The 54,461-nt window shown below is 72.5% G+C and carries 51 protein-coding genes and 5 tRNA genes; 13 read left to right on the forward strand and 43 right to left on the reverse strand.

All coding sequences use genetic code 11. The features are described 5' to 3' along the window. From secF to BN344_RS00705, 16 genes are all read right to left on the reverse strand, one after another. The coding region (secF, locus tag BN344_RS00630; protein ID WP_081788283.1) for a protein translocase subunit SecF at positions 1–1,185 on the reverse strand (1,185 nt) is incomplete at its 3' end. After that, on the reverse strand, positions 1,182–2,819 hold the full coding sequence (secD, locus tag BN344_RS00635; protein ID WP_040336621.1) for a protein translocase subunit SecD: 1,638 nt from the start codon (positions 2,817–2,819) through the stop codon (positions 1,182–1,184). The genes secF and secD, both read right to left, overlap by 4 nt. Positions 2,820–2,835: 16 nt before the next feature. Then, positions 2,836–3,165 (reverse strand): preprotein translocase subunit YajC, encoded by a 330-nt coding sequence (gene yajC / locus BN344_RS00640; protein ID WP_051515381.1) that lies wholly within the window; start codon positions 3,163–3,165, stop codon positions 2,836–2,838. Between the two features lie 159 nt (positions 3,166–3,324). After that, entirely contained in the window at positions 3,325–4,449 is a 1,125-nt protein-coding gene (ruvB, locus tag BN344_RS00645; protein WP_040336622.1) for a Holliday junction branch migration DNA helicase RuvB, read from the reverse strand. Further along, entirely contained in the window at positions 4,446–5,084 is a 639-nt protein-coding gene (ruvA, locus tag BN344_RS00650) for a Holliday junction branch migration protein RuvA (RefSeq protein ID WP_040336623.1), read from the reverse strand. The genes ruvB and ruvA overlap by 4 nt, the downstream gene beginning before the upstream one ends. Continuing rightward, positions 5,081–5,650, reverse strand: coding sequence for a crossover junction endodeoxyribonuclease RuvC (ruvC, locus tag BN344_RS00655; protein WP_040337719.1), 570 nt, complete (start codon positions 5,648–5,650; stop codon positions 5,081–5,083). Before ruvC ends, ruvA begins: the two co-directional genes overlap by 4 nt. Before the next feature lie 107 nt (positions 5,651–5,757). Next, positions 5,758–6,519, reverse strand: a complete 762-nt coding sequence (locus BN344_RS00660) for a YebC/PmpR family DNA-binding transcriptional regulator (RefSeq protein ID WP_040336624.1) — start codon at positions 6,517–6,519, stop codon at positions 5,758–5,760. Continuing rightward, positions 6,516–7,181: a pyridoxal 5'-phosphate synthase glutaminase subunit PdxT gene (gene pdxT, locus BN344_RS00665; protein ID WP_040336625.1), complete on the reverse strand. Its 666-nt coding sequence runs from the start codon at positions 7,179–7,181 to the stop codon at positions 6,516–6,518. The genes BN344_RS00660 and pdxT overlap by 4 nt, the downstream gene beginning before the upstream one ends. After that, entirely contained in the window at positions 7,178–8,074 is an 897-nt protein-coding gene (gene pdxS, locus BN344_RS00670; protein ID WP_040336626.1) for a pyridoxal 5'-phosphate synthase lyase subunit PdxS, read from the reverse strand. Before pdxS ends, pdxT begins: the two co-directional genes overlap by 4 nt. Before the next feature lie 42 nt (positions 8,075–8,116). After that, positions 8,117–8,662 (reverse strand): LemA family protein, encoded by a 546-nt coding sequence (locus tag BN344_RS00675; RefSeq protein WP_040336627.1) that lies wholly within the window; start codon positions 8,660–8,662, stop codon positions 8,117–8,119. Positions 8,663–8,673: 11 nt separating this feature from the next. Beyond that, complete coding sequence (locus tag BN344_RS00680) at positions 8,674–9,885, reverse strand: glycosyltransferase family 4 protein (RefSeq protein WP_040336628.1); 1,212 nt, start codon at positions 9,883–9,885, stop codon at positions 8,674–8,676. Beyond that, positions 9,885–10,850, reverse strand: a complete 966-nt coding sequence (locus BN344_RS00685) for a phosphatidylinositol mannoside acyltransferase (protein WP_155858694.1) — start codon at positions 10,848–10,850, stop codon at positions 9,885–9,887. Before BN344_RS00685 ends, BN344_RS00680 begins: the two co-directional genes overlap by 1 nt. Then, positions 10,847–11,479 (reverse strand): phosphatidylinositol phosphate synthase, encoded by a 633-nt coding sequence (pgsA, locus tag BN344_RS00690; RefSeq protein WP_040336629.1) that lies wholly within the window; start codon positions 11,477–11,479, stop codon positions 10,847–10,849. Before pgsA ends, BN344_RS00685 begins: the two co-directional genes overlap by 4 nt. Further along, a complete protein-coding gene (locus tag BN344_RS00695) occupies positions 11,479–12,021 on the reverse strand; it encodes an HIT family protein (protein WP_040336630.1) in 543 nt (180 codons plus the stop codon). The genes pgsA and BN344_RS00695 overlap by 1 nt, the downstream gene beginning before the upstream one ends. Next, entirely contained in the window at positions 12,018–14,033 is a 2,016-nt protein-coding gene (thrS, locus tag BN344_RS00700) for a threonine--tRNA ligase (RefSeq protein WP_040336631.1), read from the reverse strand. The genes BN344_RS00695 and thrS overlap by 4 nt, the downstream gene beginning before the upstream one ends. A 128-nt stretch (positions 14,034–14,161) precedes the next feature. Further along, positions 14,162–15,277 (reverse strand): CapA family protein, encoded by a 1,116-nt coding sequence (locus BN344_RS00705; RefSeq protein ID WP_040336632.1) that lies wholly within the window; start codon positions 15,275–15,277, stop codon positions 14,162–14,164. 107 nt (positions 15,278–15,384) lie between these two features. On the opposite strand from BN344_RS00705, the gene BN344_RS00710 reads away from it, so the two are divergent. Next, a complete protein-coding gene (locus BN344_RS00710; RefSeq protein WP_040336633.1) occupies positions 15,385–16,359 on the forward strand; it encodes an IS481 family transposase in 975 nt (324 codons plus the stop codon). On the opposite strand, the gene BN344_RS00715 is transcribed toward BN344_RS00710, so the two are convergent. Together BN344_RS00715 and BN344_RS00720 are read right to left on the reverse strand one after the other, a co-directional pair. Next, complete coding sequence (locus tag BN344_RS00715) at positions 16,356–16,904, reverse strand: MOSC N-terminal beta barrel domain-containing protein (protein WP_040336634.1); 549 nt, start codon at positions 16,902–16,904, stop codon at positions 16,356–16,358. The two genes, BN344_RS00710 and BN344_RS00715, sit on opposite strands and share 4 nt — an antisense overlap. Positions 16,905–16,914: 10 nt before the next feature. Continuing rightward, entirely contained in the window at positions 16,915–17,295 is a 381-nt protein-coding gene (locus BN344_RS00720) for an HNH endonuclease (protein ID WP_040336635.1), read from the reverse strand. A gap of 226 nt (positions 17,296–17,521) precedes the next feature. On the opposite strand from BN344_RS00720, the gene BN344_RS00725 reads away from it, so the two are divergent. Both BN344_RS00725 and BN344_RS00730 read left to right on the forward strand, forming a co-directional pair. Then, positions 17,522–18,361, forward strand: coding sequence for an MPP10 family protein (locus tag BN344_RS00725; protein ID WP_040336636.1), 840 nt, complete (start codon positions 17,522–17,524; stop codon positions 18,359–18,361). Positions 18,362–18,374: 13 nt separating this feature from the next. Further along, complete coding sequence (locus BN344_RS00730) at positions 18,375–19,763, forward strand: multicopper oxidase family protein (RefSeq protein WP_040336637.1); 1,389 nt, start codon at positions 18,375–18,377, stop codon at positions 19,761–19,763. Between the two features lie 114 nt (positions 19,764–19,877). Here the strand turns inward: BN344_RS00730 and BN344_RS00735 are convergent. Both BN344_RS00735 and BN344_RS20460 read right to left on the reverse strand, forming a co-directional pair. After that, positions 19,878–19,949 (reverse strand) — tRNA-Val (locus BN344_RS00735). A 42-nt stretch (positions 19,950–19,991) separates the two neighbouring features. Then, positions 19,992–20,390 carry a TIGR02611 family protein gene (locus BN344_RS20460; protein ID WP_231486388.1) on the reverse strand — a complete coding sequence of 133 codons (399 nt, stop codon included), beginning with the start codon at positions 20,388–20,390 and terminating at the stop codon, positions 19,992–19,994. Between the two features lie 328 nt (positions 20,391–20,718). On the opposite strand from BN344_RS20460, the gene BN344_RS00745 reads away from it, so the two are divergent. From BN344_RS00745 to BN344_RS00760, 4 genes are all read left to right on the forward strand, one after another. After that, complete coding sequence (locus BN344_RS00745) at positions 20,719–21,183, forward strand: SsgA family sporulation/cell division regulator (protein WP_040336638.1); 465 nt, start codon at positions 20,719–20,721, stop codon at positions 21,181–21,183. Positions 21,184–21,279: 96 nt separating this feature from the next. Then, a tRNA-Gly gene (locus BN344_RS00750) sits at positions 21,280–21,351 on the forward strand. A 41-nt stretch (positions 21,352–21,392) separates the two neighbouring features. After that, positions 21,393–21,463: transfer RNA gene (locus tag BN344_RS00755), tRNA-Cys, on the forward strand. Positions 21,464–21,519: 56 nt separating this feature from the next. Then, positions 21,520–21,594 (forward strand) — tRNA-Val (locus tag BN344_RS00760). 13 nt (positions 21,595–21,607) lie between these two features. On the opposite strand, the gene BN344_RS00765 is transcribed toward BN344_RS00760, so the two are convergent. After that, the gene (locus BN344_RS00765) at positions 21,608–22,771 is read right to left on the reverse strand and encodes a tyrosine-type recombinase/integrase (protein WP_166518171.1); all 1,164 of its coding nucleotides are present in this window, start codon (positions 22,769–22,771) and stop codon (positions 21,608–21,610) included. Positions 22,772–22,782: 11 nt separating this feature from the next. Further along, positions 22,783–22,959 carry a hypothetical protein gene (locus BN344_RS20030; RefSeq protein WP_166518172.1) on the reverse strand — a complete coding sequence of 59 codons (177 nt, stop codon included), beginning with the start codon at positions 22,957–22,959 and terminating at the stop codon, positions 22,783–22,785. Between the two features lie 320 nt (positions 22,960–23,279). Here BN344_RS20030 and BN344_RS00775 point away from each other — a divergent pair, with 320 nt between their 5' ends. Then, on the forward strand, positions 23,280–23,555 hold the full coding sequence (locus BN344_RS00775) for a hypothetical protein (protein ID WP_040336640.1): 276 nt from the start codon (positions 23,280–23,282) through the stop codon (positions 23,553–23,555). A gap of 153 nt (positions 23,556–23,708) precedes the next feature. On the opposite strand, the gene BN344_RS00780 is transcribed toward BN344_RS00775, so the two are convergent. After that, complete coding sequence (locus tag BN344_RS00780) at positions 23,709–24,455, reverse strand: GAF and ANTAR domain-containing protein (RefSeq protein ID WP_040336641.1); 747 nt, start codon at positions 24,453–24,455, stop codon at positions 23,709–23,711. A gap of 168 nt (positions 24,456–24,623) precedes the next feature. Then, complete coding sequence (gene coaE / locus BN344_RS00785) at positions 24,624–25,220, reverse strand: dephospho-CoA kinase (RefSeq protein ID WP_040336642.1); 597 nt, start codon at positions 25,218–25,220, stop codon at positions 24,624–24,626. Between the two features lie 213 nt (positions 25,221–25,433). Here coaE and BN344_RS00790 point away from each other — a divergent pair, with 213 nt between their 5' ends. Further along, positions 25,434–25,637 (forward strand): hypothetical protein, encoded by a 204-nt coding sequence (locus BN344_RS00790; RefSeq protein WP_231486389.1) that lies wholly within the window; start codon positions 25,434–25,436, stop codon positions 25,635–25,637. Positions 25,638–25,807: 170 nt separating this feature from the next. Here BN344_RS00790 and rpsA read toward each other — a convergent pair whose 3' ends face one another. Beyond that, on the reverse strand, positions 25,808–27,277 hold the full coding sequence (gene rpsA / locus BN344_RS00795; protein ID WP_040336644.1) for a 30S ribosomal protein S1: 1,470 nt from the start codon (positions 27,275–27,277) through the stop codon (positions 25,808–25,810). Between the two features lie 221 nt (positions 27,278–27,498). Between rpsA and BN344_RS00800 the strand changes: the two genes are divergently transcribed. Next, positions 27,499–28,353, forward strand: a complete 855-nt coding sequence (locus tag BN344_RS00800) for a class I SAM-dependent methyltransferase (RefSeq protein WP_040336645.1) — start codon at positions 27,499–27,501, stop codon at positions 28,351–28,353. Positions 28,354–28,357: 4 nt separating this feature from the next. On the opposite strand, the gene BN344_RS00805 is transcribed toward BN344_RS00800, so the two are convergent. Both BN344_RS00805 and polA read right to left on the reverse strand, forming a co-directional pair. Continuing rightward, positions 28,358–28,843, reverse strand: coding sequence for a P-loop NTPase family protein (locus BN344_RS00805; RefSeq protein WP_051515652.1), 486 nt, complete (start codon positions 28,841–28,843; stop codon positions 28,358–28,360). Positions 28,844–28,911: 68 nt separating this feature from the next. Beyond that, the gene (gene polA, locus BN344_RS00810) at positions 28,912–31,662 is read right to left on the reverse strand and encodes a DNA polymerase I (protein WP_040336646.1); all 2,751 of its coding nucleotides are present in this window, start codon (positions 31,660–31,662) and stop codon (positions 28,912–28,914) included. A gap of 68 nt (positions 31,663–31,730) precedes the next feature. Between polA and BN344_RS00815 the strand changes: the two genes are divergently transcribed. Continuing rightward, positions 31,731–32,141 carry a PaaI family thioesterase gene (locus tag BN344_RS00815; protein ID WP_040336647.1) on the forward strand — a complete coding sequence of 137 codons (411 nt, stop codon included), beginning with the start codon at positions 31,731–31,733 and terminating at the stop codon, positions 32,139–32,141. Here BN344_RS00815 and BN344_RS18735 read toward each other — a convergent pair. The 7 genes from BN344_RS18735 to BN344_RS00850 form a co-directional block, all read right to left on the reverse strand. Continuing rightward, positions 32,125–32,697, reverse strand: a complete 573-nt coding sequence (locus tag BN344_RS18735) for a GNAT family N-acetyltransferase (protein WP_051515384.1) — start codon at positions 32,695–32,697, stop codon at positions 32,125–32,127. The two genes, BN344_RS00815 and BN344_RS18735, sit on opposite strands and share 17 nt — an antisense overlap. A gap of 271 nt (positions 32,698–32,968) precedes the next feature. Continuing rightward, positions 32,969–33,685: an ABC transporter ATP-binding protein gene (locus tag BN344_RS00825; RefSeq protein ID WP_040336648.1), complete on the reverse strand. Its 717-nt coding sequence runs from the start codon at positions 33,683–33,685 to the stop codon at positions 32,969–32,971. After that, positions 33,685–34,521 carry an ABC transporter ATP-binding protein gene (locus tag BN344_RS00830; protein ID WP_231486390.1) on the reverse strand — a complete coding sequence of 279 codons (837 nt, stop codon included), beginning with the start codon at positions 34,519–34,521 and terminating at the stop codon, positions 33,685–33,687. Before BN344_RS00830 ends, BN344_RS00825 begins: the two co-directional genes overlap by 1 nt. Continuing rightward, on the reverse strand, positions 34,514–35,650 hold the full coding sequence (locus tag BN344_RS00835; RefSeq protein ID WP_051515385.1) for a branched-chain amino acid ABC transporter permease: 1,137 nt from the start codon (positions 35,648–35,650) through the stop codon (positions 34,514–34,516). Before BN344_RS00835 ends, BN344_RS00830 begins: the two co-directional genes overlap by 8 nt. Positions 35,651–35,697: 47 nt before the next feature. Continuing rightward, positions 35,698–36,687 (reverse strand): branched-chain amino acid ABC transporter permease, encoded by a 990-nt coding sequence (locus BN344_RS00840; RefSeq protein ID WP_040336650.1) that lies wholly within the window; start codon positions 36,685–36,687, stop codon positions 35,698–35,700. Positions 36,688–36,770: 83 nt separating this feature from the next. Beyond that, complete coding sequence (locus BN344_RS00845) at positions 36,771–37,922, reverse strand: branched-chain amino acid ABC transporter substrate-binding protein (RefSeq protein WP_040336651.1); 1,152 nt, start codon at positions 37,920–37,922, stop codon at positions 36,771–36,773. Between the two features lie 293 nt (positions 37,923–38,215). Further along, entirely contained in the window at positions 38,216–38,815 is a 600-nt protein-coding gene (locus tag BN344_RS00850) for an ANTAR domain-containing response regulator (RefSeq protein ID WP_040336652.1), read from the reverse strand. A 72-nt stretch (positions 38,816–38,887) separates the two neighbouring features. Here BN344_RS00850 and BN344_RS00855 point away from each other — a divergent pair. Together BN344_RS00855 and BN344_RS00860 are read left to right on the forward strand one after the other, a co-directional pair. Then, positions 38,888–38,961, forward strand: a tRNA-Leu gene (locus BN344_RS00855). 171 nt (positions 38,962–39,132) lie between these two features. Further along, a complete protein-coding gene (locus BN344_RS00860; protein WP_231486391.1) occupies positions 39,133–40,707 on the forward strand; it encodes a pyridoxal-dependent decarboxylase in 1,575 nt (524 codons plus the stop codon). Positions 40,708–40,736: 29 nt separating this feature from the next. Here the strand turns inward: BN344_RS00860 and BN344_RS00865 are convergent, their stop codons facing one another. The 9 genes from BN344_RS00865 to BN344_RS00905 all read right to left on the reverse strand — a co-directional run. Continuing rightward, positions 40,737–41,615 carry an acyl-CoA thioesterase gene (locus BN344_RS00865; protein WP_040336653.1) on the reverse strand — a complete coding sequence of 293 codons (879 nt, stop codon included), beginning with the start codon at positions 41,613–41,615 and terminating at the stop codon, positions 40,737–40,739. Beyond that, a complete protein-coding gene (gene pyk / locus BN344_RS00870) occupies positions 41,612–43,027 on the reverse strand; it encodes a pyruvate kinase (protein WP_040336654.1) in 1,416 nt (471 codons plus the stop codon). The genes BN344_RS00865 and pyk overlap by 4 nt, the downstream gene beginning before the upstream one ends. 134 nt (positions 43,028–43,161) lie before the next feature. Next, positions 43,162–44,652 (reverse strand): glutamate synthase subunit beta, encoded by a 1,491-nt coding sequence (locus BN344_RS00875; RefSeq protein ID WP_040336655.1) that lies wholly within the window; start codon positions 44,650–44,652, stop codon positions 43,162–43,164. 104 nt (positions 44,653–44,756) lie between these two features. Then, positions 44,757–49,445, reverse strand: a complete 4,689-nt coding sequence (gltB, locus tag BN344_RS00880; protein ID WP_040336656.1) for a glutamate synthase large subunit — start codon at positions 49,443–49,445, stop codon at positions 44,757–44,759. Between the two features lie 361 nt (positions 49,446–49,806). Continuing rightward, positions 49,807–50,739, reverse strand: coding sequence for a prolipoprotein diacylglyceryl transferase (gene lgt / locus BN344_RS00885; protein ID WP_081788288.1), 933 nt, complete (start codon positions 50,737–50,739; stop codon positions 49,807–49,809). Then, a complete protein-coding gene (gene trpA, locus BN344_RS00890; protein ID WP_040336657.1) occupies positions 50,736–51,536 on the reverse strand; it encodes a tryptophan synthase subunit alpha in 801 nt (266 codons plus the stop codon). Before trpA ends, lgt begins: the two co-directional genes overlap by 4 nt. A 40-nt stretch (positions 51,537–51,576) precedes the next feature. After that, entirely contained in the window at positions 51,577–52,926 is a 1,350-nt protein-coding gene (trpB, locus tag BN344_RS00895) for a tryptophan synthase subunit beta (RefSeq protein ID WP_051515386.1), read from the reverse strand. 85 nt (positions 52,927–53,011) lie between these two features. Continuing rightward, positions 53,012–53,821, reverse strand: coding sequence for an indole-3-glycerol phosphate synthase TrpC (gene trpC / locus BN344_RS00900; protein WP_051515387.1), 810 nt, complete (start codon positions 53,819–53,821; stop codon positions 53,012–53,014). A 155-nt stretch (positions 53,822–53,976) separates the two neighbouring features. Further along, a partial coding sequence (locus BN344_RS00905; protein ID WP_231486392.1) for a Trp biosynthesis-associated membrane protein occupies positions 53,977–54,461 on the reverse strand: 485 nt, incomplete at its 5' end.

The following is a 54,461-nucleotide window of genomic DNA, read 5'->3' on the forward strand; positions in this document are numbered from 1 at the left end:
CCCGGCGGCGGCCGCCGCACCGCCCTGGCGCGCGGCGGAGGAGCGGCGGGCGAGCACCCGGCGGCGCAGCGCCTGGGACTCGGGCTCGCGTTCCTTGAGGTCGGCCACGATCGGCGTGGCCAGCACGATCGAGGAGTAGGTACCGGCCGCGAGGCCGACGAACAGCACCAGCGCCAGGTCCTTGAGCGTGCCGACCCCGAGCAGGCCGGCCCCGACGAACAGCAGGCCCGCCACCGGCAGCAGCGCGATGATCGAGGTGTTGATGGACCGCATGAGGGTCTGGTTGACCGCCAGGTTGGCCGCCTCCCCCCACGTCATGCGGGCGGACTTCTCGAGGTCCTTGACGTTCTCGTCCACCTTGTCGAAGACGACGACGGTGTCGTAGAGCGAGAAGCCGAGGATGGTGAGGAAGCCGATGACCGTCGACGGCGTCACCTCGAAGCCGATCAACGCGTAGATGCCGGCGGTCATGATGATGTCGTGCAGCAGCGCGGCCATCGCGCCGATCGCCATCTTCGGCTGGAACCGCACGGCGAGGAACAGCACGACCGCCACGAGGAAGACGACGAGCGCGACCAGCGCCTGATCGGTGATGTTCCGCCCCCAGTCGGCGCTCACCGACTCCGGGCTGACCTGGTTCTCCGCCACGCCGGCCGCCTCGGCGACCGCCGCGACCACCGCGCGCTCGGCGTCGTTGTCCAGCGATCCGGTACGCAGGAGCACCGTGTCGCCGCCGACGATCTGCGCCGTGGCCACCTCCGCTCCCGCTTCCGAGGCGGCCTCGCGGACGTCCGCCAGCTGGGACTCCGTGCCGGGCAGCCGGAAGCTGTTGCCGCCGGCGAAGTCGATGCCGAAGTTGAATCCCCGGAAGACCATCGCGGCCAGCGAGAGCAGCACGATCACCGCGGTGATCTTGTAGATCAGCCGGCTCCGGCCGACGACGTCCAGCCCGGCCTCGCCGTTGTACAACCGGTGCGCCAGCGACGCCCGCGGCCTCGCGGCCGCCTCGCCGCCGCCCTCGCGGGGCAGACCGGCAGCGGCCAGATCGTCGTCACCCATCGCGGCCGCGGCCTCCCCGGCGGCACCCCCGGCGTCCCGCGCCTCGTCGGCGTCGGTGCCCACCCGGACGACCTCGTCCTCGGTCCCGGGGCCCCCGGGCCCGTCGTTCCGCGCGTCGCGGGTCATGAACTGCTCCTGTTCTGCGCCGTGGCACCGGCGCCGGCGCCGACCAGCCCGCGGACCGGCCGCGACGCGGGCGGGCGCCCGGACCTGTTGACCTGCCCGAGCCCGGAGATCCGGCCGCTGCCGAACCACTTGTACCGGGAGAGCACCGCCATCAGCGGGTGGGTGAAGAGGAAGACGACGACCAGGTCGAGGACCGTGGACATGCCGAGCGTGAACGCGAAGCCCTTCACGTCGCCGATGGCGAGCACGTAGAGGATCACCGCCGCCAGGAAGCTGACCGCGTCGGCCGAGAGGATGGTCCGCCGGGCCCGGACCCATGCCCGGGGCACGGCCGAGCGCAGGCTGCGCCCTTCGCGGATCTCGTCCTTGAGTCGTTCGAAGTACACGACGAACGAGTCCGCGGTGATGCCCAGCGCGACGATGAAGCCGGCGATGCCGGCCAGGCTGAGCGTGAACCCGATCTCGCGGCCGAGCAGCACGAGGCAGCCGTAGACGACCACGCCGGAGAGGATCAGGCTGGCGATCATCACCAGCCCGAGGGCCCGGTAGTAGAGCAGGGAGTACAGGAACACGAGGCCGATGCCCAGAGCACCGGCGAGCAGCCCGGCTCGCAGTTGCTCCTCGCCGAGCTCGGTGGAGATGGACTGGGCGGTGGCCTGCTCGAAGCTCAGCGGCAGCGCGCCGTACTTGAGCTGGTTGGCCAGCTCCGTGGCGGACTCCTGGTCGAAGTTGCCGGTGATCTCGGTGCCGCCGCCGACGATCGCCCCGCGGATCTCGGGAGCCGAGATGACTCGCCCGTCGAGCACGATGGCCGCCAGGCTGCCGACGTTCGCCGCGGTGTACTCGCCCCAGGCCGAGGAGCCGGCGTTGTCGAACTCGAGGTTGACGACCCACTCGCCGGTTCCGGCCCGCGTGCCTGCCGAGGCGTCGGTGACCGACGTGCCCTCGACCACCGTGGGTCCGAGCAGGTACTTGAGCGTGCCGTCCACGCCGCAGGCGGCGACGTGGTCGTCGGGACGGCCGGCGTCACTCGTCGGGCCCGTGCCGCAGGTCAGCGCATCGAAGGCGGCCTGCGCCTCCTCCTGCGAGATCGGCGGGGAGTTCGGGTCGCGGGCCGGTGTCTCCTCCGCCTCGTCGCCCTCCGCCTCGTCGCCCTCCGGCTGGGCGGTGTCGGTCGGCTCGGCGCCCTCGGTCGGCTCGGCGCCGTCCGTCGGCTCGGCGCCCTCGGTCGGCTCGGCCTCCTCGGCCGGCCCCTGGGCCGCGTCCGCGACGTTCAGCACCGGCCGGAAGCGCAGCTGGGCGGTCTCGCCGAGCTGGCGCGCCTGATCGCCGTCGTCACCGGGGACGGAGATGACGATGTTCGAGTCGCCCTCCGTGACCACCTCGGCCTCGGCGACGCCGAGGCCGTTGACCCGCTGCTCGATGATCCGGCGGGCCAGCTCCAGGTCCTCGCCGGCCGGCGCTCCGCCGTCGGGCGTGCGGGCGGTGAGGGTGACCGTGGTCCCGCCGCGCAGGTCCAGCCCGAGCTGCGGCGTCCGTTGGGTGCCGGTGAAGTAGATGAGGCCGTACAGGACGGCCACGATCAGGATGAACGCGCCGAAGTACCGGCCGGCCGGTAGCGAGCGGTGGGCCACGGTGTTGTGCCCCGGCTCAGAGAGCGTCGTCGGCCGGGCGGGACCCGCCCGCGCCAGGGGGCTCGTCCCCCGGGGTCTCGACGGCTCCGGCCGGCTTGCGGATCTCGAGGATCGCCTGCCGGGCGAACGTGACGACGACGCCCGGAGCGATCTCCAGGTCGAGGGTCGTCTCGCCGAGCGCTGCCACCGTGCCGTGCATGCCGCTGGTGGTCATGACCGGCGAGCCGATCTCCAGGGCCTCCTGGAGGGCCTGCGCCCGGGCCTGCATCGCCTTGCGCTGCCGTGCCGGGAGCACGAACAGCACGACGGCCAGCAGTGCCAGCATGATCAAGAGGAAGGGATCCACGGGTGTGCCTCTCTGCCGCGCGTGCTGCTCCGCGGTCGGTGCGGTCTGGAGAACCGCTCGGGTACGTCGGTCGCGTGCGCGCATCTCGTGCACGGCGCGCGGCGACCCGGCGGGACGCGCACGGCCGCGGCCTCTCGAGTTGCGCGCCAGCGACGGAGTCTAGGCGTCGAACAGTGGCTCTGACGACGAGCCCGTGCCCGGTGGGTCCGCTGTGACCCGACCGAGGGGAATCCCGCCGCGGGGCACCGCGTGCCCCAGGTGCCGCCACGCCGCCTCCGTGGCGACCCGGCCGCGGGGCGTACGGGCCAGGAGGCCGGCCCGCACGAGGAAGGGCTCGCACACCTCCTCGACGGTGTGCGGCTCCTCCCCCACGGCGACGGCCAGCGTGGCGACGCCGACGGGCCCGCCGCCGAACTTGGCCACCAGGGCCTCCAGGACGGCGCGGTCGAGCCGGTCCAGACCGAGATGGTCGACGTCGTAGAGCGCCAGGGCCGCCTCGGCGACCGCGCGGGTGACCCGGCCGTCGGCCTCGACCTCGGCGTAGTCGCGGACCCGGCGCAGCAGCCGGTTGGCGATCCGCGGCGTTCCCCGCGACCGGCCCGCGATCTCGGCCGACCCCTCGTCGGTCAGCTCGACGCCCAGCAGGTCGGCGCTGCGGGCCAGCACCAGCTGCAGCTCGGCCGGCTCGTAGAACTCCATCTGCCCGACGAACCCGAACCGGTCGCGCAGCGGGCCGGTGAGCAGCCCGGCGCGCGTGGTGGCGCCCACCAGCGTGAACGGGTTGATGTCCAGCGGGATCGCGGTGGCGCCGGGGCCCTTGCCGACGACGACGTCGACCCGGAAGTCCTCCATGGCCATGTAGAGCAGCTCTTCGGCCGGACGGGCGATGCGGTGGATCTCGTCGATGAACAGCACGTCACCGGGCGAGAGGTTGGACAGCATCGCCGCGAGGTCGCCGGAGCGCTCGATCGCCGGACCGCTGGTGATCTTGACCGCGGTCCCCAGCTCCGAGCCGATGATGAGGGCGAGGCTGGTCTTCCCGAGACCGGGGGGCCCGGACAGCAGGACGTGGTCCGGTGGGCGACCGCGCCGCTTCGCCCCCTCGAGCACGAGCGCCAGCTGGCGGGCCACCTTGGGCTGGCCGATGAAGTCGTGCAGGGAGTGCGGCCGGAGCGCCGACTCGACCACCCGCTCCTCGTCACCGGCCTGGGGCGACACCGCCCACTCCTGGCCCAGGTCGCCGCTCACCTCACCGGTCAGCGACCGATCGAACGGCGCGCTCATGCCCTACCCAGCAGCTGCAGGGCCTGGCGGAGCAGGACGGCGACCTCGACCGAGCCGGTCTCGACGATCTGGGCGTCGGCCACCGGCGCCAGCTGCGCCAGGGCCGTGTCGGCCTCCCTGGTCGACCAGCCGAGCCCGACCAGGGCCGCCGTGAGCTGGTCGCGCCACGGGGCGACCGGGGTGACCGCGGCCAGACCCCCGGCCGCGGGACCGTCGAGCGAGGTGTCCGTGGTGGTCGAGCCGAGCCGGTCGCGCAGCTCCAGGATCAGCCGCTCCGCGCCCTTCTTGCCGATGCCGGGCACCTGCATGAGCGCCTTGACGTCCGCCATCGAGACCGCCCGCCGCACCTCGCGCGGCGGATGGATGGCCAGCACCGCCTGCGCGAGCCGGGGCCCGACGCCGTTGGCCGTCTGCAGCAGCTCGAACAGCTGGCGCTCGTCGTCGTCGGCGAAGCCGTACAGCGTGAGCGAGTCCTCGCGGACGACGAGGCTCGTCGCCAGCCGGGCGCTCTGCCCGACCTGCAGCCGCGCGATGGTGCCCGGGGTGCACTGCACCGCCAGGCCGACCCCACCGACCTCGACGACGGCGCCGTCGGGCGAGACCGCGGCCACCCGGCCGTTGACCGAGGCGATCATCGGGCCGCCACCCCCTGCCAGCGGGACAGGGTTCGCTGGACGACCGGGGCGCCGAGACCACCGGCGAGCGCCGCCGAGCGCAGCCGCTGCTGGGCCGGCCCGCGCCAGGCGTGGCAGACCGCCAGCGCCAGGGCGTCGGCGGCGTCGGCCGGCTTCGGCGCCTCGGCGAGGCCCAGCACGCGGGTGACCATGGCGGTGACCTGCTCCTTGTCCGCGCGGCCGTTGCCGGAGATCGCCGCCTTGACCTCGCTGGGCGTGTGCCAGGCGACGGGACGGTCGGCCTGGGCGGCGGCGAGGGCCGCGACTCCGGCCGCCTGCGCCGTCCCCGTCGCGGTGCCCTTGTTGTTCTGGGTGAACACCCGCTCGATCGCCACCACGTCGGGCCGGTGCTCGCGCAGCAGGCCGGTCACGGCGGTGTGCAGCTCCAGCAGGCGCAGCTCCAGGTCCAGCTCGGCGAGCGTGCGGACCACGCCCACCCCGATCGCCGTCGGCCGCGCGCCGGGGCGCCCGTCGACCACGCCCCACCCGCACCGGGTGAGGCCCGGGTCGATGCCGAGCACCCGCATGGCCACGCTCCTAGCTTCGCACGAACACCTGTTCGAGCAAACTATCCGGCGCGGACCTGCCGACCCGGCCACGACACGCGGCCGCGCGGGGCGAGCCAGCCCTCGTCCTACGCCCCGGCGGCGACCTTCTCCATGACGTCGTCCGGGACGTCGTAGTTCGCGTAGACGTTCTGCACGTCGTCGAGGTCCTCGAGCGCGTCGATGAGGCGGAAGACCTTGCCGGCGCCGTCCTCGTCCAACTCGACCTGCACGCTGGGCAGGAATCCCATGTCGGCCGAGTCGTAGTCGATCCCGGCGTCCTGCAGCGCCGTCCGGACCGCCACCAGGTCACCGGGCTCGCAGATCACCTCGAAGCTCTCGCCCAGGTCGCGCACCTCCTCGGCGCCGGCCTCCAGGACCGCCATGAGCACGGCGTCCTCGTCGACCCCGTCGGCGGCGGGCACCACGATGACGCCCTTGCGGGAGAAGAGGTACGACACCGAGCCCGGGTCGGCCATCGAGCCGCCGTTGCGGGTCATGGCGGTGCGGACCTCCATGGCGGAGCGGTTCTTGTTGTCGGTCAGGCACTCGATGAGGACGGCGACTCCACCGGCGGCATAGCCCTCGTAGGTGATGCCCTGGTAGTCGACCCCGCCGGCCTCGGCGCCCGAGCCGCGCTTGACCGCCCGGTCGATGTTGTCGTTGGGGACCGAGCTCTTCTTCGCCTTCTGGATGGCGTCGAACAGGGTGGGGTTCCCGGCCGGGTCACCGCCGCCGGTGCGGGCGGCCACCTCGATGTTCTTGATCAGCTTCGCGAAGAGCTTGCCCCGCTTGGCGTCGATCCCGGCCTTCTTGTGCTTCGTCGTCGCCCACTTGGAATGGCCGCTCACGGATCGGTTCCCTCCTCGTTCCCGGCGGCCTCGTGGCGAGCGCTGCCGGCCTGCTCGGTCAGGTGACGGCGGACGATGTCGACGAACAGCGCGTGCACCCGGCGGTCCCCGGTCAGTTCCGGGTGGAAGCTCGTGGCCACCAGGTTCCCCTGGCGGACCGCGACGATCCTACCGGCGGCCTCTCCCCCGACGACCCGGCCGAGGACCGCGACCCCCTCCCCCGCCTCCTCCACCCACGGTGCCCGGATGAAGACGGCGTGCAGCGGTGCGCCGTCCAGGCCGTCCACGGCGATCTCGGACTCGAAGGAGTCGACCTGCCGGCCGAAGGCGTTGCGGCGGACCGTCACGTCGAGACCGCCGACGGTCTCCTGGTCCGGCGGGGCGTCGAGGATGCGGTCGGCGAGCAGGATCATCCCGGCGCACGACCCGTAGGCCGGGAGTCCGGAACGCACCGCGGCGCGCAGTGGCTCGAGCAGCCCGAAGCGCGCGGCCAGCTTGACGATCGTCGTCGACTCCCCACCCGGGATCACCAGCCCGTCGACAGCGGCCAGCTCCTCCGGACGCCGTACCGGGACCGCCTCCGCGCCCTGCTGCTGCAGGGCCGCCAGGTGCTCCCGGACGTCGCCCTGCAGGGCCAGCACCCCGATGCGGGGGCGGCTCACCAGCCGCGCGTCGCGAAGCGCTGGTCGGCGGGCAGCGTGCTGACGTTGAGGCCGACCATCGCCTCGCCGAGGCCGCGGGAGACCTTGGCGATCACGTCGGGGTCGTCGTGGAAGGTCGTCGCCTGCACGATCGCCGCGGCGCGCTGCGCCGGGTCTCCGGACTTGAAGATGCCCGAGCCCACGAACACGCCTTCCGCGCCGAGCTGCATCATCATCGCCGCATCCGCGGGCGTGGCGATGCCGCCGGCGGTGAAGAGCACCACGGGGAGCTTGCCCAGGCGCGCCACCTCGGCCACGAGGTCGTACGGCGCCCGCAGCTCCTTGGCGGCCACGAACAGCTCGGTCTCGTCGAGCGTGCCGAGCGCCTTGATGCCGGCCCGGATGGAGCGCATGTGCCGGGTGGCCTCGACGACGTTACCGGTGCCGGCCTCGCCCTTGGAGCGGATCATGGCCGCGCCCTCGGAGATCCTCCGCAGCGCCTCGCCCAGGTCGGTCGCGCCGCAGACGAAGGGCACGGTGAACGCGCTCTTGGCGATGTGGTGCGCCTCGTCGGCCGGGGTGAGGACCTCGGACTCGTCGATGTAGTCGACCCCGAGGGCCTGGAGCACCTGCGCCTCGACGAAGTGGCCGATGCGGGCCTTGGCCATCACCGGGATCGAGACCGCGCCGATGATCCCCTCGATCATGTCGGGGTCGCTCATCCGGGAGATGCCGCCCTCGGCGCGGATGTCGGCGGGCACCCGCTCGAGCGCCATGACGGCCACCGCGCCCGCGTCCTCGGCGATCTTCGCCTGCTCGGGGGTGACGACGTCCATGATGACGCCGCCCTTCAGCTGCTCGGCCATCCCGCGCTTGACGCGGTCGGTTCCGGTGGAGGGGTTCTGCGCTGACACGGGATGCGGCCTCTGGCTCGATGGACGGGCGGAGCCTCGATCCTACGGGCGCCGGGCGCCGCGGTGACCGGCGCCGACCACGGACTCCATCCGGTCGTCGATGTCGAAGAACCGCGGCAGGGGCCGGCCGGCGTGCAGCCGCAGGAGCCGGGGGAACCTCCGGTACCGCAGCGCCTGCGTGTCGCGGACGGCGTCGTTGTAGAAGCGCCGGGCCAGCGCCACCCGGGTGCTGGTGCCGGCCAGGTCGGTCTGCACGGCGCGGGGTACGCCCGGCAGGTCCGCCGGCAGCTCGCGCAGCTCACGGCCCAGGGCGTTCTCGGCCGCCTCCCGGTCACCCAGCTCGGTCGACCGCGCCTCGGCGGCCACCCGGGCCAGCCGTCGGGCCCGGTCCTCCCCCAGCGCGTCGGGATAGCGGCCGGCCAGCTCCTCGGCCAGCCCGGCGCGGCGCTGCAGCTGGGACTCCAGCGTCGTGCGCGCCTGCGCGACCCGGCCCTCGAGCCGGCGCAGGCGCACCAGCGTCCAGGTCGTCCACGCCAGGAGGACGAGGACGACCACGAGGGCGATCCAGATCCATTCCTCGGCGCTCACGAGGCGTCACGCTAGCGGGGAACCCGCCGTCTCCGGGAGTTCCTCGGCCGCGCGTCCGTCGGTGGCACGCCCGGGACGTCGACGTCGTCCTGCGCCCTGACGCCTCCGCCACCGGCGGGCAGGACGGTCTCGTAGACGGCGAGGATGCGCCGCGCGAGGACCGGCCAGTCGTAGGTGCGGGCGGCGTCGGCGCCGCGGGCCACCAGCTGCGCCCGGCGCTCCGGGTCGGCGAGCAGGTCGCACAGCGCCGTCCCGAGCGCGGCCGCGCTGCCCCGGGGCACCAGCACGCCCGCCTCCCCACCCTCGAGCACGCGGGCGAAGGCGTCCAGGTCGCTGGCGACGACGGGCGCACCGGCGGCCATGGCCTCGATGAGGACCACCCCGAAGGACTCGCCGAGCAGGTTCGGCGCGCAGTACACGTCGACGGTGCGCAGGAAGGCGGCCTTGTCCTCCTCGGACACCTCGCCGAGCAGGACGACGTGGGGGGCCAGGTCCGGGCCGATGAGGTCCCGGACCTCCGCCGGGTTCCCGCGCCCGGCGACGAGCAGCCGCGCTCCGGGGTGCCGGGCGACGACCGTGCGCATCGCCTCCAGCAGGACCGGCAGGCCCTTGCGGGGCTCGTCGTACCGGCCCAGGAAACCGATCGTGGGGCCCTGCGCGTCGTCGTCCCACCCCGGCAGCCGGGGCCCCTCGGCGAAGAAGTCGACGTGCACGCCGTTGGGGATGATCACCGCGTCCCCGCCGAGGTGCTCCACCTGGAGACGGCGGGCGAAGTCCGACACCGCGATCCGGCCGGCGATCTTCTCCAGCCAGGGGCGGGCCATGGGGCCGGCCGCCGCCAGCCACTTCGAGCGGGTGCTCGCCGCGTGGAAGGTGGCGACGATCGGCCCGGTGGCGATCATGCAGGCGAGCAGGGAGACCGACGGCGACGCCGGCTCGTGCACGTGGACGACGTCGAACCGGCCCTCCCGCAGCCAGCGGCGCACCCGGGCCGCCGACACGGGGCCGAACTGCATGCTGGCCATCGAGCCGTTGTAGGGCACCGGCACCGTGCGGCCGGCGAAGGTCGCGTGCTCCGCCGGCAGCGACTCCTCCCGCTCCGCGGGGGTGAGCACCTCGACGTGGTGGCCCATGCCGCGCAGCGTCTCGGCCAGGTCGCGCACGTGGTACTGCACCCCACCGGGCACGTCCCACTTGTACGGGCAGACCAGGCCGATGCGCATCAGGAGACCTCCGCCGATGCCCGGTCGGCCGGCCGCCGGGGCGGATCCGGAGGCACGTCGGGCCAGATGCGGCCGAGCATGTGCCAGTCCTCGGGCTGGGTGGCGATCGTCTCGGAGAACGCGTCGGCCACCCCCTGCATGGCGGCGGACACCCGGTCCTTGAGGCGGCCCTCCCCCCGCACCGGCACCTCGGGGTGGATGGTGACCCGCCAGCCGGACTCGGCGAACTGGCAGACGGCCGGGACCAGGGCAGCGCCGGTCCGCTCGGCGAGGAGCGCTGCGCCCGACGGCATGGTGGTGGGCCGGCCGAAGAAGTCCACCGGCACCCCGCCGGCGCCGAAGTTCCGGTCGACGAGCAGGCAGGCCACCCCGCCGTCCGCGAGCCAGTCGCGCAGCACCTCGGAGCTCGGCCGCTCGCCACCGGTCAGCGGGACGACCCGGAAGCCGAGGGTCTCCCGGTACTCCAGGAAGCGGCGGTAGAGGGACTCCGGCTTCAGCCGCTCGGCGATGGTCATGAACGGGCCGCCGAGCCAGTCGACGAACCAGGCGCCGGCGGCGTCCCAGTTGCCGCTGTGCGGCAGGGCGACGACGACGCCGCGCCCCTCCTCGCGGGCCCGGGCGATGTGCTCGAGCCCGGGGAGCACGGTGTCCCGCCGGATGCGGTCGGCCGTGAGGGTCGGCAGGCGGAACGCCTCCTGCCAGTACCGCGCGTAGGAGCTCATGGCGCGGTCGGTCAGCTCGTCCAGCTCGGTCCCGGACAGCGTCCCGCCGGTGGCCACCCGCAGGTTCGCCCGCAGCTGGCGCACGCCCCCGCCGTCGCGGCCGGCGGCCCAGCGGCCGGCGCGGTCGAAGCCGGCCCGTGCCGCCGGCTCGGGCAGCATGCGGACCGCCCGCCAGCCGGCCGCGTACCCGACGTCGGTCAGCCGGCCGGTGAGCCGGCTGCGCAGCCCCGGGGGCTCGGTCACGGCCTCGGCGGGGACGCCGGCAGGGCGGCCCCGGCCGCCCCCTTGCGGACGGCGACCATCCGCTGGACCACCGTGATCGCGCTGCCGGCGACCAGGAGGACCAGCGCCACGTGCAGCGAGTACGGGATGCCCAGGCCGGTGAAGCCGGTGCCCACGAGGACGATGATCAGCCGCTCGGTGCGCTCGACGATGCCGACGTCGCAGGACAGGCCGACCCCCTCGGCCCGCGCCTTGATGTAGCTGGTGAGCACGCCGAGCACGAGGCAGATCAGCGACAGCAGCACGAACAGCCGGTTGTCCCCCTCGCCGGAGAACCACCAGGCCAGCGCGGCGAAGATCGCGGCGTCGGCGGCGCGGTCGCCCACCGAGTCCAGGACCGCGCCGAACACCGAGCCGCCGCCCCGGGCGCGGGCCAGCGCACCGTCGAGCATGTCCAGCATCACGAACATCCAGACGGCGAAGGCGCCCCAGAACAGCTCGCCGTTGCCGATCAGGAACACGGCGGAGACGACCGCGCCGAGGGTGCCCGTGACCGTCACCATGTCGGGGGTGACCCCGGCGCGCAGGAGCGCGGGGACGACCGGGGCGACGACCTTGGCGACCACCGGCCGGGCGTTGACGCCGAGCATCAGCCCTCCCTCCCCGGCCGCTCGGCCAGGTGCTGCTCCCAGGCCTCGGCGAGCAGCGCCCGGGTCTCGCGCAGCACCTGCGGCAGGACCCGGGTGAGCCCGACGACCGGCATGAAGTTGGTGTCCCCGCCCCACCGGGGCACGGCGTGCTGGTGCAGGTGGTCGGCGATGCCGGCTCCGGCGACCGCGCCCTGGTTCATCCCGATGTTGAAGCCGTGGGCACCGGCGACCTCGCGCACCACCCGCATCGCCGTCTGGGTGAACAGACCGAGTTCGGCGACCTCGTCCGCGCTGAGATCGGTGTAGTCGGGGACGTGCCGGTACGGGACCACCATCAGGTGCCCGGCGTTGTACGGGTAGAGGTTGAGGACGGCGAACACCGTCGTCCCCCGGGCCACCACCAGCCCGTCCTCGTCGTCCATCGTGGGGATCACGCAGAACGGGCAGTCGTGCGTGCCCGTCGGCTTCCCCTCGCCGCGGATGTAGGCCATCCGGTAGGGCGTCCACAGGTGCTCGAACGCCTGCCCGACCTCGTCGCTCATCCGGCCACCTGCGGCGACTCGGCCGTCGGGTCGGCGTTGTGCCGCCCGGCCACCCAGGCCGCGACCTGGTCCACGGCGTCGTCCACCGGGACGCCGTTGCGCTGGGAGCCGTCCCGGTAGCGGAAGGACACCGCGCCGGCCTCGGCGTCGGTGGCGCCGGCGATGAGGACGAACGGCACCTTCTGCTTGCTCGCGGTGCGGATCTTCTTCTGCATCCGGTCGTCGGAGTCGTCGATCTCGACGCGGATGCCACGGGCCTTCAGCTTCAGCGCGACGTCGTCGAGGTAGGGCACCTGCTCGTCGGTCACCGGGATCCCCACCACCTGCACCGGCGACAGCCAGGCCGGGAAGGCGCCGGCGTAGTGCTCGGTGAGGACGCCGAAGAAGCGTTCGATGGAACCGAACAGCGCCCGGTGCAGCATCACCGGCCGCTGCCGGGACCCGTCGGCCGCGGTGTACTCCAGGCCGAAACGCTCGGGCAGGTTGAAGTCCACCTGGATCGTCGACATCTGCCAGGTGCGCCCGATCGCGTCCTTGGCCTGGACGGAGATCTTCGGTCCGTAGAACGCGGCGCCGCCCGGGTCGGGGAACAGCTCCAGACCCGAGTCGAGCGCGGCCTGCCGGAGCGCCTCGGTGGCCCGCTCCCAGCCCTCGTCGGTGCCGACCGACTTCTCCGGGTTCCGGGTGGACAGCTCCAGGTAGAAGTCGGTCAGGCCGTAGTCGGCCAGCAGCCCGAGCACGAAGTCGAGCAGCCCGCGCAGCTCCCCCGCCATCTGCTCGGGGGTGCAGTAGATGTGCGCGTCGTCCTGGGTGAACCCGCGGGCCCGGGTGAGCCCGTGCACGACGCCGGACTTCTCGTAGCGGTAGACGGTGCCGAACTCGAACAGCCGCAGCGGCAGTTCGCGGTAGGACCGGCCCCGGGAGTCGAAGACCAGGTTGTGCATCGGGCAGTTCATCGGCTTGAGGTAGTAGTCCTGCCCCTGCCGCCGGAGGGTGCCGTCGCTGTCGCGCTCCTCGTCGAGATGCATCGCCGGGTACATCCCCTCGGCGTACCAGTCCAGGTGACCCGAGGTCTCGAACAGATGGCCCTTGGTGATGTGCGGGGTGTTGACGAAGGAGTAGCCGGCCTCCTCGTGGCGCTGCTGGCTGTACTTCTCCAGCTCGCGGCGGATGATCCCGCCCTTCGGGTGGAACACCGCGAGCCCGGACCCGACCTGGTCGGGGAAGCTGAAGAGGTCCAGGTCGACGCCCAGCCGCCGGTGGTCGCGCCGCTCGGCCTCGGCCATCTGCTCCAGGTACGCCTTGTGCGCGTCCTTGCTCTCCCACGCGGTGCCGTAGATGCGCTGCAGCTGGGGGTTCTTCTCGCTGCCGCGCCAGTACGCCGCGGCCACGCGGGTCAGGCTGAAGGCCGAGATGGTGCTGGTGCGCGGCAGGTGCGGGCCGCGGCACAGGTCGGTCCAGACCCGGTCGCCGCTGCGCGGGTCGAGGTTGTCGTACATGGTCAGCTGCGCGCCGCCGACCTCGACCGAGGCACCCTCGGTGTCGTCCGCACCGCCCTTGAGGCCGATCAGCTCGAGCTTGTACGGCTCGTGCGCGAGTTCGGACCGGGCGTCGGCGTCCGAGATCTCCCGCCGCGAGAAGTGCTGCCCGGCCCGGACGATCTCGGTCATCTTCTTCTCGAGGGCCGCCAGGTCCTCCGGGGTGAAGGGCCGCTCGGGCTCGAAGTCGTAGTAGAAACCGTTCTCCACCGGCGGACCGATGCCCAGACGGGTGCCGGGGAACAGCTCCTGCACCGCCTGGGCCAGCACGTGGGCGGCCGAGTGCCGGATGACCGCCCGGCCGTCGGGGCTGGCCGCGGGAACCGGCTCGACCTCCGCGTCGGTCTCCGGGCTCCAGCCCAGGTCCTTGAGCTCACCGGTCGCCACGTCGCGGACCACCACGGCGCCGTCGGGGCCCTTGAGCGGCACGCCCGCGTCCTTGAGCGCCTGGGTCGCCGTCGTCCCGCCCGGCACCCGGACGGATGCAGGTGACCCGGGTGGGGTGGCAGGCTCGGGCGGGGTCGACACGAGAGCGCTCCAAGGGTGGCGGGGTGGGACGACGATGCGGGGAAAGGCGTCCTGAGCCTAGTGCGAGGGGCCGGTCACCCCGGCCGGATATCCAGACCGGCCTGCACCGCGCCCCGCCGGCCGAGGACCTCGGCGATGCGCGCGAAGCTCTCCGGGTCGGCCGGGACGATCCGGACGGACCCGGCGCCCACCTCGATGCGCAACGGCACGGCCTCGGCTGCGGTCACGGTGAAGCGGCCGTCGGCACCCCGGGTGAAGGTGAAGCGGGCCGCCACGGAGTCCTCGGTCGGATAACCGCGCGTGGCGTGCTCGGCGAGGTGGTTGCCGAGCCCGTAGGCGGCCCACTCGCCGTCGATCGACTCGATCGGCTGGACGACGTGCGCGTGGTGACCGAGCACCAGGTCGACGTCCGGGGAGGCCAGCAGCGTGCGGACGGCGGTCACCTGCGCGCCCGTCGGATCGTCGTCGTACTCCGCGCAGCAGTGCAGGCTGGCCACCACGGCCTGGGCGCCCGCGGCCCGGGCACGGGCGGCGGCCGCGAGCATCCCGCCGACGTCGGGCACGTCGGCGACGTCCACCGACCACTCGCGGCCGGCCGGCAGGGGCACTCCGTTGAGGCTGAAGGTCGCCGCGACGTGCCCGACCGTCACACCGCCGACGTCGATCAGCGTCGCGGCCACGCTCTCCGGTTCGCTGCGGTAGGTGCCGCTGGGCACGATCCCGGCCGCACGCAGGGCCTCGATCGTCCGCACCAGCCCGTCGAAGCCGTCGTCGAGCGAGTGGTTGGAGGCGGTCGAGCACAGGTCGTAGCCGGCACCGGCGAGCGCGTCGACGATCTCCGGCTGGACCGCGAAGCTCGGATAGCCGCGGTAGGGCCCGCCCGCCTCGGCGATCGGCGTCTCCAGGTGGCAGATGGCCAGATCGGCGTCGCCGATCAGCCCCGCGACCGGCGCGAACACCCCGGAGAAGTCGTAGCTGCCGTCCGGCCGGCGGGCACCCTCGGTGAGGGCGCGCCCCTGGTGGACCAGCACGTCGCCGGTGGCCACCAGCGTGAAGCTCTCGGGGGCGGCCGGGGCGGTGACCGTCACCCGAGGATCGGGCACCCGCTCCGGGTTCTCCGGTGTGCCCTCCCCCGGCCCGCCACAGGCGGCGAGGAGGAGCACTCCGAGGACCGCCGCCGCCCTGCGCACGGCGCGAACCTAGATGTACTGACCCCGACCGTTGTTGACGTAGGAGCGACCTCCGGGTCGGGTGTGGAGCTGTCTGACGGCTACCCACTCGGCCACGGAGGTCGCTCGTGTCTCACGCTAATGCCCGCCTGACTCCTGCCGGGCGGTTGATCCTGGTTCAGCGGATCGCCACCGGTCGCCCGCCGGCGCACGTAGCAGCGGAGATGGGCGTCTCCCGGGCGTGCGCCTACAAGTGGTGGAACCGGTGGAAGGCCGATGGCAAGGCCGGCCTGGTCGACCGGTCCAGCCGTGCCCACAGCCACCCTCGGCGCACCCCGGCGTGCTTGGAGACTCAGATCAGGATCTCTCGGCACCTGTCTCGCCGCGGACCGGTCGCGATCGGCGCCCACCTGTCGGTGCCGGCCTCGACCGTGGGGCGGGTGCTGCGCCGACACAGCACCCCGCTGCTGGCCGCCTGCGACCCGGTGACCGGGCAGGTCATCCGGGCCTCACGGCGCAGCGCTCACCGCTACGAACACGACCGGCCGGGTTCGCTGATTCACGTCGATGTGAAGAAGCTCGGCCGCATCCCTGACGGCGGTGGATGGCGCGCCCACGGCCGCGGAACCCGTCCCGCCGCACGCCGCAGGCTGGGTTATGACTACGTCCACGCAGCGGTCGACGACCACTCCCGGTTGGCCTACGCCGAGATCCTCGGTGACGAGAAGGGCGCTACCTGCGCCGGATTCCTCACCCGCGCCGCAGCCTTCTACGCCGGCCACGGCATCAGCATCGAGCGGGTCATCACCGACAACGCGAAGAACTACCGGATCTCCCGGGACTTCGCCGCCGCCGCCGAAGCGATCGGCGCGACCCGCAAGTTCATCCGCCCGCACTGCCCGTGGACCAATGGAAAGGTCGAACGGTTCAACCGCACCCTCGGTGCCGAGTGGGCCTACTCGCGCGTCTTCGCCAGCAACGACGACCGAGCCGCCCTCTTGCCCACCTGGCTCAACCACTACAACCTGAACCGGCCACACCTGGGCATCGGCGGACGCTCACCCATCAGCCGCGTCAACAACGCTGTAGGTCAGTACACCTAGAGCAGGACGGCGTCCCCGGCCGTGACCGTGCCCGCGCGCCGCACCTCTGCGTAGACCCCGAGGCAGTGCGTCGGCGTGCGGGTCACCTCCAGCAGCGCGCCGCCCACGTGCAGGGTGCGGCCCACCCAGCTGCGCTCGTCCTCGTCCCCGTCGAGGGAGAGGAGCAGGTTGGCGCGCGGATCGTCCGCCGTGCACCCCTCCGGCACGTCGCCGAAGGCGGCGCGGTCGATCGCCCGGCGGGACACGAGGTGGACCGGCGCGGCACCGGGCCGGTCCTTCCCTGCTTCCAGACGCACCGCCTTCCCGAGCAGGCAGCTCAGTTCCGCGGCGACGTCGTCGGGGGCTCCCTCGCCTGCGACCGTCGCGAGCTGCGGGACGTCCTTCGCCCGGACCGGTGTGCCGGACCCGTCGACGACGGTCCAGGCACGGTCCCCGACGAGGCCCGCGGATCCGATCTCGGCGGCAGGCACGGCGACACCGGCCAGCGACCGCACCGGGTAGATGCGGATCTGCTCGACCCGGCCCACCGGCCGCTGCCCCGTCATGACGGGGACGCTACGCAGCGCTGCGGCGCTGCAGCCGGCGGAGCTGACCGTCCAGGTACGGGCGGGCGCGGCGCTGCCCGCCCCGGACCGCCATCGCCTCGTCCAGGGCGACCAGCGCCCGACCGAGCCGCGCTCCGTCCGGCTGCCACCCCCGTCTCCGGCACTCCTCGAGCCAGTCGACGGGGCTGCGATGACCGCGCTCGGAGTTGCAGCGGCGGCAGGCGGCGACCTCGTTCTCCAGCCAGGACGGCCCGCCCTTCAGCCGCGGGACGACGTGCTCGGTGGTGGGGAGGAGCAGCGGACCGAAGGCCCGGCCGCACCAGACGCAGGTGTTCCCGTCCCGGTCGACGACGGCGCGCAGCCGCGCGGCGCGGTCGGGTTGCGGCGTCATCACCTGCCATGGTCCCCGGTCCTCCCGGACCGTGCCCGGCCGACAGAGTTCCCGCCACGACTTCACGTGGTCGCGCCTTGACTTCAGGTAGCGACTCGCTGCCCTGATCAGATTCGAGCCAGTTCCGTGTTTGGACGTCTCCCCCCGCCGTGCTGCTGCCGTCACCCTCTCGGCCCATGGCGGCCGGCACCCGCTGTCCGCACCCGGCGGAGGGCGAGGAACAGACATGAGGAGTACGACGCGGCTCGGCCGCTGGTCCACGGGGGGTGCCGCCCTCCTGCTGGCGGTCTCGCTGGCGGCCTGCGGTTCGGACGACGACAGCGGCAGCGACACGGAGGCCACGGAGACCAGCGCCGCCGAGACCACCGAGGCCGAGGGTGGCGACGCCGACGCCTTCTGTGCGGCGGCCGTCGAGGCCGAGACGACCATCGGCCAGGGCCCGCCGGTCGACTTCGAGGCAGCGACGCCCGAGGAGATCGAGGCCGCGCTGGCCGAGTTCAGCCAGGACCTGGAGCCCACGCTCGAGGAACTGGAGTCCGTCGCCCCCGAAGAGATCAGCAGCGACGTCGAGTCGCTCTCGGGCCAGGTGCGGCAGGCACTGGAGACCGGCGACGACAGCGTCTTCGAGAGCGAGGAGTTCGTCTCTGCCGACGCCGCCATCGACGAGTACATGCTCGACAACTGCGGCTTCGAGCAGATCGAGGCGACCGGCGTCGACTACGAGTACGAGGGCATCCCCGACACGGTGCCTGCTGGCACCGTCGCGGTGACCTTCGACAACCAGGGCGAGGAGGTGCACGAGATCGGCATCGTCCGTATCAACGACGACGTCACCGCGTCGGTCGAGGAGTTGCTCGCGATGCCGGAGGACCAGGTCATGTCGATGATCACCTTCACCGGCGTGGCCTTCGCCAACCCGGGCGAGAGCGACACCACGTTCCTCCGATTGGAGCCGGGCCGCTACGCCGCAGCCTGCTTCGTCCCCGAGGGGACGACGCACGACACCGAGGGAGGCGGCCCCCCGCACTTCACCCTCGGGATGTTCGCCGAGTTCACCGCCGAGTGACGGCTGTTCTCGGATGCCGGCGACACGACGCCAGTTCCTCGGGCTGACCGCCGTCGCCGGGTTGTCGCTGCTCACGGGTTGTTCCGCGAAGCAGTCGCCGGCCGCAGGTCCCCCGACAGCGGGGGGCCTGCGGCTCACGGCCGCACCGATGCGGCTGGACCTGGCCGGCCGCTCGGTGCCGACCTGGGGGTACGGCACGGTGCCCGGCCCCGAGATCCGGCTGCGCGCCGGGGACGTCATGCGCGTCCAGCTGGAGAACGAGCTCCCGGAGGACACGACCGTCCACTGGCACGGGCTGGCACCGCCGAACGGGATGGACGGCGTCCCCGGGATCACCCAGGAGCCGGTGGCGTCGGGTGAGGGGTTCACCTACGAGTTCGAGACCGCGATCGCCGGCTCCTTCATGTACCACGCGCACGTCGGCATGCAGCTCGACCGCGGGCTGTACGGGCCACTGATCGTCGAGCCGCGGACCGAGGAGCTCGCCTACGACCGCGAGTACACGCTGATGCTGGACGACTGGCGGGACGGCGTGGACGACCACGCCGGCCATGCCGGCCAGGGCTCGGCCCCTGCCGAGGAGGACCCCGACCCGGCCGACCTGGTCTCCTTCGGCGGCCGGGTCTACCCCCTGCTGCTGGTCAACGGCCGCCCACCGGAGGACGCCGCGGTGTTCGAGGCGCGCCCCGGCGACCGGCTGCGGCTGCGGGTCATGAACATCGCCGCGGACACCGGCTTCCGCTTCGCGATCGCCGGCCATCGGCTCACGGTCACGCACTCCGACGGCATGCCGGTGGAGCCGGTGACGGTCGACGCCCTGCGGCTGGGCATGGGCGAGCGCTACGACGTGCTCGTCGAGGCAGCACAGCCCGGAGGCGTGTGGCAGCTGGGCGTCCAGGCGGAGGGGCGCCGTGGCTGGGGTCGGGCGGTGCTGCGGTACACCGGCAGCCAGGCGTCGGCTGCCCCCGTCGCCCACGACCGCCCGGCGGAGCTGGACGGGCGCCTGGTCTCCTACGACGAACTCCTCGCCGTCGAGCCGCTGGCGCTGCCTTCGGGAACGCCCGACCGCCAGTACGACCTGGTCCTCTCGGGCACGCAGATCGACAGGCAGAGTTTCCCCGACGCCGACCCGCTGCCGGTCGCCGAGGGCGAGTGGGTACGGGTCACCATGCGGAACACCAGCGCCAAGTGGCATCCCATGCACCTGCACGGCCATCACTTCCAGGTGCTGACGCCGTCGGGCCGCGGGCCGGTCAAGGACACGGTCTCCGTGCCGGCGCGGAACGGCATGGTCACCTTCGACTTCCTCGCCACCAACCCCGGCGACTGGCTGTTCCACTGCCACAACCACCACCACATGGAGGACGGCATGGTCCGCCTGGTGCGGTACCTGCCCTCGTGACCCCCCGGAGGGGAGCGCGGGCGCCCGACCGGCCCCGCTGGTCCGCGCCGGTCCTGGGGACGACGAAGGGCCAGGCTCCCCGGGTCTCCGGGTTCACCTGGCCCTCTGTGCCGGTGGGCGATACTGGGTTCGAACCAGTGACCTCTTCGGTGTGAACGAAGCGCTCTACCACTGAGCCAATCGCCCGGCGCGGTCCCGCAGGACCGCTGCACGAATTGTGCCAGACGCTCAGCGCCAGAGCGGAAGCCACCCCGGCACCCAGTCGGGCACGCCCACGATGTGCAGCGTCACGACCACCGCCCCGTAGACGAACGCCGCGGTGGCCGCGGCCAGCACCAGCCGGACCCACAAGCGCTGGGCGGCGACCCACTCCGTCCAGCGCTTCACGTGCGCCTTGGTGAACTCCAGGAGACGTTCGGCCCAGGTGAACTCGCTGGCCAGGACGAACAGGCCGGCGATCACCGTCAGCCAGCCCGGCCCGGGCAGCGGGATGGTGACCAGGCCGACGCACACGATCAGGGACCCGACCAGCCCGACGGCGACCCGATAGGCGTGGTCGATGCTGCGGCGCCGGGCGAGCCGTCTGCGCCAGGCGGTGTCGGCCACCCGCTCCCGCAGGCTGTTCACGTCGTCCGCGTCGTACCGGGCTCGTCGCTCGTCCCGCGTCTCGGCCCCCGGGTGCCGGTCCGGCGGAGCCGCGGTCTCCTGTCCGCTCAGCTCGCCACCTCCCCCATCACGCCTGCTCCGTCGCGTCGACGGCCGCCAGCAGCTTACGGGCGGGCGCGGATCCGGAGTCCGGTTCTCGACACCATCCGTCACGTCCGTCCCAATCCTGTTTCCGAACCCTTCTCGGCGGACACACACAGGACCATGACCGAGATCCGGGGCCGGTGGGACAGTTGTGACAGGAGTGGCGCCGCGCGTCACCCCCGCGTCGGAACGTCGTTGACCTGACATGACCAGCCGCTGGAACCCAGGGCACACCTCGCCCATCACGCTGCAGCTGATCGGTCCGCAGTCGTGGACCGAGGTGCCGGCCTTGCTCTGCTACGACGCCACTGACCCTTTCGCCGTGCGCATCGCGTTCGGCGAGATCGGTGACGACCGACAGGTCGTCGACACCGACGAGGGCATCGCGTGGCTGGTGAGCCGCGAACTGCTCCAGTCCGGTCTCGACCGGCCCTCCGGCGAGGGCGACGTGCGCGTCTGGCCGGCCCACGCGGCCAGCGACGTGCTCTTCCTGCACCTGCGCGCACCCTCGGGCGAGGCGCTGTTCGAGCTCTCCCGCGCCGTCGTCGCGGGCTTCCTCCGCCAGACCGAGGCCCTGGTGCCGTCGGGCACGGAGAGCGACCTGCTCGACCTCGACGACGAGCTGCACGTGCTGCTGTCCAACGGCGGGGCGGACCCCTCCGGCCGCTGACCTGCGGGAACGGCCCGGTCGCACCCCAGGGTGCGGCGGGGCCGGACCCCCCTGCTTGGAGGGCCCAGGACGGTCGGTTAGAGTTCTCCACGCACTGCGGATGTGGCTCAGTGGTAGAGCATCACCTTGCCAAGGTGAGGGTCGCGGGTTCGAATCCCGTCATCCGCTCGGAACCTCGGGCGCTGGTCGAGAGACTGGCGCCCGCGTGCGGTGGAGTGGCCGAGAGGCGAGGCAACGGCCTGCAAAGCCGTCTACACGGGTTCAAATCCCGTCTCCACCTCGTTCTCCTCACGCGGAGCACGAGCGCGGAGGAGGGACCGGTCGCGAGGCCGGGCCGGGCGATTGGCGCAGCGGTAGCGCGCTTCCCTGACACGGAAGAGGTCACTGGTTCGATCCCAGTATCGCCCACCAGCAAAGCCGCAGGTCAGAGCCCCAGCCCACCAGGGCTGGGGCTCTCTTGCTTTCCGGGCGTGTGTAAGGCGTGGGTCGCGGCGCCGGGGTCGCTCGCCCACGCAGCCCGCACGCTTTCGTGCGCGTCCGGCGACAGGTGCGCGTACACGCTGATCAGCCGCGCCGACGAGTGGCCGAGGATCTTCTGGATCTCCCGGTCTGGCACGCCCGCCTGCACCAGCCACGACGCACACGTGTGTCGCATCAGGTACGGCTTCCCCGGCGCAACGCCCGCCTCCCGCAGCGCCGGATCCCACACGCGGCGAGCGAAGTTGCGGTCCTCCACGCGCCCACCTTCCGGCGCGGTGAACAACGGCCCGGTCGCACGATCCCCCGCCCACCGCCACAGCAGGTCCCCGACCTCCGGCGGGAACGGGACCAGCCGCGACGCCGACTCGGTCTTGCCGCCGTCCCGCATCCCGTACCGCGTGTTCACCTGCTCCACCCGGACCAGGCCTCGGTCGAAGTCGATGTGCTCCACGTCGAGGCCGGCGAGCTCCCCAGGTCTCAGACCGGAGAAGCAGCCGAGCCCGACGAACGCCTGCCACATCGGCGCCAGCGGATCCGGCTCCGTCCGGTCGGTGCGCGGCACCTGTAGGGTGCGGTTGGCGAGCGCCAACTGAATGCGGTCGTACTCGTGGCGCGTCAGCCACCGCTCCGCAGGCTTCACGATCCTCGGCAGCGTCACCTCCACACACGGCGAGGCGTGCAGCTTGTTCGACAGCACCGCGTCCGCGAGCATCTTCGACAGCAGGTTGTACGCCGCCGAGATCGTCGGAGCCCCCAGCCCGGCGTCCGCCATGTCGTTCACCCACGCCTGCACGTCCAGGCGGTCGATCTGCGCCAGCGGCCACGACGCCCACCGCGGCTTGATGTGGATGCGCCAGTGGGAGTCGTTCTTCGCGGCCGTGTTCGGTGCCACCCGCCGGGCCGCGAACCACTTCGCTGCCCAGTCTCCCACGGTCAGCTTGCCGTCCACGACGACAGAAGAGCCGCGGGCGAACGTGGCTTCGAGGTCGCGAGCCTTCTGCTCCACGACTCGCTTGAGGGGGTCGGTGATGCTTCGGCGCGAGCCGTCCGGTAGCCGGACCTTGGTGTTCCAGCTACCGGACGGGAGCTTTGTCGGCTTGGGTGCCATGCCCCATTCTCTCAGGCCGACAGGCGCGTGTCCGTGATCGCGGCGATAGCGGCGTCCTGATCCGCGTCCGACGCCGCACGGATGCGCGCCCGGAACATCGGCACGTCGACCCCGCAGAACTCGGCCATCGCCTCGAGGTCGAGACAGCCGGCCCACGCCTCGGCGAACATGGCCGAGGGGATCAGCATCAGCGCCGCCCAGTCGGTAGCGGTCCATCACGGCTGGGCGTGTGTGTTGGCAAAGGTCGACGTGTGTAAATCATGTGTAAGCACTTCCACATACCTAGGCATATAGAACCGATGTAGTGGGATGAACGACCAGCTCAGCGCGTTGCCGCAGGTCAGCGCGATGCCCTGGCTTCCCTGACACGGAAGAGGTCACTGGTTCGATCCCAGTATCGCCCACCACGCCCCACCTGCGGTCCGCCGCCGGTGGGGCTTTCCGCATTGCGCAGGCCGGCCTCGGACCCAGGTGGTCCCCCGGCGCCCGGGCACCTAGCCTCGGTGTCGTGCCCGATGCCCGCCCGGTCAGCGACGAGGACGGGGAGCGCATCACCGCCGCGCTCGCCGGCGTGCGCGCCGCCCAGGACGAACTGGAGCGGGCCGTCGCCCAGGCCCTCGGGAGCGGGGCGTCCGTACGGGCGGTGTCCGAGCTCGGGCTCTCCCCGAACACGGTGCAGAAGTACGGACGCGCCCACGGCTGGCCCACCGAGGAGAACCGCGCTCGCTTCAACGAATCCCGATGGGACCGGTACGGCCGCGAGGAGGGCGAGAGGCACCGCTGAGGGGGCGACTCCCGCCAGCCGCAGTGTGGACCGACGAGAGCCTGACCCGGAGGCTGCGGTGTTCAACCCCCTTGGCTGGTCCCGACCCTACGGAGTTCCCGACCGCGGCGCGCTCACCTCAGCAGGTGCTCACACGCTGACCGTCCGGTCGGGTCACCCGGACGTCTCGCCCGGCCCGTCCGGGGACGGCAGGACGCCGGTGTGCACCAGGGTGTCCGCGATCTCGCGCACCTTGGTGTTGGTGCGCATCGAGACCTGGGCGAGCAGCTGGAAGGCCTGGTCAGCGGTGAGCTTGTGCCGCTCCATGAGGATGCCTTTCGCCTGGTCGATGACGGCGCGGGACTCGATCGCCGCCTGCAGGTTGTCGGCGAGATCCCGGGCGGTGCTGTACGCGTGGATGTTGCCCAGCGCCACCGCGGCGTACGGGCCGAAGCGGGTGGCTTCGGCCTTGCTGTCCTCGTCGAAGGCGCGCGGGCGACGGGCGTAGATGTTCAGCGCGCCGATCATGTCGTCGTCGATCGCCAGGGGCACCGACAGGGAGCTGAGGTTGCCGTGCTCGGCTGCCCGGCGCGAGTACTCGGCCCACCGGGACTCGATGCGGGTGTCGAGGATCTCGACCAGCTCTCCGGTCGCGGCCGCATGCAGGCAGGGCCCGGCGTCCTGGCTGTACTGGACCTCGTCCAGCGCGGTGGCGAGCTCGCCGGTGGACACCATCGTCGACGGCCGATTCTGGACCCTGACGTAGATCGACGCCTCGGGGTCGCCGGGCAGGACGGACTTGGACAGGTCCACCACCCGCTGCAGGAGGGCCTCGAGGGGCTGGCCGCGAAGACTGAGCCGGCCGAGCTGCTCGAGCGCCTCGTCGGCGCGGCTCGAACGGGACGCATGGTTGCTGGACACAGGCCTCGGCCTCCGGATAGGCACCGGGGCGGATGACCTCGGCAGGACCCCGAACGATTCGGGACCCGCACGCGCGCGCCGACTGTGTGACGCAGACGGCCTCAGACTAGACCAGGCCGATCGCGAGCGATACGGCCGCTCGCAGCGTCGAGGCGCGGTAGCCCGAGGTCAGGCACGCGCCGGTTCCACGCGTTCCCGCCAGAACCGGTCCACCTGCTCGGCCAGCTGTTCCCGGCTGCCGCTGTTGTCCAGCACGACGTCCGCGACGGCCCGCCGCTGCTCGTCGGTGGCCTGGGCGTCGATGCGCGCCCGGGCGTCGTCCTCGGTCATGCCGCGCTCCACGAGCCGCGCCAGGCGGGTGGGCAGGTCGACCTCGACGACGAGCACGAGGTCGTAGGAGCCGGCCTGCCCGGTCTCCACCAGGAGCGGCACGTCGTTGACGATGACGGCGTCCTGCGGCGCGGCCGCGGTCAGCCGGCCCGCCGTCTCGCGCACCAGCGGATGAATGATGCCGTCCAGCCGGGCCCGTGCGGCCGGGTCGGCGAAGACGACTCCGGCCAGGGCGGGGCGGTCCAGCGTGCCGTCCGCCGTCAGGACGCCGTCGCCGAACGCCTCGACCACCGCGGCCAGCCCTGCGGTGCCCGGCTCCACGACCTCCCGTGCGATGCGGTCGGCGTCGATGACGATCGCCCCGCGGGACGCCAGCAGGGCCGAGACGGTGCTCTTGCCCGAGCCGATCCCACCGGTCAGTCCGATCCGCAGCATGTGCGCAGAGTAGCGACCGGGCGGGGGGCAGATCACGGAGAGGTAACACGCGGCGATGTCTCCCGCGCGTCGCACCAGTCACACCAGTCACACGACCTAACGTCCGACCCGGCGATCTTCCCCGCCGAGAGAGGCAGAACCACCATGTCCCGTCACAGTCCTGCTGGCGCCCCGTCGACCCGCGCTGCCCGTCGTGGCGCCGGCCGTCACCGCGTGGGTGCGCCCACCGGCGTGCGGTGCTCGGACATCCCCGCCGTCCGCGAGCGCATGGAGTTCCAGCGGCCGGTCGCCGGCCCGCGCAACTCCTTCCTCCGCTGGCTGGTGCAGACGCCCCCGGCCGGCCGGCACACCTGGTCGTTCCTCGCCGGCAACGGCGGCCGGCCCCGCACCGCGTTCGCCATCATCCTCAGCCTCTAGCCGGGCCCGCCTCCCTCGCCGACGCCGCGAGAGGCCCCGTGGACCACTGGTCCACGGGGCCTCTGGCGTGTCCGGAGGTCGGCGCAGCCCGGAGAACGCCGAAGGCCCAGGACCACGTGGGTCCTGGGCCTCCGGGGTGTCAGGGCGCAGCGATCAGCACCCGACCTGGGTCACTCGCCGCCGGCCAGCTTGGCCCGCAGTGCGGCCAGGGCCTCGTCGCTGGCCAGGGTGCCGCCGGTGCTGGCCGGGGCGTCGGGGCCAGCAGCGTCGTCGCTGGAGTAGCTGCCACCGGCGGCAGCCTCGGCGTCGGCCTCCTTGGCCGCCGCGATCTGCTTCTGGTGCGCCTCGAAGCGGGCCTGGGCCTCGGCGTACTGCCGCTCCCACTCCTCGCGCTGGGACTCGAAGCCTTCGCGCCACTCGCCCGTGTCGGGGTCGAAGCCCTCGGGGTACAGGTAGTTGCCCTCGGCGTCGTAGGACGCGGCCATGCCGTAGGCGGCCGGATCGAACTGCTCGTCCTCGCCGACGGTGCCCTCGTTGGCCTGCTTGAGGGACAGCGAGATCCGGCGCCGGTCCAGGTCGATGTCGATGACCTTGACCAGGAGCTCGTCGCCGACCTGCACGACCTGCTCGGGGATCTCGACGTGGCGCTCGGCCAGCTCGGAGATGTGCACCAGGCCCTCGATGCCCTCGTCGACGCGCACGAACGCACCGAAGGGAACGAGCTTGGTGACCTTGCCCGGGACGACCTGCCCGATCTGGTGGGTGCGGGCGAACTGACGCCACGGGTCCTCCTGCGTCGCCTTCAGCGACAGGGAGACCCGCTCGCGGTCCAGGTCGACGTCGAGGACCTCGACGGTGACCTCCTGGCCCACCTCGACGACCTCGGACGGGTGGTCGATGTGCTTCCAGGACAGCTCGGAGACGTGCACGAGGCCGTCCACGCCGCCCAGGTCGACGAACGCACCGAAGTTGACGATCGAGGACACGACACCCGTGCGGACCTGACCCTTGGCGAGCTTGTTGAGGAACTCGCTGCGGACCTCGGACTGCGTCTGCTCCAGCCACTGGCGCCGGGAGAGGACGACGTTGTTGCGGTTCTTGTCGAGCTCGATGATCTTCGCCTCGAGCTCACGGCCCACGTAGGGCTGCAGGTCGCGCACGCGGCGCATCTCGACCAGCGACGCCGGGAGGAACCCGCGGAGGCCGATGTCGAGGATGAGGCCACCCTTGACGACCTCGATGACGGTGCCGGTGACGACCTCGTCGGCTTCCTTCTTGGCCTCGATCGTGCCCCAGGCGCGCTCGTACTGTGCGCGCTTCTTGGAGAGGATCAGCCGCCCTTCCTTGTCCTCCTTCTGGAGAACCAGGGCTTCCACCTCGTCGCCGACCTTGACGACCTCGTTGGGGTCGACGTCGTGCTTGATGGAGAGCTCGCGCGAGGGGATGACGCCCTCGGTCTTGTAGCCGATGTCCAGCAGCACCTCGTCCCGGTCGACCTTGACGATGACGCCCTCGACGATGTCGCCGTCGTTGAAGTACTTGATCGTCTGGTCGATGGCAGCGAGGAAGTCCTCGGCGCTGCCGATGTCGTTGATGGCGACCTGGGGGGTGCTGGAAGGACGGACCTGAGTGGAGGTCATGTGGTTGGTTGCTCCGGACGGTTTATGCGTAGGGACAGGACGACCCGCGACCGGCAGGCCACGGGGGATGTTCAGCGGGGAGAGCCGGCTCTGGCGTTCCGTGTGGGGAAAACCACGACAGACCTCTGGCGCATCCCCCATGGTACGGACGTCGCGACCCCCGGGTCCACCTGGGTCCGTGCGCGCTACCGGCCGTCGCGGCGTGTCACCATCGGCGTGTCATGAGCGCCTCCCCCTCCCCCGGTGCCGGGCCGCTGCCGCTCGGTGGCGACGGATATCCCGCAGCCGGCGGGGTGGCCCGCCGGCCTGCCGGCCAGGACGAGTCGGCCCGGGCCAGCCGCCGGTGGTGGGACGCCGCCGCACCGGCCTACCTCGCCGAGCACGGCTCCGACCTCGGGGACGTCGACTTCCTGTGGTGTCCGGAGGGGCTCCGGGAGGCCGACGCCCGCCTGCTCGGTGACGTCCGCGGGCGGCGGGTGCTGGAGGTCGGGTGCGGGTCGGCGCCGTGCGCTCGCTGGCTGGCGCGACAAGGCGCCGACGTCATCGCGACGGACATCTCGGGCGGCATGCTGGACCGCGCCGCCGAGCTCAACCGCACCACCGGGGTCGCCGTCCCCCTGCTGCAGGCCGACGCCGGGGCCCTCCCCCTGGCCGACGCCGGTATCGACGTCGTCTGCTCCGCGTTCGGCGGTCTGCCCTTCGTCGCCGACGCGGGCGCGGTGCTGGCCGAGATCGCGCGGGTGCTGCGGCCCGGCGGCCGCTTCGTCGCATCGGTGAACCACCCGCTGCGCTGGGTCTTCCCCGACTCCCCCGACCCCGACGACCTCCGGGTCACCTCGTCCTACTTCGACCGCCGGCCCTACGTCGAGACCGACGGATCAGGTCGCACGGTGTACGTCGAGCACCACCGCACCGTCGGCGACTGGGTGCGCGCGGTCGTGGGCGCCGGCCTGGTGCTGGAGGACCTCATCGAGCCCGAGTGGACGCCGGGCCGCACGGAGACGTGGGGTCAGTGGTCCCCCGAGCGCGGCGCCCTGATCCCCGGGACGCTCGTCCTGGTCTGCCGCCGACCCTGAACCTCTAGTCGAGGCTGAAGCGTGGCTGTCGGCGCAGCCACCGGCGCGCCCGCCGAGCACCCCGCAGCCGCACGACGACGACCCCTCGCGACGCCGCGCCGGCCAGTTCGGCCTCGGTGCGCCGCCGCTTGGCCCAGAACTCCCGGCTGAGCACGATGCGCAGTGGATGCGAGGCGTGCAGCCACATCGCGAAGCTCTCCCGGTTGCCGTTCCAGTAGGCGCGGCCGGTGACCGCCCGGACGACCGACCGGCGCAGCAGCCGCCAGGCGACCACCGGGAACGGGTGGTCGAGCCACACCACGGCCTCGGCCGCGGCCAGGAGGTTCGCCTTCACGGGCCGGTACTGGTACTCGGTCACCCACCGACCCGTTGCGAGCATCGCGTCGACGTCGGCCCGGAACTCGGGCCGGGGCACCCAGCCGGGACCGTGCCAGAGCGCATCCAGCTCTGTGTGCGGGACGCCGAGCAGCTCGGCCAGCGCCCGAGCCATCGTCGTCTTCCCCGCGCCACTGCTCCCGGCGACCAGCACCCGCTGGAGGCCCGCGAGGGACCCCTCGTTCAGTGGGCTGCGTCGTTCCAGGTGCGGCCGAAGCCGACCGAGACCTCCAGCGGCACCGAGAGGCTGGCGGCGCCGGCCATCTCGCGGCGGACCACGGCTTCCAGGGCGTCCTTCTCCCCCGGCGCCACCTCGAGCACCAGTTCGTCGTGCACCTGGAGCAGCATCCGGGACCTCAGCCCCTCGGCGGCGATCGCCTGCTCGACGTTGAGCATCGCCACCTTGATGACGTCGGCCGCCGAACCCTGGATCGGGGCGTTGAGCGCCATGCGCTCCGCCATCTCGCGGCGCTGCCGGTTGTCGCTGGTGAGGTCGGGCAGGTAGCGGCGCCGGCCCAGCGTGGTCTCCGTGTAACCGGTGAGCCGGGCCTCGTCGACGACGGTCTCCAGGTACTCCTTGATGCCGCCGAAGCGCTCGAAGTAGGCGTCCATCTGACGCTTCGCCTCGTCGGTGGAGATGCGCAGCTGCTGGGACAGCCCGTAGGCGCTCAAGCCGTACGCCAGGCCGTAGCTCATCGCCTTGATCCGGCGGCGCATCTCCGGGTCGACCTCGGAGATCGGGATGTCGAAGGCGCGCGAGGCGACGAAGGAGTGCAGGTCCTCCCCCGACATGAACGCCTCGATAAGCCCCTCGTCGCCGGAGAGGTGGGCCATGATCCGCATCTCGATCTGGCTGTAGTCCGCCGTCATCAGCGACTCGTACCCCGACCCGACGACGAACGCCTGCCGGATCCGGCGCCCCTCCGCGGTGCGGATCGGGATGTTCTGCAGGTTCGGGTCGGTCGAGGACAGCCGCCCGGTGGCGGCGATCGTCTGCTGGAACGTGGTGTGGATCCGCGAGGCGTCGTCGACCATCGGGATCAGCCCGTCGATGACCGTGCGCAGGCGGGTCACATCGCGGTGCCGGAGCAGGTGCTCGAGGAACGGGTGGCCGGTCGAGGCCAGCAGCGAGGTCAGCGCCTCGGCGTCGGTGGTGTAGCCGGTCTTGTTCTTCTTCGTCTTGGGCAGGCCCAGCTCGTCGAAGAGCACCGTCTGGAGCTGCTTGGGTGACCCCAGGTTCACCTCGCGGCCGATGACCGCGTAGCACTCGGCGGCCGCGGCGGCGACGCCCTCGGCGAACTCGCGCTGCAGGTCGTGCAGGAAGTCCAGGTCGACGGCGATGCCGCGGTACTCCATGGCGGCCAGCACCCGCGTCAGCGGCAGCTCGATGCCACCGAGCAGCGCGTCGCCGCCCTTCGAGGCCAGCACCTGCTCGAGGGCGTCGGACAGGTCGTTGACCGCCACCGCCTTGAGGACGTCGGCGTGCGCGGCCTCGCGGGCGACGTCGTCGTCGGTGGGGCCGAGCCCGTCGAGGGTGAGCTGACCCTCCGGCTCGGCGGTGTCCTTGAGCTCGCGGCGCAGGTAGCGCACCGCGAGGTCGCCCAGGTCGAACGAGCGCTGCCCCGGCAGGGCGAGGTAGGCCGCCAGCGCGGTGTCGCTGACCGTCCCGGCCAGCTCCCAGCCGCGGGACCAGATCGCCAGCAGCGGGCCCTTGACCTCGTGCACCACCTTGGTTCGGTCCGGGTCGGCCAGCCACGCGGCCAGCGCCTGCTCGTCAGCGACGTCCAGGCCGGGACCGAGATCGACGAAGGTGGCGTGGTCGTTCCCGCCGGCCAGGCCGAGGCCGGTGAGCTCACCGGTGCCCCGCCCCCAGGTGCCGCGGAAGATCACGCCGGTGCGGCCACGCGCGTGCGTGTCCAGCCACTCCGCCAGTTCGCCGCGCGCGAGCTCGTCGAGGTCGACCTCGAAGCCGCCCTCGACCTCGGGCTCGGCGCTGGTCAGCGTCGCGAACAGCCGGTCGCGCAGCACGCGGAACTGCAGGTTGTCGAAGAGGGTGTGCACCTCGTTGCGGTCCCATGGCTGGACCGCGAGGTCCTGCGGCCCCAGCTCCAGCTCGACCGCACGGTCGAGCTCGGTGAGCCGACGGTTCTGCAGGACCGAGGAGAGGTGCTCGCGCAGCTTCTCCCCCACCTTGCCCTTGACCGTGTCGACCTGGTCGACGAGCGCGTCGAGCGAGCCGTACTCCCGCACCCACTTCGCGGCGGTCTTCTCCCCGACGCTGGGGATGCTGGGCAGGTTGTCGCTCGGGTCCCCCCGCAGCGCGGCGAAGTCGGGGTACTGCGCCGGGGTGAGTCCGTACTTCTCCTCCACCGCCGCCGGGGTGAAGCGGGTCATGTCCGAGACGCCCTTGCGGGGGTAGAGCACCGTGACGTGGTCGTTGACCAGCTGCAGCGCGTCGCGGTCGCCGGTGGCGATCAGCACGTCCATGCCCTGCTCGACGGCCTGCACGGTGAGCGTGGCGATGACGTCGTCGGCCTCGTAGCCCTCGGCGGTGATGACCGGGACGTGCAGCGCGGCCAGCACCTCCTGGACCAGGCTGACCTGCCCGCGGAAGTCCGTCGGGCTCTCCGACCGGTTCGCCTTGTACTCGGCGAAGATCTCGCTGCGGAACGTCTTGCGCCCCACGTCGAAGGCCACGGCGAGGTGGGTGGGCTGCTCGTCGCGCAGGATGTTGATCAGCATCGACGTGAAGCCGTAGACGGCGTTCGTCGGCTGGCCGGTCGTGGTCGAGAAGTTCTCCACAGGCAGCGCGAAGAAGGCCCGGTACGCCAGGGAGTGCCCGTCGAGCAGCAGCAGGCGGGGGCGTGTCCCGGGCCTCGAGGGGACGGCGGGCGCAGGACTGGTGGACACAGTGGTGGAGACCGGAGCGGACATCGCCGCCGATCGTAGTTGCGGGCACCGACACGCGAAGGCCCCCGCCGGGCCGGGGATACGGTGCCGGGGTGAGCACCTCTCCCCCCGACTGGCTGCCCGGCAGCATGCGGAGCCCGCTGGACGACAAGCTCGGCATCGAGATCGTCGACTTCGACCCCGACCGCCTGGTCGCGACCATGCCGGTGGCGGGCAACGAGCAGCCCTTCGGCCTGCTGCACGGCGGCGCCACCTGCGCGCTGGTCGAGACGATCGGCTCGGTCGCCGCGGCGATCGGTGCGGGGCCGGACAAGCAGGTGGTCGGCATCGAGCTCAACGCCAGCTACCTGCGAGCGGCGACCTCCGGCACGGTGACGGCGGTGTGCACGCCGGTGCGCCGCGGCCGCACGCTGTCGACCTTCCTCGTCCAGGTGAGCGACGACGCGGGCAACCCGACCGCCACGGCCCGGCTGACCTGCATGACGCTCAGCGCGCGGCAGTAGCCGAGGGCAGCGGGGGCACCGAGCGCCGCCGGCCCACGCCGGGCACCCGCCGCGGCAGCGGGAGGATCCCCAGCCGGCGCCGCTGCCAGGCCGCCAGCGAGCGGCCGAGCGTGTTGACCGACGCGATGCGCCGCGTCGTCAGCGGCGCGAACCCCATGCGCGCGAAGAAGCGCTGCCGGTCGGCGTCCTGGGGCACGGCGGCCACCACGTAGGCCGCGCCGGTGTCCGCGGCGTAGGCCGCGGCGGCGGCCAGGAGTGCCGCGCCGACCCCGGACCGGCGGTGCTCGCGGTGCACCACGAACGAGTCCACGGTGACCTGCGGCGTGCCCAGGACCAGGGACAGGGGGTCCACCCCCAGCACGGCCAGGCCCACGCCGGCGCCGACCTCCTCGGTACCGCCGTCGGCGGCCGGCAGGACCGCCAGCACGACGCGGTGCCCGGGATCGGCGAGCAGGCGGCGGAACCCTGCCCCGGCGGCGTGCACCGGCGGATGACCGGTCAGCACCTCTTCGGCGTGGGCCTCGATCCGGTGCTGGCGGACCAGGTCCAGGACCATGGACAGGTCCTCGGGACGGGCAACCCGCGTGACGACCCTGGACCGCGATGCAGACCCTGGCACAGCTGCCTCCCCCTACCGAGTTGAGCGCAGGGTGCACCCGTGAGCACGGTCGGTACCGGCGGCGCGCCGTCCTGTGTGACGAACGGGACGCGCGGTGCGAGATGCGACCGGACGGTGAGCGACCACGCCGTCGACCCCGGGGCCGGACGCGACGGGGCCCGGACGTCGCGGGACGTCCGGGCCTCGTCGTACGGGACCGCTCAGGACCTCAGACGTCGCCGCCGAGGTAGGCCGCACGCACGCTGTCGTCCGCGGCGAGCTCGCGCCCCGTACCGGTGCGCACGATCTCCCCTGTCTCCAGGATGTACGCGCTGTCGGCGATCTTCAGCGCCTGGGCGGCGTTCTGCTCCACCAGCAGGATGGTGGTGCCCTGCTCCCGGATGTCCATGATGATCGAGAAGATCTGCTGGATCAGCTTCGGGGCCAGCCCCATCGAGGGTTCGTCGAGCAGCATCAGGGTCGGCCGCGACATCAGCGCCCGTCCGATGGCCAGCATCTGCTGCTCGCCGCCCGACATCGTCCCGGCCGCCTGGTCGCGCCGTTCGTAGAGCCTCGGGAAGAGGCCGAAGACCCGCTCCAGGTCCGCCGCGCGTGTCTTCGCCCGGTCCGGCCGCGCGTACGCGCCCATGTCCAGGTTCTCGACGACGCTCATGCCCGGGAAGATCCGCCGCCCCTCGGGCGCCTGGCTGATCCCCAGGGGCACGCGCTCGTGGGAGGCCATGTGCGTGATGTCGCGGTCCTGGAAGCGGACCGACCCGGCACGCACCTTGCGCAGCCCCGACAGGGTCTTCAGCGTCGTGGTCTTCCCGGCGCCGTTGGCCCCGATGAGCGTGACCACCGAACCCTGCTCGACGGAGAAGGTGATGTCCCGGATGGCCTCGATGCGCCCGTAGTTGACGAACAGCCCCTCGACATCGAGCAGCATCAGGACTCCATCTCCTCGTCCACCTCGTCGACCTCGGTGCCGAGGTAGGCCGCGATCACCGCCGGGTCGTTGCGGATCTCGGCGGGCGTCCCCTCGGCGATCTTGCGGCCGAACTCCAGCACGGCCAGCCGGTCGCTGACCCCCATGACCAGGCCCATGTCGTGCTCGATGAGCAGCACGGTGAGCCCGCGGACGTCACGGATCCGCCGGATGAGGTCCATGAGCTGCGCCTTCTCGGCCGGGTTGAAGCCGGCGGCAGGCTCGTCCAGGCAGAGCAACCGCGGCTTGGTGGCCATGGCGCGGGCGATCTCCAGCCGGCGCTGGTCGCCGTAGGAGAGGTTGCGCGCCAGTTCGTCCGCCTTGCGTTCCAGGCCGAGGAACCTCATGACCTCGCGGGCGGTCTCCTCGCCTTCACGCTCCTCGCGACGGTGGCGCGGCGACCGGATCAGCGCGTCGATCACGTTGGTCCGGTGATGCGCGTCGGCGCCGACCAGCACGTTCTCCAGCGCCGTCATGTTGCCGAACAGCCGGATGTTCTGGAACGTGCGCGCGATGCCCAGGCGAGTGATCGCGAAGCGCTTGCGCTTGCCCAGCGGTTCCCCCGCGAAGCGGACCTCGCCCGAGGTGGGCTGGTAGACGCCGGTCATCACGTTGAAGCAGGTCGTCTTGCCGGCCCCGTTGGGCCCGATGAGCCCGAGGATCTCGCCCTCGCGCACGTCGAAGCTCACCCCGTCCAGCGCCTTCAGCCCGCCGAACTGGATGCTGACGTCGTCCACGGACAGCAGCGCGGCGCCGTCGCGGGGGGTGGGCTCCCCGGTCATGGCGGTGCTAGGCACGGACGTTTCCCTCCTCGAGGGCGTCGAGTTGTTCGTCGACCGCCTGCGCGCGCTTGGTACGGCGCGGCGGGAGCAGCCCCTGCGGCCGGAAGTTCGACAGCAGCAGCAGCGCGACCCCGAACACCAGCAGTCGCCACTCCTCGAAGCCGCGGAACCGCTCCGGCAGGTAGGCCACCACGATGGCACCCAGGATCACGCCGTAGCGGTTCCCCGCGCCACCCACGACCACCGCGGCCAGGAACAGGATCGAGAGCAGGAGCAGGAAGGACTCGGGGTTGATGAACCCCTGGCGCGACGCGAACAGCGCACCGGAGAGGCCGCCGATGAAGGCACCGGTGGCGAAGGCGAGCAGCTTGAACCGGAAGGTCGGCACGCCCATGAGCTCGGCGGCGTCCTCGTCCTCCCGGGTGGCCTCCCAGGCCCGCCCCACCCGGGACAGCCGCATCATCCGGTCGGCGCCCAGCACGATGAAGATCAACGTCAGCGCGAGCCAGTAGTAGGGCGCCTGGTCGGCCACGCCGAACTTCAGGAACGTCGTCGTGTCGTCGAGGTCGATGACCGCCCGCGCGCCCTCCCACTCCAGGTGGGGCACGTCGAAGAGCTCGACGCTGGGCGGGCGCGGTACGCCGGTGATGCCCTTGGCCGCGCCCAGCCACTGGGTGTTGAGCGCCGTGAGCCGGATGATCTCGCCGAAGCCGAGGGTCACGATCGCGAGGTAGTCACCGCGCACCCGCAGCGTGGGCCACCCCAGGAGGAGACCGGAGATGGTGGTGATGACCACGGCCAGCGGGATCAGCACCCACCACGACAGCTGCGCCTGGAGCGAGCCGAACACCGCCACCGTGTAGGCGCCGATGGCGTAGAAGCCCACGTAGCCCAGGTCCAGCAGGCCCGCGTAGCCCAGGACGATGTTGAGCCCGAGGGCCACCAGCACGTAACTGGCCACGGTGAAGAGCACGGCGCCGAAGTCGGTCCGCGGAGTGCTGATGATCGGCAGCTCCAGCAGCGGCAGCGCGTACAGGAACAGGACCAGCAGTCCGATCAGTGCCCACTTCACCGGGCGGGGCAGGGCGGTCACGCGGCGCGCGAAGGCGCCGCGGTCCCAGCCCAGCCGGGGTCCCCAGGACATGGAGCGCGCCTGACCGGGCGAACTCTCGGGGGAAGCCTTTCCTTGAGTCATGCCCGAGCCCTCCCCAGACTCTCGCCGAGCAGGCCGGTGGGCCGGAACAGCAGGATGACGACCAGGAGCAGGAAGGCGACCACGTCGCGCCACTCCGAGCCCACCAGCGCCGAACCGTAGTTCTCGGCCAGGCCGAGGATGAAGCCGCCGAGGAGGGCGCCGCGCACGTTGCCGATGCCTCCGAGGACGGCGGCGGTGAACGCCTTCACACCGAGGAGGAACCCGGCGTTCCAGCGGGTGACGCCGAACCGCATCAGGTAGAGCAGCGCCGCCGCACCGGCCATCACGCCGCCGACGAGGAACGTCGCGCGGATGATGCGGTTGCGGTTGACGCCCATGAGCGCCGCTGCCTCGGAGTCCTGCGCGACCGCGCGGATCCCCCGGCCCGTCCGCGTCCGGCGGATGAACTGGTCCAGGGCGACCATCATGACGACGGCGCTGACGATGATGATCAGGTCCACGTTGGTCACCGTGTACCCGCCGACGGTGAACAGGCCCTCGGTCTCGAGCGGGTTCCGGAAGCGGGTGTTGTCACGCGCGGAACGGACGTAGGGATCGAGCGTGTCGCGCAACCCGAACCAGCCGGCCACGCGGTCGCGGAGACCCATGAGCTCGGCCAGGGCGAAGCTCGCTCCGATGGCGCTGATCAGGGCCACCAGGCGGGGGGCGTCCAGGCGGATGAGCCGGCGGTAGGCCACGCGCTCCAGCAGGAGGGCGACACCGCCGCTCACTGTCATGGCGGCGAGCAGGGCCAGCAGCAGGACACCGATGACGACCGGCAGGGCGCTCCCGGGGGCCACGCCGAGCGCGACGGTCACCCAGACCGCCGCGAAGCTGCCGAACATCCAGACTTCGGAGTGCGCGAAGTTGATCAGTTGGAGCACGCCGTAGACGAGCGTGTAGCCGAGGGCGACGAGGCCGTAGACGGCGCCGAGCACGAGACCGGTGACGGTCAGCTCGACGAAGTTGTCGATCAGGAAGGACACGAGGTCTCCGGGCGGCAGTGGGCGACGCGGCCGGGTCTCCTCGGTGAGGAGGCCCGGCCGCGCACTGGTGGGTCAGGAGCGGATCAGTCGGTCTCGATCTCCTGCTCCGCCACGATCTCGCCGTCCTCGACGATGTAGGCCCAGACGGCGACTTCCTGCGGCTCGCCGTCCTCGTCGAACGTGATGTTCTTCGTGATGCCCTGGCCCTCGTAGTCGTTGATCCACTCGAGCAGGGACTCACGGTCGGTGTTGCCCTCGAGGATGCCCTCGAGCAGCACGTTGGCGGCGTCGTACGCCTCCGCCGAGTAGGTGGCCGGCGCGGTGCCGAACTCCTCCTCGAAGGCCGAGTAGAAGTCCTGCTCCTCCTCCGGCGGCACGCACGGGCAGGTGATGACGGTGCCCTCGGCGGCGTCGCCGGCGGCCTCGATGAAGCCCGGGTCCTTCACGCCGTCGGCGACGACGAAGGTCGCCTCGACACCCGCGCCCCGCATCTGCTGCACGAGCAGGCCGGCCTCGGCGTAGTAGCCACCGAAGAACACCGCCTCGGCGTTCGAGCTGCGGATCGCGGTCACCGTGGCCGAGAAGTCGGTCTGACCGGTCTGGATCGTGTCCTCGCCGACCACGGCGTCGCCGAGGTCCTCGACCACGATCTCGGCCAGGCCGGCACCGTAGGCCGAGGCGTCGTCGACGACGAACACGCTCTCGCTACCGAGCTCCTGGATGTAGGCGGCCGCCGCCGGGCCCTGGGTGGCGTCGTTGCCGAGCACCCGGTGGAAGGTGTCCCAGCCGTTCTGCGAGAGGTCCGGGTTGGTGGCCGACGCGGAGATGGTCGGCAGCCCGCCCTCGGCGAAGATCGGGCCGGCGGTGTCGGACTCGCCGGAGAAGGCGGGGCCGACGATGCCGATCACGTTCTCGTCACCGATGGCCTGCGTGGCCAGACCGGTGGCCTGGTTCGGGTCACCGGCGGAGTCGTACTCCTCCAGCGTGACCTGGCAGTCCTCGTTCTCCTCGTTGAACTGGTTGACCGCCAGCTCGACACCGTTGCGGATGTTGATGCCGAGGTTGGCCGCGGAGCCGGTCAGGGCCCCGAAGTAGCCGATGGCGACGTCCTCGCAGCTGCCGGCCTCGCCACCGCCGCCCGAGGCCTCGTCGTCGTCGCCGCCCGAGGTGCCGCAGGCGCTGAGCGCCAGCGCCAGGGCGAGCACGGGCGCGCCCTTCTTGACCGAGAAACGCACATGTCCTCCAGAGCCAGATCGGCGGGCCGCTGGTCGGCCACGCCGGTGGTCGCGCCGTCCCGGTGGGAGCGGCTGGCACACAGTAGGTCGCGCCGAGCGCCAGTCCGAGAGGCCCCGGACGTTTCGTGACCGTCTCGTGATCGCCGGGTGGGATCGCTGCCGACCGGCGGCAACCGCCCCGGAACGCCGAACCGCGCGACCACCCGTCGCTTCGTCGGCGACGGAGGTCCGCCGCCGAAGAACCGACCGCTCCCTAGCCTGTGGCGGCATCGTTCCGACGGACGGCCGCTGCGTCAGGCGGACCCGGCCTCCGGGGGCACACCATCGGCGAGGATCCGCTCGGCGAACGCCTTCATGGACGTCCGCTCGTTCATGGCGGTGCGCTGCATCCACCGGAAGGCGTCGGGCTCGGTGATGCCCCGCTCGGCCATGAGGACGCCCTTGGCCTTCTCGACGACCTGACGGGCGGCCAGCCGCTCTCCGAGCGTCCGCACCTCGCCGTCCAGCGCGGCCATCTCCGCGAACCGCCCCCTGGCCACCTCGATCGCCGGGACGAGGTCGTTCTTGGAGAACGGCTTGACCAGGTAGGCCATGGCGCCGGCGTCGCGGGCCCGCTCGACCAGCTCGCGCTGGCTGAACGCGGTCAGCACGATCACCGGCGCGATGCGCGCCGAGGCGATCTGCTCGGCCGCCGACAGCCCGTCCAGCACGGGCATCTGGATGTCCAGGATCACCAGGTCCGGTGTCAGCTCCCGGGCGCGGTCGACGGCCTGCTGCCCGTCGCCCACCTCGGCCACGACGTCGTAACCCTCCTCCTCCAGCATCTCCTTGAGATCGAGGCGGATGAGTGCTTCGTCCTCGGCGATGAGAACCCTGGCCGGCGCGCTGCTCACGGGCCGAGTCTAGCGATGCCGGCACCGCTGGAGCCCCGGCTAGGCTGGCGCGGCAGCCGGCCACCCCGGCGCGCCCCCGTACCCCAATCGGCAGAGGGAGCGGATTCAAAACCCGCGCAGTGTGCGTTCGAGTCGCACCGGGGGCACTGTGCTGAACTGCGATCCTCCTGATCGCACCGCGGCCACGTGCCGTTCCCTGCCGCGGCGAGCGTGTCCGTCGCTGCTGCGCGGGACCCTCCGGGCCCCACTCGCCGCGACCGGACCGGCTCCGCTCCCGTCCCGGCGTCCTCGTCTCCGCCCGGCCTAGGGTGTTCCGCGTGACCGAGCCCGTTCCGCACATGACTCCCGAGCAGTTCCGGCAGCACGGCCACGAGGTCGTCGACTGGATCGCGGACTACTGGGAGCGGATCGGGTCGCTGCCGGTGCGGTCGACCGTCGCGCCCGGGGACGTGCGGGCCGGCCTGCCCGCTGCGCCGCCCGAGCAGGGCGAGCCGTTCGCCGGCGTCCTGGCGGACCTGGACCGCGTCGTCGTGCCCGGCCTCACCCACTGGCAGCACCCCGGCTTCTTCGGCTACTTCCCGGCCAACACCTCCGGACCCTCGGTGCTCGGCGACCTCGTCTCGGCCGGGCTCGGCGTCCAGGGGATGTCCTGGGTGACCAGCCCCGCCGCCACCGAGCTCGAGCAGCACGTCATGGACTGGTTCGCCGAGCTGCTCGGACTGCCCGCGTCCTTCCGCTCCACCGGCACCGGCGGCGGCATCGTCCAGGACTCCAGCTCCGGCGCCAACCTGGTCGCGCTGCTGGCCGCCCTGCACCGCGCCTCCGGAGGCGGCACCGTCCGCCGCGGCGTGGAGCCCGACCGCGCCACCGTCTACGTCTCCGCGGAGACGCATTCCTCCATGGAGAAGGCCGTGCGCATCGCGGGCCTCGGCAGCGAGGCCGTGCGCATCGTCGAGGTGGACGGCGACCTGGCGATGAACCCCGGCGCGCTCGCCGCCCGCATGGAGCGCGACGTCGCCCGCGGCTACATCCCGGTGCTGGTGTGCGCCACTGTCGGCACCACGTCGACCACCGCCGTCGACCCCCTCGCCGCGATCGGGGCGGTCTGCCAGAAGCACGGTGCGTGGCTGCACGTCGACGCCGCCTACGCCGGGGTCAGTGCCGTGGTGCCCGAGCTGCGGGAGCTCCAGGCCGGGGTCGAGTGGGCGGACAGCTACACCACCGATGCGCACAAGTGGCTGCTCACCGGCTTCGACGCCACCCTCTTCTGGGTCGCCGACCGCACCGCCCTCACCGGAGCCCTGGCGATCCTCCCCGAGTACCTCCGCAACGCCGCCACCGACGCCGGCACGGTCGTCGACTACCGGGACTGGCAGATCCCGCTGGGCCGCCGGTTCCGGGCGCTGAAGCTGTGGTTCGTGCTGCGCTGGTACGGCGCCGAGGGGCTGCGCGCCCACATCCGGAGTTCGGTCGCCCTCGCCCAGGAGCTGGCCGGCTGGGCGGAGGCCGACGAGCGGTTCGACGTCCTGAGCCCCCACCCGCTGTCCCTCGTCTGCCTCACCCCGCGCTGGCCGGCCGGCGTAGACGCCGACGTCGCCACCATGACCCTGCTCGAGCGGCTGAACGACGGCGGCGAGGTCTTCCTCACCCACACGACGGTGAGCGGCCGCGCCGTCCTGCGGGTGGCGGTCGGCGCGCCCAGCACCACCCGCGCGCACGTCGAGCGGTTGTGGACGCTGCTGCGCGAGGGCCACGACTGGCTGGCCGCCGACTTCGCCGCCCAGGCCGCCGAGCAGGCCGCCGCCCGCGAGGCGGCACGCGCCGAGCCCGAGCGCGAGGACGCCGCGAACCGGGCGGGCACCGAGCAGAGCGAGCAGGCCGCGCAGGCCTGACCGGCCTTGGCCACCGCCGACTCCGGCGGTCAGCGCTCCAGTGACCGGATGAGCCCCTGCTGCGTCACGGTCGCCACGTGGCTGCCGTCGGCGGACCAGATCTGGCCGAAGCACAGCGCCCGCCCGTGCGAGGCCACCGGACTGTCGGTCTCGTAGAGGAACCACTCGTCGGCCCGCACCGGCTGGTGGAACCACACGGCGTGGTCGAGGCTGGACCCCATCGTCGTGCCCCAGCCGCCCCCCAGCCGCGCCGTGCCGGCGCCGAGGAGGCTGAGGTCGCTGGCGAACGTCAGGGCGGCCGCGTGCACCGCCTGGTCGTCGGGCAGCTGGCCGAACACCCGCATCCAGGCCCAGGACTTCGTGTCGGGATAGGTCTTCGGCGGCCGGTCCCAGGGGTGCTCGAGCAGTCGCTGCTCCACGGCCTGGCCGATGCTCCGCGACACCCGCGTCTCGTCGCCGCGGGCGGCCATCAGCTCCATGAAGGTGGGCAGGCTCTCCGGCTCCGGGACGTCGGGCATCGGCAGGGCGTGCTGCGCCACCGCCGCCTCCCCCGCGGACGCGTCCGCGGTGAGCACGAAGATCGCGGCGTCCTTGTCTCCGCGCCGCTGCCACGCGACCACCCGGCGGGTGCTGAAGGTCCGGCCGTCCCGCATCCGCTCGACCGCGTAGCGGATCTCCGCCTGGGGATCGCCCGGGCGCAGGAAGTAGGAGTGCAGCGAGTGGACCGCGCGCCCCTCCGGCAGCGTCCGCGTCGCCGCCATGAGGGCCTGGCCGGCCACCTGCCCACCGAAGATGCGCTGCATCGCGGTGCGCGGGGTCTGCCCGACGAACAGGTCGGGCTCCCGCTCCTCCAGCGCCAGGACGGCCAGCAGGGCGGCGGCCTGCGTCCCGTCGGTCTCCTCGCTCACGAGTCGGTCCCGACCTCGTGCACCCGGATCAGGTTCGTGGAACCCACGGTGTTCGGCGGGCTCCCCGCCACGACGACGACGCGGTCGCCGACCTTCAGCCGGCCGATGGACAGCAGCGAGAAGTCCACCTGCGCCACCATGTCGTCGGTGTGCGCCACCTCCGGGACGAGGAAGGTCTCCACGCCCCAGGACAGCGCCAGCCGGCTGCGCACCCTCGGGTCGACGGTGAAGGCCAGCAGCGGCTGGCGCGGGTGCAGGGCCGAGAGCCGGCGGGCGGTCTCACCGGTCTGCGTGAAGGTGGCCAGCGCCTTGACGTCGAGCGCCTCGCCGACGTCCTTGGCCGCCCGGACGATCGCCCCCGAGCGGGACCGCGACCGGCGGATCACCTCCGGCACGGGCATGTGGTCGGTCTCGACGGCGTCGATGATCCGTTCCATCGTGCGGACCGCCGCGATCGGGTAGGCACCCACCGAGGTCTCCCCGGAGAGCATCACCGCATCCGCGCCGTCCAGCACCGCATTGGCGACGTCGGAGGCCTCGGCCCGCGTCGGCCGCGAGTTCGTGATCATCGACTCGAGCATCTGCGTGGCCACGATCACCGGTTTGTTGCGCTCGCGGGCCGACTGGATCGCCCGCTTCTGGACCAGCGGCACCTGCTCGAGCGGGAGCTCCACGCCGAGGTCGCCGCGGGCCACCATCAGGCCGTCGAATGCCTCGACGATGTCGTCGAGCCGCTCCACCGCCTCCGGCTTCTCGAGCTTCGCGATGACCGGGACCTCGACGTCCTCCTGCCGCATGATCTCGCGCACCAGCTCGACGTCGTCCGGCGAGCGGACGAACGACAGCGCGATGAAGTCCACCCCCAGCCCGAGGGCGAACCGGAGGTCCGCTTCGTCCTTGTCCGACAGGGCCGGCACGCTCACCGCCACACCGGGGAGCGAGAGCCCCTTGTTGTTCGAGACCGGACCGCCCTCGACCACCAGGCAGGTGACGTCCGGGCCCTCGACGGCGACGACGGTCAGCGCCAGGTTGCCGTCGTCCACGAGCAGCCGGTCCCCGACGGCGACGTCGTTGACGAGGTCCTTGTAGGTCGTCGACACGCGCTCCGCGGTGCCCTGGACGTCGTCGACGGTGATGACGACCCGGCTCCCGGTGGGCCACTCGACCGCTCCCTCGGCGAAGGTGCCGAGCCGGATCTTGGGGCCCTGGAGGTCCGCCAGCACCGCGACCGCGTGACCGGTGCGGTCGGAGGCCTCGCGCACCAGCCGGTAGGCGGCGGCGTGGTCGGCGTGGGCGCCGTGGCTGAAGTTCAGCCGGGCGACGTCCATACCGGACTCGGCGAGGGCGATCACCTGCTCGGCGGACGCAGTGGCCGGACCGAGGGTGCAGACGATCTTGGCGCGGCGGGACATGACTCCAACGCTATGACATGGCGATCCTCCGGATCGCACCGCGGCCAATTACCGTGCCCGAGTTCCTCGGAGCGTGTTCGTCACGCCTGCGTAGAGCCCTGCGGGCCCCACTCGGCCCGACAGACCGACATGCCTCAGCGGAGGGCGACGGCGGTGGGCGTGACGGGCCGGGGCAGCATCGAGCTCCCCGTGAGCCAGGTGTCGACCGAGGCCGCGGCGGCGCGACCCTCCGCGATCGCCCACACGATCAGCGACTGCCCCCGCCCGATGTCGCCGGCGACGAAGACGCCGGGCACCGTGGACATGAACTCGTCGTCCCGCGAGACGTTGCCGCGGCCGTCGACCTCGACCCCGAGGCTGTCCACGAGGCCGTCGGTCTGCGCACCGGTGAAGCCCATGGCGAGGAACACCAGGTCGGCGCGCAGCTCGCGTTCGGAGCCCTCGATCTTCTGGAAACGGCCGTCGACCCGCTCCACCTCGTGCAGCAGCAGCGCGCGCACGGTGCCGTCCTCGTTCCCGAGGAACCGCTCGGTGTTGACCGAGTACAGCCGCTCGCCGCCCTCCTCGTGCGCACTGGAGACGCGCATGATCATCGGGTAGGTCGGCCACGGGTTGCTGCCATGATCGCGGCGGTCCGGCGGCGCCGGCATGATCTCCAGCTGCGTGACCGAGGCCGCGCCCTGCCGGTGGGCCGTGCCGAGGCAGTCCGCCCCGGTGTCACCGCCGCCGATGATCACCACGTGCTTGCCGTGGGCGTCGATCGGCGGGTTCTCCAGCTCGCCGAGCGCCTGCAGGTTGCCGTACGGCAGGTACTCCATGGCCAGGTGGATGCCCGCCAGCTCCCGGCCGGGGGCCGGCAGGTCGCGGCCGATCGTCGCGCCACCGGCGAGCACCACGGCGTCGAAGTCGCCGCGCAGCTGCTCGACCGAGAGGTCGGCCGCCGCAGCGCCGCCCACCTCGACACCCGTGACGAACCGGGTGCCCTCGGCGCGCATCTGGTCCAGCCGCCGGTCCAGGACTGACTTCTCCATCTTGAACTCGGGGATGCCGTAGCGCAGCAGGCCGCCGACGCGGTCGGCCCGCTCGAACACGGTGACGTCGTGCCCGGCGCGGGTCAGCTGCTGCGCGGCGGCGAGGCCGGCCGGCCCCGAGCCGACGACGGCGACCTTCTTGCCGGTGCGCTCGGTGGGGGCGAGCGGGGTGACCCAGCCCTCGTCCCAGGCGCGGTCGATGATCTCCCACTCGATCTGCTTGATCGTGACCGGCGACTCCTGCAGGTTCAGCACGCAGGAGCCCTCGCACGGGGCCGGGCACAGCTTGCCGGTGAACTCCGGGAAGTTGTTGGTGGCGTGCAGGCGCTCGATCGCCTCCTGCCAGTCGTCCCGCCGGGCGAGGTCGTTCCACTCCGGGATCAGGTTGGCCACCGGGCAGGCGTGGTGGCAGAACGGGATGCCGCAGTCCATGCAGCGCGCCGCCTGCTTGCGCACCTCGGGGGTCGGGTACAGCGGGTCCTCGCCGTGCTGGCGGGCGTTGTACACGTCCTTCCAGTCACGGATGCGGACCTCGACGGGACGCCGCGGCGGCAGCTCCCGCTCGAACTTCAGGAATCCGGTGGTGTCAGCCACGTGCGTCCCTCCCTCGGGAAACGTCGACGAGTCCTGCACAGTCGCCCTGTTCCGGGCGCTGATGGGGGCGAGTGTGCAGATCTCGCCCCGAGGTGCCGCGGAGGTCAGCCACGAGCAGCCTCCATCACCGCGCGGTCGACATCGGTGCCGTTGGCCTCGGCCATCCGCGCCGCGTCCATCGCACGCCGGTAGTCCCGCGGCATGATCACGCTGAACTGCTCGGACCAGCGGCCCCAGTCGGCCAGCAGCGCGTGCGCCACCGGCGACTCGGTCTCCTCGGCGTAGCGGACCAGCACGTCGCGCAGCCACTGCGACGACTCGCCGTCCAGCGGGTCGATGTCGACCATCTCGGTGTTGACGCGGTGGCGGGCCAGGTCGAGCACGTAGGCGATGCCCCCGGACATCCCGGCCGCGATGTTGCGGCCGGTCGCACCCAGGATCACCGCCCGGCCGCCGGTCATGTACTCGAGCGCGTGGTCGCCGACGCCCTCCACGACGGCGAGCGCCCCGGAGTTGCGGACGCAGAACCGCTCCCCCACCCGGCCGCGCAGGAAGATCTCACCACCGGTCGCGCCGTAGCCGATGACGTTGCCGGCGATGACGTTGTCCTCGGCGGCGAACGACGCCTCCCGGGAGGGCCGCACGATGATCCGCCCGCCGGACAGCCCCTTGCCGACGTAGTCGTTCGCGTCGCCGAACAGCCGCATGGTGATGCCGCGGGGCACGAACGCGCCGAACGACTGCCCGGCCGATCCGCCGAAGGTGAGGTCGATCGTGCCGTCGGGCAGGCCCTCGCCGCCGAAGCGCCGGGTCACCATCGAGCCCAGCATCGTGCCGACGGTGCGGTTGACGTTGCGCACCGGCAGCTCGAGGCTGACCGGCCGCGCGTCGAGCAGCGCGCCCTCGCAGAGCTGGATGAGGGTCTGGTCGAGCGCGGTGTCGAGACCGTGGTCCTGATCGCGCACCTTGCGCCGCGGCGTCCCCTCCGGCAGCTCCGGCACGACCAGGAGCGGCGACAGGTCGAGACCCGAGGCCTTCCAGTGGTCGACCGCCGGGCGGGTGTCGAGCAGCTCGGCGTGGCCGATCGCCTCGTCGAGGGACCGGAACCCCAGCTCGGCGAGGTACTCGCGCACCTGCTCCGCCAGGAACTCGAAGAACGTGACGACGAACTCCGGCTTGCCGGTGAACCGCTTGCGCAGCTCGGGGTTCTGCGTCGCGACCCCGACCGGGCAGGTGTCGAGGTGGCAGACCCGCATCATGATGCAGCCCGACACCACCAGCGGTGCGGTGGCGAAGCCGTACTCCTCGGCGCCGAGCAGCGCCGCGATGATCACGTCGCGACCGGTCTTCATCTGACCGTCGGCCTGCACCACGATGCGGTCGCGCAGGCCGTTGGCCAGCAGCGTCTGCTGCGTCTCCGCGAGCCCGAGCTCCCACGGGGAGCCGGCGTGCTTGAGCGAGGTCAGCGGTGCGGCACCCGTCCCGCCGTCGTGCCCGGAGATGAGCACCAGGTCGGCGTGGGCCTTGCTCACGCCTGCGGCGACCGTCCCGACGCCGACCTCGGCGACGAGCTTGACGTTGATCCGCGCCTGGTCGTTGGCGTTCTTCAGGTCGTGGATGAGCTGCTTGAGGTCCTCGATCGAGTAGATGTCGTGGTGCGGCGGCGGGCTGATCAGGCCGACGCCCGGCGTGGAGTGCCGGGTGCGCGCCACCCACGGGTAGACCTTGCCGCCGGGCAGCTGACCGCCCTCGCCGGGCTTGGCACCCTGCGCCATCTTGATCTGGATGTCGTCGGCGTTGACGAGGTACTCGCTGGTCACGCCGAACCGGCCGCTGGCCACCTGCTTGATCGCCGAGCGGCGCAGGTCGCCGTTCGGGTCGGGGGTGAAGCGGTCGGGGTCCTCGCCGCCCTCGCCGGTGTTGGACTTGCCGCCCAGCCGGTTCATGGCGATGGCGAGGGTCTCGTGCGACTCCTGCGAGATGGAGCCATAGCTCATCGCGCCGGTCTGGAACCGCCTGACGATCTCGCTGACCGGCTCGACCTCGTCGATCGGCACGGGCGGGCGGACGCCCGTCCTCAGCGCGAACAGGCCGCGCAGCGTCCCGGCGTTCTCCGACAGCTCGTCGACGGCGTCGGTGTACTTCTGGAACACGTCGTACTGCCGCGAGCGGGTGGCGTGCTGGAGCAGGAACACCGTCTCGGGGTTGAAGAGGTGCACCTCGCCCTCGCGGCGCCACTGGTACTCGCCGCCGACCTCGAGCCGGCGGTGCGCGGTCTCCGTCGGGTTCTCCGGGAAAGCGCGGCGGTGGCGCATGGCCACCTCCTCGGCGAGGACGTCGATGCCGACGCCGCCCAGCGGGGCGGAGGTGCCGGTGAAGTACTCGTCGACGAGCTCCTGGGACAGGCCGACGACCTCGAAGATCTGCGCCATCGTGTACGAGCCGACGGTGCTGATGCCCATCTTGCTCATGACCTTGAGGACGCCCTTGCCGAGCGCCTTCACCATGTTGCGGACGGCCTGGGCGGGCTCCACACCGGTCAGCTGACCGTCGCGGATGAGGTCCTCGATGGACTCGAAGGCCAGGTAGGGGTTGACCGCGGCCGCGCCGTAGCCCAGCAGCAGCGCGACGTGGTGCACCTCGCGGCAGTCGCCCGACTCGACGACCAGGCCGACCTCCATGCGGGTCTTCTCCCGCACCAGGTGGTGGTGCACCGCGGCGGTCATGAGCAGCGACGGGATGGGCGCCCGCTTCTCGTCGCAGTCGCGGTCGGACAGCACGATGATCCGTGCGCCGGCGGCGATCGCCTTGCTCACCTTGGTGCGCAGGTCCTCGACCGCCTGGGCGAGCGCGGGCCCGCCGCCGTTGACGTCGAAGTGGCCGGTGATCCGGACGGCGGCGTAGCCGGGCAGGTCGCCGTCGTCGTCGATGTGCAGGATCTTGGCCAGCTCGTCGTTGTCGATGACCGGGAACGGCAGGAAGACCTGCCGGGCGGAGGCCGGCGTGGCCTTCAGCAGGTTCTGCTCCGGACCGAAGGTCCGCCCGAGGCTGGTGACCAGCTCCTCGCGGATCGCGTCCAGCGGCGGGTTGGTCACCTGGGCGAACAGCTGCCCGAAGTAGTCGTAGAGCAGCCGCGAGCGGTCCGACAGCGCCGCGATGGGGGTGTCGGTGCCCATGGAGCCGATCGGCTCGGCGCCGCTGGCGGCCATCGGCTGGACGAGGATGCGCAGCTCCTCCTCCGTGTAGCCGAACATCGTCTGCCGGCGGACGACGGACTCGTGGCTGGGCCGCGAGCGACGGCGCTCCGGCAGCGCGGGCAGGTGCACCAGGCCGGCGTGCAGCCAGTCCTCGTACGGGTTCTCCGCGGCCAGCGCGCCCTTGACCTCCTCGTCGGAGACGATCCGCCCCGACGAGGTGTCGACCAGGAACATCCGGCCCGGCTGCAGCCGGCCCTTGGCGACGACGTCGGCGGCCGGGATGTCCAGGACCCCGACCTCGCTGGCCAGGACGACCAGGTCGTCCTTGGTGTGCCACCAGCGGCCGGGGCGCAGCCCGTTGCGGTCGAGGACGGCGCCGATGAGCGTGCCGTCGGTGAAGCACACCGCGGCGGGCCCGTCCCACGGCTCCATGATCGAGGAGTGGAACCGGTAGAAGGCCCGGCGGGCCGGGTCCATCTCGTCGTGGTTCTCCCACGCCTCCGGGATCATCATGAGGACGGCGTGCGGGAGCGAGCGGCCCGAGAGGTGCAGCAGCTCGAGCACCTCGTCGAAGGTCGCCGAGTCGCTGAAGTCGCTCGCGGTGACCGGGAAGATCCGCTCCAGGCCGAGCTCCGAGGCCGGGCCGGCCGGGCCGTCGAACATCTCCGTGGCGAGCTTCGCCTCGCGGGCCCGCATGCGGTTGCGGTTGCCCTTGATCGTGTTGATCTCGCCGTTGTGGGCGACGAACCGGAACGGGTGGGCCAGCGGCCAGCTCGGGAAGGTGTTGGTCGAGAAGCGGCTGTGCACCAGCGCGATCGCCGACTCGTAGCGCTCGTCGCGCAGGTCGGGGAAGAACAGCGGCAGCTGGTCGGTGGTCAGCATGCCCTTGTAAGTGATCGTCCGCGACGACAGCGAGGCGATGTAGAGCGAGCTGCCCGCGTCGACCGCGGCACGCTCGGCGCGCTTGCGGAGCACGAACGACCGACGCTCCAACCGGGTGACCCCGTGGCACTCGACGTTGCCGCCGAAGGCGTCGGCGTCGGCGCGGGCGCCCATCGTCTCGGCGACGAACAGCTGGGCGAAGTGCGGCATGACCGCGCGCGCGGTCGGGCCGAGGTCGGCGCCGTCGGGGTCGATCGGCACGTCGCGCCAGCCCAGGACGGTCAGCCCCTCCTCGTCGGCGAGACGGGCGACGTCCTCCACGCGGGCGGCGCGCTCGGACTCGTCCGCGGGCATGAAGGCGATGCCCACCGAGTACTCACCGGCGGGCGGCAGCTCGAAGCCGACGCTGGCGCGCAGCAGCGCGTCGGGCACCTGGGTGAGGATGCCGGCGCCGTCACCCGAGTTCGGCTCGGCACCGGCGGCCCCGCGGTGGTCGAGGTTGTGCAGGGCGGTCAGGCCCTTGGCGACGATGTCGCGCGAGCGCCGGCCGCGCGCGTCGGCCACGAAGGCCACGCCGCAGGCATCCTTGTCGTTCGCCGGGTCGTAGAGGCCGACGGCGGGCGGAACGGCGGAGAACGGGACGGCGGTGCCGCGGGGCGCGGGCTGCGCACCCGGGACCGCTGGCGCAGCGGCAGGGTCGGTGAAGTCGGGCATGTCACTCCCGTCGTCGGCGGCGTCCGGCCCCGGCGGGGGACGGACGGGGCGGAATTCCCGGGCCTGTGGTCAAGGACGGCGTAGCTGGCGGCACGGAAGCGAGTGCGGCCGTCGGCGGAGGAAAGGTACGCCTCGCGGACCGATGACCGACTCGCGGAGCCATCCGGGTGGTGACCGGCGTGGCTGTCGTGCGCGGGGCAGCGTTGGCCCGGTTCCGACGGAGATGACCCGGCCAGGATCGCCGGCGGGTCAGAGCGAAGGGTACACAGCCGTAACACCACGGCCATACCGGAAAACATCACATCGGGCGCGTCGGCAGGATCACACGGATCCCTGTCCGGATCGTCGCGAGTGCGCCGCCTCAGCCCCGGTCGCGTCGGCGGTCGCCGTCACCGTCGGGGGCCGAGGAGGCGGAAGGCGTGCTCCCCGTCGCCGTCCCCTCGCCCGCCACGCCGTCCTCTCCGGCGGCGGCGTCCCGACCCCGGGTGATGACCTCGCGGGGGCGGCCCCGCTGCCAGACCAGGTAGGCGACGGCGAGCAGCCCCACCACGATCGCCGTGAACACGTTGAGCCGGATGTCGAGGATCCGGTTCGCGTCGTCGATGCGCAGCAGTTCGATCCAGAGCCGGCCGGCGCAGTAGAGGGCCACGTACAGCGCGAAGGCACGCCCGTGGGACAACCGGAAACGCCGGTCGGCCCAGATGACGACAGCCGCCGCGGCGAGGTTCCACAGGAGCTCGTAGAGGAACGTCGGGTGGAAGGTCGCGACGGCCTCGAACCCGCGCTGGCGGTTCTCCGGGTCGATCTCCAGGCCCCACGGCAGATCGGTCGGCCTGCCGTAGAGCTCCTGGTTGAACCAGTTGCCGAGCCGGCCGATGGCCTGGGCCACCAGCAGGCCGGGTGCGACGGCGTCGGCGAAGGCCGGCAGCGGGATGCCGCGTCGCCGGCAGGCGATCCAGGCACCGACCCCGCCGAAGAAGATGGCACCCCAGATCCCGAGGCCGCCCTCCCAGATGGCGAAGGCCTTCAGCGGCTCACCACCCTCGCCGAAGTACGCCTGGGGACTCGAGATCACGTGGTAGATGCGTCCGCCGATGATCCCGAACGGCACCGCCCAGACGGCGATGTCGAGGACGTCCTCCGGCGCGCCGCCCCGTGCCCGCCAGCGCCGGTCGGTCAGCCAGATGGCGGCCACGATGCCGGCGATGATGGCCAGCGCGTACGCGCGCAGCGGGAAGGGTCCGAGCTCCCAGACGCCCTGCGCCGGGCTGGGGATCGAGGCCAGCAGGGTCATGCCGGCGCCCCTGCCCGGCGGACGCCCGCGGCGAGGTCGGCCGTGAGCGCGCGGATCCCGTCGGCGCCCCGGCCCTCGAGCAGCTCCCGCACGTAGGCCGAGCCCACGATGACGCCGTCGGCGAAGGCGGCGAGCTCGGCGGCCTGGGCGCCGTTCGAGACGCCGAGCCCCACGCAGAGCGCGATGTCCGGCCGCGCCTCGCGGGTGCGGGCCACGAGCGTACGGGCCGCGTCGCTCACGGTGTCCCGGGCACCGGTCACGCCCATGGTCGAGGCGACGTACACGAAACCCCGGCTCGCCGCGGTCGTCGAGCGCAGCCGCACGTCGGTCGACGAGGGGGCGACGAGGAAGACCCGGTCGAGGTCGGCGCGCTCGGAGGCGGCGATCCACTCGCCGGCTTCGTCGGGGATGAGGTCCGGGGTGATGAGCCCTGCTCCCCCGGCCGCGGCGAGATCGGTGGCGAACCGTTCGACGCCGTAGCGCTCGATGGGGTTCCAGTAGGTCATGACCACCGGGACGGCGCCGGCGGCGGCGACGGCCTCGACCGCCCGCAGCACGTCGCGCAGGCCGACCCCCGCCTTCACGGCGACGTCGACCGCCTCCTGGATCACCGGGCCGTCCATGCCGGGGTCGCTGTACGGGACGCCGATCTCGATGACGTCGGCGCCGGCCTCGACGGCGGCCACCATGGCCTCGATCGACCCCTGGACGTCGGGATAGCCCACCGGCAGGTACGCGATGAGCGCCGCGCGCCCCTCGGCCTTCGCCTTGCCGATGCGGTCCGCCAGAGCGCTCACGCCTGCTCCCCCAGGGCCGATATGGCCATTCTGGCCCTGTTCACGACTGCTCCCCCGCGTCCTGGCCGGCGACGGCCTCGTCGTTGCTGACCGCGCCCTCGGTGGGGTTCTGGTCGGTGTCCAGGCCGGGGCCCGGGTCGACCTCCTCGCGGTCGCCCAGCCCGAACCACCGCGACGCGGTCTCCACGTCCTTGTCCCCGCGGCCGGAGAGGTTCACCAGCAGCAGGGCGCCCTCCCCCAGTTCCTTCCCCAGCGTCATGGCACCGGCCAGGGCGTGCGCCGACTCGATCGCCGGGATGATCCCCTCGGTGCGGCAGAGCAGCGCGAACGCCTCCATCGCCTCGGCGTCGGTGACCGGCCGGTACTCGGCCCGGCCGATGTCGTTGAGGTAGGAGTGCTCCGGCCCGACGCCGGGATAGTCCAGCCCGGCGCTGATCGAGTGCGACTCGATCGTCTGGCCGTTCTGGTCCTGCAGCAGGTAGGAGCGGGCACCGTGCAGGACGCCCGGCGAGCCGCCGGTGATGGTGGCCGCGTGCCGGTCGGTGTCCACGCCGTCGCCGCCGGCTTCGAGGCCGACGAGCCGCACGCCGTCGTCGGGGACGAACGCGGTGAAGATGCCGATCGCGTTCGAGCCGCCACCGACGCAGGCGAGGACGGCGTCGGGCAGCCGGCCCTCGCGCTCGAGCACCTGGGCGCGGGCCTCGTCGCCGATCACCCGCTGGAAGTCCCGCACCATGGCCGGGAAGGGGTGCGGGCCGGCGACGGTGCCGAAGACGTAGTTCGTCGTCTCCACGTTGGTGACCCAGTCGCGGAACGCCTCGTTGATCGCGTCCTTGAGCGTTCGGGAGCCGGTGGTGACCGGGATGACCTCGGCGCCGAGCAGCCGCATCCGGGCCACGTTGAGCGCCTGGCGGCGGGTGTCCTCCTCGCCCATGTACACGGTGCAGGACAGCCCCATGAGCGCCGCGGCGGTCGCCGTCGCGACCCCGTGCTGGCCGGCCCCGGTCTCGGCGATGACCCGGCTCTTGCCGATCCGCTTGGTGAGCAGCGCCTGGCCCAGCACGTTGTTGATCTTGTGCGAGCCGGTGTGGTTGAGGTCCTCGCGCTTGAGCAGCACCCGCGCGCCGCCGCAGTGCTCGGCGAACCTGGGCACCTCGGTGACCGGGCTCGGCCGGCCGGTGTAGTCGCGCTGCAGCCGGGCGAACTCCTCGAGGAAGGCGGGGTCGACCCGCATCGCCTCGTAGGCCTCGGTCAGCTCGTCCAGGGCGGCGATCAGGGCCTCGGGTACGAAGCGGCCGCCGAAGACACCGAAGTGGCCGGTGGCGTCGGGCCAGCCCGGGCGCGCCGGCAGAGAGAGATCTCCGGGCTGCGGCAACGAACTGGCGGTCATGGGCCTAGTGTCCCGCGCCGCCTCGGCCCTCATGCAGGGGCCCGCCGCGAGCGTGCGAGTGGTGGGGGGCAGGAGGGCCCTCCACTTAGCGGCTGGTTCCCGGCGTGGCCGGGTGGGAGCCCGCGGTGACCAGGTCGGCGACGGCCTGGCGGGCGTCGCCGGCGGTGACCAGCCCCTCCCCCACGAGCACGGCGTCGGCCCCCGCGGCGGCGTAGCTGATCAGGTCGTGCGGGCCCCGGACACCGGACTCGGCGATCTTGACGACGTCCGACGGCAGTCCCGGTGCGATCCGCTCGAAGGTGGAGCGGTCGACCGCCAGGGTGGTGAGGTCCCGGGCGTTGACCCCGATCACCGAGGCTCCGGCGGCCAGCGCACGGTCGGCCTCGGCCTCGGTGTGCACCTCCACCAGCGCGGTCATGCCGAGCGATTCGACCCGCTCCAGCAGCCCGGTGAGCACGTTCTGCTCCAGCGCGGCCACGATGAGCAGGACGACGTCGGCACCGTGGGCGCGCGCCTCGTGCACCTGGTAGCTGCTGACGACGAAGTCCTTGCACAGGATCGGCACGTCGACGACGGCCCGGACCGCCTGGAGGTCGGCCTGCGAACCACCGAACCGCCGCCGCTCGGTGAGCACGGAGATGACGCGGGCGCCGCCGGCGGCGTACTGGCGGGCCAGCTCCGCGGGGTCGGGGATGCCGGCCAGCTCGCCCTTCGAGGGGCTGCGGCGCTTGACCTCGGCGATGACGCCGACGCCGGATGCCCGCAGCGCGGCCTGGGCGTCCAGGGCCGGGCGGGCGTCGGCTGCTGCGGCCTTGACCTCGGCCAGCGGGGTGCGCGCCTCGCGGGCGGCGAGGTCCTCCCGGACGCCGGCGACGATCTCGTCGAGAACACTCACGAGGTCGCCTCTGCCGGCGCGGATGCCCGCCCGTCGCCCGTCACCACTGCCTGTCGCACGTCGTCCCCTCACCAGCCGGATCGGTGGAACCACTCTAGAGGCGGCGCCGACCCCGCCCGGCCAGGGGGCGGAGGACGCGAGCCCGTGCGGTTCCGCTATACGTCCGTCCGGTCAGTCGTGGGGTCCTCGCCCCGGTCCAGCGCCTTCCATGCCTCGGCGGCCCGGTCCTCGTCGGTCCTCGGTGCGGACGGCGCGGTCGCCGCCGGGGCGATGACCCCGGCTACCGGCGTCGCCCCCGGCCGCTCGTAGCGGCGCCCCATGCCCGGCCACGCCCGCCCACGGATCGCCACGAAGGCGCCGGCGGCGATCGCCAGCGCACCGGCGACCAGCGCGAGCGTCGGCCAGGTGGTACCCACCTCGGCCGACGTCCCGGTCACCGTCGCCCCGGCCAGTCCGGGCAGGTCGCGACCCGCCTCGTCGAGCCCACCGGTCAGGACGCGCAGCCCGGACCAGCCGAGCGCTCCCCCGGCCAGGGCCGCGAGGAGGCCGACCAGCACGCGGCCGGTGCCGCGCACGGCCAGCAGCGCCACCGCCGCCGCCAGCAGGACCAGCCCGGCGGCCGGGACGAGGGGGGCGGCGT

This window comes from Candidatus Blastococcus massiliensis AP3 (genome assembly GCF_000582785.1).
In the GTDB taxonomy this organism is placed as follows: domain Bacteria; phylum Actinomycetota; class Actinomycetes; order Mycobacteriales; family Geodermatophilaceae; genus Blastococcus; species Blastococcus massiliensis.

What these genes read in the sequence shown, in the direction of transcription:
- BN344_RS00725 (WP_040336636.1), top strand. Translation starts at nt 17,522, where the DNA reads ATGAGGAGTACGACGCGGCTCGGCCGCTGGTCCACGGGGGGTGCCGCC.
- BN344_RS00680 (WP_040336628.1), bottom strand. Translation starts at nt 9,885, where the DNA reads ATGCGCATCGGCCTGGTCTGCCCGTACAAGTGGGACGTGCCCGGTGGG.
- BN344_RS00730 (WP_040336637.1), top strand. Translation starts at nt 18,375, where the DNA reads ATGCCGGCGACACGACGCCAGTTCCTCGGGCTGACCGCCGTCGCCGGG.
- BN344_RS18735 (WP_051515384.1), bottom strand. Translation starts at nt 32,697, where the DNA reads ATGGTCCTGGACCTGGTCCGCCAGCACCGGATCGAGGCCCACGCCGAA.
- trpB (WP_051515386.1), bottom strand. Translation starts at nt 52,926, where the DNA reads ATGACCGCCAGTTCGTTGCCGCAGCCCGGAGATCTCTCTCTGCCGGCG.
- rpsA (WP_040336644.1), bottom strand. Translation starts at nt 27,277, where the DNA reads ATGACCTCCACTCAGGTCCGTCCTTCCAGCACCCCCCAGGTCGCCATC.
- BN344_RS00805 (WP_051515652.1), bottom strand. Translation starts at nt 28,843, where the DNA reads ATGGCTCGGGCGCTGGCCGAGCTGCTCGGCGTCCCGCACACAGAGCTG.
- BN344_RS00695 (WP_040336630.1), bottom strand. Translation starts at nt 12,021, where the DNA reads ATGAGCGACGAGGTCGGGCAGGCGTTCGAGCACCTGTGGACGCCCTAC.
- BN344_RS00835 (WP_051515385.1), bottom strand. Translation starts at nt 35,650, where the DNA reads ATGTCCTGGGGACCCCGGCTGGGCTGGGACCGCGGCGCCTTCGCGCGC.
- ruvB (WP_040336622.1), bottom strand. Translation starts at nt 4,449, where the DNA reads ATGAGCGCGCCGTTCGATCGGTCGCTGACCGGTGAGGTGAGCGGCGAC.
- BN344_RS00765 (WP_166518171.1), bottom strand. Translation starts at nt 22,771, where the DNA reads ATGGCACCCAAGCCGACAAAGCTCCCGTCCGGTAGCTGGAACACCAAG.
- BN344_RS00715 (WP_040336634.1), bottom strand. Translation starts at nt 16,904, where the DNA reads ATGACGGGGCAGCGGCCGGTGGGCCGGGTCGAGCAGATCCGCATCTAC.
- BN344_RS00720 (WP_040336635.1), bottom strand. Translation starts at nt 17,295, where the DNA reads ATGACGCCGCAACCCGACCGCGCCGCGCGGCTGCGCGCCGTCGTCGAC.
- BN344_RS00745 (WP_040336638.1), top strand. Translation starts at nt 20,719, where the DNA reads ATGACCAGCCGCTGGAACCCAGGGCACACCTCGCCCATCACGCTGCAG.
- coaE (WP_040336642.1), bottom strand. Translation starts at nt 25,220, where the DNA reads ATGCTGCGGATCGGACTGACCGGTGGGATCGGCTCGGGCAAGAGCACC.
- polA (WP_040336646.1), bottom strand. Translation starts at nt 31,662, where the DNA reads ATGTCCGCTCCGGTCTCCACCACTGTGTCCACCAGTCCTGCGCCCGCC.
- BN344_RS00825 (WP_040336648.1), bottom strand. Translation starts at nt 33,685, where the DNA reads ATGCTGCTCGATGTCGAGGGGCTGTTCGTCAACTACGGGCGCATCGAG.
- pgsA (WP_040336629.1), bottom strand. Translation starts at nt 11,479, where the DNA reads ATGCTCGGCGTCAACGCCCGGCCGGTGGTCGCCAAGGTCGTCGCCCCG.
- ruvC (WP_040337719.1), bottom strand. Translation starts at nt 5,650, where the DNA reads ATGCGGGTGCTCGGCATCGACCCGGGCCTCACCCGGTGCGGGTGGGGC.
- gltB (WP_040336656.1), bottom strand. Translation starts at nt 49,445, where the DNA reads ATGCCCGACTTCACCGACCCTGCCGCTGCGCCAGCGGTCCCGGGTGCG.
- ruvA (WP_040336623.1), bottom strand. Translation starts at nt 5,084, where the DNA reads ATGATCGCCTCGGTCAACGGCCGGGTGGCCGCGGTCTCGCCCGACGGC.
- BN344_RS20030 (WP_166518172.1), bottom strand. Translation starts at nt 22,959, where the DNA reads ATGCTGATCCCCTCGGCCATGTTCGCCGAGGCGTGGGCCGGCTGTCTC.
- pyk (WP_040336654.1), bottom strand. Translation starts at nt 43,027, where the DNA reads ATGTCCCGCCGCGCCAAGATCGTCTGCACCCTCGGTCCGGCCACTGCG.
- lgt (WP_081788288.1), bottom strand. Translation starts at nt 50,739, where the DNA reads ATGACCCTGCTGGCCTCGATCCCCAGCCCGGCGCAGGGCGTCTGGGAG.
- BN344_RS00800 (WP_040336645.1), top strand. Translation starts at nt 27,499, where the DNA reads ATGAGCGCCTCCCCCTCCCCCGGTGCCGGGCCGCTGCCGCTCGGTGGC.